The sequence below is a fragment of the Methylophaga pinxianii genome (assembly GCF_020447225.1).
In the GTDB taxonomy this organism is placed as follows: Bacteria; Pseudomonadota; Gammaproteobacteria; order Nitrosococcales; family Methylophagaceae; genus Methylophaga; species Methylophaga pinxianii.
Window position 1 is genome coordinate 1 of record NZ_JAJAEO010000163.1, and the last position, 46,993, is coordinate 46,993.

General features: G+C 44.1%; 48 protein-coding genes. 27 read left to right on the forward strand and 21 right to left on the reverse strand.

The annotated features are described in order from the left end of the window. The 3 genes from amrB to LGT40_RS06305 form a co-directional block, all read right to left on the reverse strand. Positions 1–154, reverse strand: a 154-nt coding sequence (gene amrB, locus LGT40_RS06295) for an AmmeMemoRadiSam system protein B (protein WP_226343177.1), incomplete at its 3' end; no start/stop codon positions are given. 204 nt (positions 155–358) lie between these two features. Continuing rightward, positions 359–1,015, reverse strand: coding sequence for a pyridoxamine 5'-phosphate oxidase family protein (locus tag LGT40_RS06300; RefSeq protein WP_226070538.1), 657 nt, complete (start codon positions 1,013–1,015; stop codon positions 359–361). A gap of 75 nt (positions 1,016–1,090) precedes the next feature. Then, a complete protein-coding gene (locus tag LGT40_RS06305) occupies positions 1,091–1,996 on the reverse strand; it encodes a LysR family transcriptional regulator (RefSeq protein ID WP_226070537.1) in 906 nt (301 codons plus the stop codon). Between the two features lie 113 nt (positions 1,997–2,109). Here LGT40_RS06305 and LGT40_RS06310 point away from each other — a divergent pair, with 113 nt between their 5' ends. The 6 genes from LGT40_RS06310 (at position 2,110) to LGT40_RS06335 (ending at position 6,078) form a co-directional block, all read left to right on the forward strand. Then, a complete protein-coding gene (locus tag LGT40_RS06310; protein WP_226070536.1) occupies positions 2,110–2,499 on the forward strand; it encodes a DoxX family protein in 390 nt (129 codons plus the stop codon). An 11-nt stretch (positions 2,500–2,510) separates the two neighbouring features. Next, entirely contained in the window at positions 2,511–3,092 is a 582-nt protein-coding gene (locus tag LGT40_RS06315; RefSeq protein WP_226070534.1) for an FMN-dependent NADH-azoreductase, read from the forward strand. A 10-nt stretch (positions 3,093–3,102) separates the two neighbouring features. Further along, a complete protein-coding gene (locus tag LGT40_RS06320; RefSeq protein ID WP_226070531.1) occupies positions 3,103–3,945 on the forward strand; it encodes a pirin family protein in 843 nt (280 codons plus the stop codon). Between the two features lie 79 nt (positions 3,946–4,024). Further along, positions 4,025–4,747 carry a polysaccharide deacetylase family protein gene (locus LGT40_RS06325; protein ID WP_226070530.1) on the forward strand — a complete coding sequence of 241 codons (723 nt, stop codon included), beginning with the start codon at positions 4,025–4,027 and terminating at the stop codon, positions 4,745–4,747. 138 nt (positions 4,748–4,885) lie between these two features. Next, positions 4,886–5,338 (forward strand): DUF305 domain-containing protein, encoded by a 453-nt coding sequence (locus LGT40_RS06330; protein WP_226070528.1) that lies wholly within the window; start codon positions 4,886–4,888, stop codon positions 5,336–5,338. A 95-nt stretch (positions 5,339–5,433) separates the two neighbouring features. After that, a complete protein-coding gene (locus LGT40_RS06335) occupies positions 5,434–6,078 on the forward strand; it encodes a MarC family protein (protein ID WP_226070526.1) in 645 nt (214 codons plus the stop codon). A gap of 40 nt (positions 6,079–6,118) precedes the next feature. Here the strand turns inward: LGT40_RS06335 and LGT40_RS06340 are convergent, their stop codons facing one another. The 3 genes from LGT40_RS06340 to LGT40_RS06350 form a co-directional block, all read right to left on the reverse strand. Beyond that, positions 6,119–7,825 carry a potassium/proton antiporter gene (locus LGT40_RS06340; protein WP_226070524.1) on the reverse strand — a complete coding sequence of 569 codons (1,707 nt, stop codon included), beginning with the start codon at positions 7,823–7,825 and terminating at the stop codon, positions 6,119–6,121. 166 nt (positions 7,826–7,991) lie between these two features. Next, positions 7,992–9,083, reverse strand: coding sequence for an alkene reductase (locus LGT40_RS06345; RefSeq protein WP_226070522.1), 1,092 nt, complete (start codon positions 9,081–9,083; stop codon positions 7,992–7,994). A 181-nt stretch (positions 9,084–9,264) separates the two neighbouring features. Beyond that, positions 9,265–9,675 carry a hypothetical protein gene (locus LGT40_RS06350; RefSeq protein WP_226070521.1) on the reverse strand — a complete coding sequence of 137 codons (411 nt, stop codon included), beginning with the start codon at positions 9,673–9,675 and terminating at the stop codon, positions 9,265–9,267. A 142-nt stretch (positions 9,676–9,817) separates the two neighbouring features. Here LGT40_RS06350 and LGT40_RS06355 point away from each other — a divergent pair, with 142 nt between their 5' ends. Beyond that, positions 9,818–10,378: a methylated-DNA--[protein]-cysteine S-methyltransferase gene (locus tag LGT40_RS06355; protein WP_226070519.1), complete on the forward strand. Its 561-nt coding sequence runs from the start codon at positions 9,818–9,820 to the stop codon at positions 10,376–10,378. Continuing rightward, entirely contained in the window at positions 10,378–11,025 is a 648-nt protein-coding gene (alkB, locus tag LGT40_RS06360) for a DNA oxidative demethylase AlkB (RefSeq protein ID WP_226070517.1), read from the forward strand. The genes LGT40_RS06355 and alkB overlap by 1 nt, the downstream gene beginning before the upstream one ends. Before the next feature lies 1 nt (position 11,026). Here alkB and LGT40_RS06365 read toward each other — a convergent pair whose 3' ends face one another. The 5 genes from LGT40_RS06365 to LGT40_RS06385 are packed head-to-tail and all read right to left on the reverse strand — an operon-like array spanning position 11,027 to position 14,181. Next, the gene (locus LGT40_RS06365) at positions 11,027–12,028 is read right to left on the reverse strand and encodes an ArsJ-associated glyceraldehyde-3-phosphate dehydrogenase (RefSeq protein ID WP_226070515.1); all 1,002 of its coding nucleotides are present in this window, start codon (positions 12,026–12,028) and stop codon (positions 11,027–11,029) included. Continuing rightward, positions 12,025–13,053, reverse strand: a complete 1,029-nt coding sequence (gene arsB, locus LGT40_RS06370; protein ID WP_226070513.1) for an ACR3 family arsenite efflux transporter — start codon at positions 13,051–13,053, stop codon at positions 12,025–12,027. Before arsB ends, LGT40_RS06365 begins: the two co-directional genes overlap by 4 nt. Position 13,054: 1 nt before the next feature. Then, positions 13,055–13,540 (reverse strand): arsenate reductase ArsC, encoded by a 486-nt coding sequence (locus LGT40_RS06375; RefSeq protein ID WP_226070511.1) that lies wholly within the window; start codon positions 13,538–13,540, stop codon positions 13,055–13,057. Between the two features lie 36 nt (positions 13,541–13,576). After that, complete coding sequence (locus LGT40_RS06380) at positions 13,577–13,900, reverse strand: metalloregulator ArsR/SmtB family transcription factor (RefSeq protein WP_226070509.1); 324 nt, start codon at positions 13,898–13,900, stop codon at positions 13,577–13,579. A 59-nt stretch (positions 13,901–13,959) separates the two neighbouring features. Then, positions 13,960–14,181, reverse strand: a complete 222-nt coding sequence (locus LGT40_RS06385) for an RNA-binding S4 domain-containing protein (RefSeq protein ID WP_226070507.1) — start codon at positions 14,179–14,181, stop codon at positions 13,960–13,962. Positions 14,182–14,290: 109 nt separating this feature from the next. Between LGT40_RS06385 and LGT40_RS06390 the strand changes: the two genes are divergently transcribed. After that, complete coding sequence (locus LGT40_RS06390; protein WP_226070505.1) at positions 14,291–14,620, forward strand: hypothetical protein; 330 nt, start codon at positions 14,291–14,293, stop codon at positions 14,618–14,620. A 35-nt stretch (positions 14,621–14,655) separates the two neighbouring features. Here LGT40_RS06390 and LGT40_RS06395 read toward each other — a convergent pair whose 3' ends face one another. The 3 genes from LGT40_RS06395 to LGT40_RS06405 are packed head-to-tail and all read right to left on the reverse strand — an operon-like array spanning position 14,656 to position 17,918. Then, the gene (locus LGT40_RS06395; protein WP_226070504.1) at positions 14,656–15,789 is read right to left on the reverse strand and encodes a sodium ion-translocating decarboxylase subunit beta; all 1,134 of its coding nucleotides are present in this window, start codon (positions 15,787–15,789) and stop codon (positions 14,656–14,658) included. A gap of 11 nt (positions 15,790–15,800) precedes the next feature. Continuing rightward, complete coding sequence (oadA, locus tag LGT40_RS06400; RefSeq protein WP_226070502.1) at positions 15,801–17,585, reverse strand: sodium-extruding oxaloacetate decarboxylase subunit alpha; 1,785 nt, start codon at positions 17,583–17,585, stop codon at positions 15,801–15,803. Between the two features lie 42 nt (positions 17,586–17,627). Beyond that, positions 17,628–17,918 carry an OadG family transporter subunit gene (locus LGT40_RS06405; RefSeq protein ID WP_226070500.1) on the reverse strand — a complete coding sequence of 97 codons (291 nt, stop codon included), beginning with the start codon at positions 17,916–17,918 and terminating at the stop codon, positions 17,628–17,630. A gap of 248 nt (positions 17,919–18,166) precedes the next feature. Here LGT40_RS06405 and LGT40_RS06410 point away from each other — a divergent pair, with 248 nt between their 5' ends. Both LGT40_RS06410 and LGT40_RS06415 read left to right on the forward strand, forming a co-directional pair. Beyond that, positions 18,167–19,870, forward strand: a complete 1,704-nt coding sequence (locus tag LGT40_RS06410; protein WP_226070498.1) for a cation:proton antiporter domain-containing protein — start codon at positions 18,167–18,169, stop codon at positions 19,868–19,870. A 33-nt stretch (positions 19,871–19,903) separates the two neighbouring features. After that, complete coding sequence (locus LGT40_RS06415; RefSeq protein WP_226070496.1) at positions 19,904–21,280, forward strand: ribonuclease J; 1,377 nt, start codon at positions 19,904–19,906, stop codon at positions 21,278–21,280. A gap of 98 nt (positions 21,281–21,378) precedes the next feature. Here the strand turns inward: LGT40_RS06415 and LGT40_RS06420 are convergent, their stop codons facing one another. Then, positions 21,379–21,594 (reverse strand): hypothetical protein, encoded by a 216-nt coding sequence (locus tag LGT40_RS06420; RefSeq protein ID WP_226070494.1) that lies wholly within the window; start codon positions 21,592–21,594, stop codon positions 21,379–21,381. 98 nt (positions 21,595–21,692) lie between these two features. On the opposite strand from LGT40_RS06420, the gene LGT40_RS06425 reads away from it, so the two are divergent. The 10 genes from LGT40_RS06425 (at position 21,693) to LGT40_RS06470 (ending at position 33,657) form a co-directional block, all read left to right on the forward strand. Beyond that, positions 21,693–22,619, forward strand: coding sequence for a patatin-like phospholipase family protein (locus LGT40_RS06425; RefSeq protein WP_226070492.1), 927 nt, complete (start codon positions 21,693–21,695; stop codon positions 22,617–22,619). A 167-nt stretch (positions 22,620–22,786) separates the two neighbouring features. Further along, positions 22,787–24,667: a peptide-binding protein gene (locus LGT40_RS06430; protein WP_226070490.1), complete on the forward strand. Its 1,881-nt coding sequence runs from the start codon at positions 22,787–22,789 to the stop codon at positions 24,665–24,667. Positions 24,668–24,678: 11 nt separating this feature from the next. Further along, the gene (locus tag LGT40_RS06435; RefSeq protein ID WP_226070488.1) at positions 24,679–26,061 is read left to right on the forward strand and encodes an ABC transporter permease; all 1,383 of its coding nucleotides are present in this window, start codon (positions 24,679–24,681) and stop codon (positions 26,059–26,061) included. Beyond that, positions 26,054–27,250: an ABC transporter permease gene (locus LGT40_RS06440; protein WP_226070486.1), complete on the forward strand. Its 1,197-nt coding sequence runs from the start codon at positions 26,054–26,056 to the stop codon at positions 27,248–27,250. The genes LGT40_RS06435 and LGT40_RS06440 overlap by 8 nt, the downstream gene beginning before the upstream one ends. After that, the gene (locus tag LGT40_RS06445; protein ID WP_226070484.1) at positions 27,247–28,899 is read left to right on the forward strand and encodes an ABC transporter ATP-binding protein; all 1,653 of its coding nucleotides are present in this window, start codon (positions 27,247–27,249) and stop codon (positions 28,897–28,899) included. Before LGT40_RS06440 ends, LGT40_RS06445 begins: the two co-directional genes overlap by 4 nt. Positions 28,900–29,020: 121 nt before the next feature. Beyond that, positions 29,021–29,560, forward strand: a complete 540-nt coding sequence (locus LGT40_RS06450) for a glutathione peroxidase (RefSeq protein WP_226343175.1) — start codon at positions 29,021–29,023, stop codon at positions 29,558–29,560. A gap of 368 nt (positions 29,561–29,928) precedes the next feature. Next, entirely contained in the window at positions 29,929–31,683 is a 1,755-nt protein-coding gene (locus LGT40_RS06455) for a sensor domain-containing diguanylate cyclase (RefSeq protein ID WP_226343176.1), read from the forward strand. A gap of 264 nt (positions 31,684–31,947) precedes the next feature. After that, the gene (locus tag LGT40_RS06460; protein WP_226070478.1) at positions 31,948–32,382 is read left to right on the forward strand and encodes a CBS domain-containing protein; all 435 of its coding nucleotides are present in this window, start codon (positions 31,948–31,950) and stop codon (positions 32,380–32,382) included. Between the two features lie 37 nt (positions 32,383–32,419). Continuing rightward, a complete protein-coding gene (locus LGT40_RS06465) occupies positions 32,420–32,875 on the forward strand; it encodes a DUF2383 domain-containing protein (RefSeq protein WP_226070475.1) in 456 nt (151 codons plus the stop codon). Positions 32,876–32,985: 110 nt separating this feature from the next. Next, positions 32,986–33,657, forward strand: coding sequence for a flavodoxin family protein (locus tag LGT40_RS06470; protein WP_226070472.1), 672 nt, complete (start codon positions 32,986–32,988; stop codon positions 33,655–33,657). A 16-nt stretch (positions 33,658–33,673) separates the two neighbouring features. On the opposite strand, the gene LGT40_RS06475 is transcribed toward LGT40_RS06470, so the two are convergent. Next, entirely contained in the window at positions 33,674–34,666 is a 993-nt protein-coding gene (locus LGT40_RS06475; RefSeq protein WP_226070470.1) for a potassium channel family protein, read from the reverse strand. Positions 34,667–34,698: 32 nt separating this feature from the next. After that, positions 34,699–34,929, reverse strand: coding sequence for a ChaB family protein (locus tag LGT40_RS06480; protein WP_226070468.1), 231 nt, complete (start codon positions 34,927–34,929; stop codon positions 34,699–34,701). A 290-nt stretch (positions 34,930–35,219) separates the two neighbouring features. On the opposite strand from LGT40_RS06480, the gene LGT40_RS06485 reads away from it, so the two are divergent. Then, positions 35,220–36,410 (forward strand): zinc-dependent alcohol dehydrogenase, encoded by a 1,191-nt coding sequence (locus tag LGT40_RS06485; protein ID WP_226070467.1) that lies wholly within the window; start codon positions 35,220–35,222, stop codon positions 36,408–36,410. Between the two features lie 244 nt (positions 36,411–36,654). Then, the gene (ccoN, locus tag LGT40_RS06490) at positions 36,655–38,085 is read left to right on the forward strand and encodes a cytochrome-c oxidase, cbb3-type subunit I (RefSeq protein ID WP_226070466.1); all 1,431 of its coding nucleotides are present in this window, start codon (positions 36,655–36,657) and stop codon (positions 38,083–38,085) included. Positions 38,086–38,149: 64 nt separating this feature from the next. Here ccoN and LGT40_RS06495 read toward each other — a convergent pair whose 3' ends face one another. Further along, positions 38,150–38,614 (reverse strand): DUF2269 family protein, encoded by a 465-nt coding sequence (locus LGT40_RS06495; RefSeq protein WP_226070465.1) that lies wholly within the window; start codon positions 38,612–38,614, stop codon positions 38,150–38,152. Beyond that, positions 38,595–39,887 carry an SDR family oxidoreductase gene (locus tag LGT40_RS06500; protein WP_226070464.1) on the reverse strand — a complete coding sequence of 431 codons (1,293 nt, stop codon included), beginning with the start codon at positions 39,885–39,887 and terminating at the stop codon, positions 38,595–38,597. Before LGT40_RS06500 ends, LGT40_RS06495 begins: the two co-directional genes overlap by 20 nt. A gap of 698 nt (positions 39,888–40,585) precedes the next feature. Here LGT40_RS06500 and LGT40_RS06505 point away from each other — a divergent pair. Together LGT40_RS06505 and LGT40_RS06510 are read left to right on the forward strand one after the other, a co-directional pair. Continuing rightward, on the forward strand, positions 40,586–41,374 hold the full coding sequence (locus LGT40_RS06505; RefSeq protein WP_226070463.1) for a SprT-like domain-containing protein: 789 nt from the start codon (positions 40,586–40,588) through the stop codon (positions 41,372–41,374). Between the two features lie 637 nt (positions 41,375–42,011). After that, complete coding sequence (locus LGT40_RS06510; RefSeq protein WP_226070462.1) at positions 42,012–43,094, forward strand: sensor domain-containing diguanylate cyclase; 1,083 nt, start codon at positions 42,012–42,014, stop codon at positions 43,092–43,094. A gap of 7 nt (positions 43,095–43,101) precedes the next feature. Here the strand turns inward: LGT40_RS06510 and LGT40_RS06515 are convergent, their stop codons facing one another. Further along, the gene (locus tag LGT40_RS06515) at positions 43,102–43,827 is read right to left on the reverse strand and encodes an SDR family NAD(P)-dependent oxidoreductase (RefSeq protein WP_226070460.1); all 726 of its coding nucleotides are present in this window, start codon (positions 43,825–43,827) and stop codon (positions 43,102–43,104) included. Positions 43,828–44,143: 316 nt separating this feature from the next. Here LGT40_RS06515 and LGT40_RS06520 point away from each other — a divergent pair, with 316 nt between their 5' ends. Then, on the forward strand, positions 44,144–45,319 hold the full coding sequence (locus tag LGT40_RS06520) for a ferritin-like domain-containing protein (protein ID WP_226070458.1): 1,176 nt from the start codon (positions 44,144–44,146) through the stop codon (positions 45,317–45,319). 1 nt (position 45,320) lies between these two features. Then, positions 45,321–46,058 carry a ferritin-like domain-containing protein gene (locus tag LGT40_RS06525; RefSeq protein WP_226070457.1) on the forward strand — a complete coding sequence of 246 codons (738 nt, stop codon included), beginning with the start codon at positions 45,321–45,323 and terminating at the stop codon, positions 46,056–46,058. Positions 46,059–46,208: 150 nt separating this feature from the next. Here LGT40_RS06525 and LGT40_RS06530 read toward each other — a convergent pair whose 3' ends face one another. Beyond that, on the reverse strand, positions 46,209–46,718 hold the full coding sequence (locus LGT40_RS06530) for a hypothetical protein (RefSeq protein ID WP_226070456.1): 510 nt from the start codon (positions 46,716–46,718) through the stop codon (positions 46,209–46,211). Positions 46,719–46,993 lie beyond the last annotated feature (275 nt).

Here is a 46,993-nt window from a genome sequence, read left to right on the forward strand (position 1 = left end):
AAAAAAAACCACCATGCGGCACAATCAATGCCTTTGCATGGTGGTGGATGTGGTCGGAAGGGTTATCAAACTGTTTGGCCAGCAGGTCTTCCAGCTCGGTGGAACGGGCCGGATAATATAAACCTGCAACGGCACTTGGGCGAATCGAAATCATGATATTTATCCTCAACTCTTAGGCCTTGGATGATTGAGTATTCGCCTCGCAATCGGGATTTTCAAGCAAGTATTTTGCCTTAAAAATGATCAACACCCGAACTCCTGATTTTCCGGGCGTTGATCTCTTACAGGAAAAATTCCCTAAATATCAATGTGGTAACGATGAGACAAAGTGGTGCGCAAACCACTGAAATCTAATGAATTATGCTTCACCTTTCAGTAGTAAGGCTTCATATTCTTCCATGGTTATAATGCCGCCTTCCAATGCTACTTTGGCCTTTTCCTCATCGCCAATAACATCTTGAACTGCATCCAACCGCTTCCAGACGGGGAGAGGGGTTTGGCACTCAACTTTAGGGACATATCGTGATTCGCTGATACGTTGATAGCGATGAATATAGCGAGGACAATTCTGGAACATGTCTTCAATGGTCACTTTGACGACCAGCTCAGCTTCATGAAACATTGCCAGATCGGCCGGGTCACGACTGAGTTCAGCAGTGCCATGTACGCGAACCCTATGCGGGGTTTCAAAATCGATAAACAACATACCGATTTTTTTATGTGCATCGATATTGCCCATTGACAGATACATGCCATTGCCATCAAGGCTTGGAAACGCCAGCGTTTTGTCATCAAGTATTTTCACAAAGCCAACCTCTCCACCTTTGTGGGAGCAGGTAGGAAAGCCGCGATGATCAACCGTCGACAGAAAAAAGAAATCTCGGCTGGCGATAAAGTCCCGATGCTGCTCAGTTATGTAATCGGTAATGATCGCTTCACCAACCCGATCCGCCAGTTTTACTTGATTAAATTCTTGCTGCAGTTGACGGTGCTGGGCACCATAGATTTCAGTCATGGGTTTTCTCTCTCAAAGTAATATTGATTTTTATGACCCACAGTTGAGCATTGTCTCTGTGAGCTGTCAAATAGTTCAACAATCCAGCCAGGGCGCATTACGGGCGAAATAATTTTGTAAATAGGTAATCAAAATCTGACTGCGTCTTGGTAGATAACGTGTTTGTGGATAGACGGCGAAAATGCCAAGTTCATTGTCGTGCATATAATCACGCAAAATCACCTGTAATTGACCAGACTGCACGGCTTGATAACAAATGAAGTCGGGAGAGGTGATAATTCCCTGTCCCGCGATAGCTGCATCACAAAGAAAATTGCCATTATTTGCCGAAAGCTTTCCCTGTAAATGTATGCTGATTGGGCTGCCATCCTGCTGAAACTGCCAGCTTTCAGAGCTATTACGATAATGCAAAATGGCATGACCATTCGTCAGATCGGTTGGGATAAGTGGGGTGCCATGAAAAGCCAGATATTGAGGACTGGCGCAGACAACCAGCCGCGTAGAAGACAATTTTTTAGCAATTAGTGTCGAGTCATCCAATCGGGCGATACGAATCGCCAAATCAAACCCGTCAGCAATCAGATCCACCAACCGATCATTAAAATCCACCGACATTTCAATCAATGGGTGTATCAACTGAAATTCCTGCAAGGCCGGACCGAGGTGCATAAGTCCAAATGATACGGGAGCCGAGATGCGTAATTTGCCACTTAGTTCGGCTTCAATATCTGAGATTTGTGCTTCGGCCTCGGCGATATCATCCAGTAACCGTAAACAATGCTGATAGTACCGGTGGCCAGCCTCTGTAAGCGTTTGACGGCGTGTTGTTCGTTGCAGCAGTGTCACATTTAAACGCTTTTCCAGATCTTTCAACCGTCGGCTGACAGCAGATTTCACTGTATCTAACTGATCAGCTGCCAGGCTGATACTGCCAGCTTCGACAATACGTTTAAAGGTTTGCATATCTTCAATTTGATTCACAAGATTCCCTTGAATTGTTCATTTTATATCAACAATAATTTCTTTATAGCATGCTTTAACAAAAATTCAAGAACTATAAAATGGCACCGTACTTCATTAAAAAGGAAATAAAAATGTTTAGTAATTCTGCAGATTTGGCCGGTCGAATTTTACTGTCAGTACTGTTCCTCAGTGGCGGTTTAAGCAAGCTAGGCGCTGGTTATGATGGTACTGCCCAATACATGAGTGCGATGGGGATTGCTCCGGCCTTATTACCATTGGTGATAGCAACTGAAATAGTGGGAGCTATTGCCATCATTGTCGGTTTTAAAACACGTATCGCCGCCTTTTTACTGGCGGGTTTTTCGATTCTATCCGCGGTGTTTTTTCACCTTGATTTTGCCGATCAAATGCAAAGTATTTTGTTTATGAAAAATATCGCGATTGCCGGTGGTTTTTTGATGTTAGTCAGCCATGGTGCAAGACGTTTTTCATTTGATGCAGCACTGGCTGCACGTATATAAGGAAATCGAAGATGCAACAATTAAACGTATTACAAATTAATGCCAGTAGCCGTTATGACGGTTCATTAACAAGGGCTGTTTCTTCTCAGTTAACGGATATCCTTACGGATCAAAATGAAGTGACAGTCCAACAACGCGATGTCGCAACCGGCTTGCCATTTATAAATGAAGAGTGGGTTAATGCGAATTTCACTGACCCGTCAGAACGTAATGAGGTGCAGAAACAAGTTTTAAGCTTGTCTGATCAGTTGATTAATGAACTCAAAGCAGCAGATATCGTGGTGATGGCGGTGCCAATCTATAATTTTGGTATACCTGCAGCACTCAAAGCCTGGATAGATCTGGTTGCCAGAGCGCGTGAAACCTTTCGTTATACTGAAAATGGTCCTGTCGGCCTGCTGGAAAATAAAAAGGTTTATCTGGTGATGGCTTCTGGTGGTGTTCCACTTGAAAGTGAAGTCGATTTTGCCAGTCAGTATTTAAAATTTTTCATGCAGTTTATTGGTATCAGCGATGTCACATTGGTTAATGCCAATCACTATTTTGAACAGCCGGACAGCAGCGAGAAATTGGCTGCATTGATCGCGGCGTAAGGAGGCCATCATGGCACAACAACGTGAAGTAAAAAAATGGATCCGCGGTCAAATGACTTCGGATGGGGCAGGGGTAACATTAAGACGATTGATTGCTTCGCATGAAATCGATATGTTGGATCCGTTTTTACTATTTGATGCGTTTGGCAGCGATAAGCCCGCAGATTACATCGCGGGTTTTCCGCCTCACCCGCATCGCGGTTTTGAGACAGTGACTTATATGCTTGCTGGCAAAATGCGTCATGAGGATAGCGCTGGTAATGCCGGGGTAATTGAAACTGGTGGGGTGCAGTGGATGACAGCCGGAAGGGGCATTATCCACTCAGAGAAACCTGAACAGGAAGCCGGCTTATTGGCAGGGTTTCAGTTATGGGTGAATTTACCCGCCGAGCAGAAAATGATGGCGCCGCGTTATCAGGAAAAAGCCGCTGGTGAGATTGCAATTGAAACGCGTGATGGTGGCTTAACAGTAAAAGTGGTTGCTGGTGAGACTCTTCATGGCACCAAAGGAGTGATTGATAACAGTTTTGTGGAAGCGGTTTATTTCGTGATTGATGCGCCTGCTGGTAGCGTGTTTGAGGATCGCATACCGAGTACGCATAATGCTTTTATCTATGTCGCAACTGGAAGAATCAGTATTGGGGATAAACCTACTTCAATAGGTGCATCGCAACTGGCCGTTTTAAAAGAAGGTGATTTGGTGAAGGCGGTCGCAGAACAGGACAGCACCTTCATTGTGGTCGCAGGCAAACCGCTTAACGAACCGGTTGAACGAGCAGGACCCTTTGTGATGAACACTCGTGCGGAACTGGAACAGGCTTTTGCAGATTATCGCAGTGGCCAGTTTGCCTAAGCTAAGCTAAAGCCCGGAGTTATCCGGGCTTTTTTTTGGGTATTATCTACAAAGCTTCAATTTATATATGGGCGTGACAGTGCAAAGTAAAAAGTTTTTCTTATTGGGCGTTGTGCTTTGCTGTTTGTTTGCAATGGCGTTATATCAATTGGCAAACTCAAGACAATGGCAATTATTTGGCAATATTGTCAGTCAGGTGAAAACAGAAGAGAAAGTTGTTGCATTAACGCTGGATGATGGGCCGTCGATGCGCTACACCGAAGCCATTTTACAACTTTTGGATGTCTACCATGTAAAAGCTACTTTTTTTGTGGTGGGGCAGGACAGTCAGCGTTTTATGCAACAGACCAAAAAAATTGTCCAACAGGGTCATGAACTCGGTAACCATTCTTATACTCACCCATCCATGTTGTTTAAATCACTTTCCACCATCCGTCAGGAAATTGAACAAACCGATAAAGTGATAAGGCAGGCCGGGTATCAGGGCGATATCCATTTTCGAGCACCGTATACTCAAAAACTGCTGGTACTTCCATGGTATCTCAACCAAACCAATCGGCTGAATATTTCCTGGAATTTGGGACCAGATTCTCATAGCACGAGGGCTGTAAAAAAAGAGGCAGAAAGTATAGCGCAGTATGTGCTGGATAACGTTCAGCCTGGTTCCATAATTCTTTTGCATGTGATGTATGAAAATGGTGAAGCTTCCCGTGAGGCATTACCGCTTATTATTCGCGGACTACAACAGCAGGGATATGCTTTTTTAACAATTTCAGAACTCTTAAAAAGGGATCAGCGCTAACGTTGATTTTCAAAAAATACTAGTTGTTTTTACCAAGTGAAAATTTGGGATCATAGGTAAAAGGTGTTAACTTGGATTAGCACACCCCATCAGAACCCTTATTTCCCTTTAATTTACGTTAAATCAGGAGGCCTCTTGATGAAAATGTATGCCAAATTTGCCGCGATGATTTTAACATCCACCCTCATTATGTTCGGGTTGATGTATCTCAATACCTATCAGATTGATCACGTGTTTTTCAGTGAAACCCGTAGCTATATGGCGCTTATTATGGGTGCCACCATGGCCATCGTTATGCTGAGCTTTATGTGGCACATGTATAGCAATGTCATGCTGAATTTTGTGATTTACGTTGTTAGCATTGTTATATTTTGTGTCTCATTATGGTTAGTCAGGAGTCAGACTACCGTGGACGATGTATCGTATATGAAAGCCATGATTCCGCATCACTCCATTGCTATATTAACCAGTGAAAGAGCACAGATTAGTGACCCACGAGTGCGAGAACTGGCCAATGAGATTATTGAGTCACAACGTCAGGAGATCGACGAGATGAAAATGTTGATAAAGGATCTGCAGAGCAAGCAATGAGCAGATCCATATAACTCTGACTGAGTGTAACAGCGCAAGAAAATAAACGACTCACGCTTTTATGCGACTATACGCTTTTAAGGTAGTAGAACATCATGAGTGCAGTGGATTTGTTTGATTATTGGATCATCGCGATCGCCGCGTTATTTGTCATTGTAAATCCACTGACGACGGCATTTATGTTTGTATCGTTATTACCTCGAACCTCTGAGTCGACCCGAAGAGCAGTTGCCAAACGATCCACCTTGATCGCAACCGGTGTGTTTTTTGTATTTGCCTTACTTGGTGGTCTGATTTTCAAGATATTTGGTATTACCATTGAAGCCTTTCGCATTGCCGGAGGACTGATTTTATTCGGTATTGCCATGAGCATGATTCATAAAGGGCTGGATGAAGGTGAAACCAGCAGTGCTTCGGATCCGAACAATGATGGCAAAATTGCCAGAGATATTTCCGTCATCCCGTTAGCGATACCCTTTATGAGTGGGCCGGGGGCCATTGCGACAGTGATGATTTTGACCAGTGAAGCGCCCACAGCCTGGCATTTAATCGTCGTTTTTGCTGCCATATTGCTGACCACGGGATCGTGCTATCTGGCAATGGTGTATTCCCATTTTTTGGTACGGTATCTCGGCGAGACGGGTAAAGAAATTGTGACTCGTATCTTTGGCATTATTCTTTCGGTCATCGCAGTACAATTTGTCATTAACGGCGTGTTAGAGATCTACGCAGGGCTTTAGCCGGTTTCACTTTCGGCGGGACTAACCAAGTGAACCCTCCTCAGTACAACCGCAGCCCGACTTTAATAATCTTATCACCATCGACTTCATTGACTACCCAGTGAATGCCGTGCCAGTCCACATCATCGCCCACCACCGGATGACCCCCGACACGCCGGGAAATAAATTCACTCAGTGTCATGCCATGTTCAGCAGAACTGATAACCAGTCCATAAGCCTTGGCAACATCGGACAACAATGCATCACCTCGTAAAGTAAATGACCCGAAAAAGGCTTCACGATTTTTCAGTTTTGAATGCCCACTAAAAATCTGATTCAGTGCCTCCAGATCCTCATTACGACTTATCACGCAGATGGTGTCATTCAGTTTCAGTTCCGTGCTGCCTTTAGGATGTAACATCACGTGATTTCGGAATAAGGCAGATATCAATGTGCCAGAAGGAAAACGCAGTAATCTAATGGCCTGACCATCCAGTTGTTCATTTTCAATTCGGTAGACGAACATTTCATAATCATTTTCTGGCAGTATTCCCAACGCACCCTGATGATTCGGGCGAATACCTACAGGCACCTCCACCCGCATCCAACGAGCCATTACAGACAACGTGCTGCCTTGAATCAGCAGCGACAGTAAGACAACCGCAAAAGCGACGTTGAAGTACAGAGAGGCATTTTCCACCCCACCTATTACCGGGAAAATAGCTAAAACAATTGGCACCGCGCCACGTAAACCTACCCATGATATGAATCCCAGTTCACGCCAGCGAAAGCGGAAAAAAGGTTTGATGGATAGAAATACAGCCAACGGTCTGGCGATAAAAATCAATGCCAGAGCTATGACTAATGAGGGCAGGGCGTATTGCAGTAGTTCACTCGGATTGACCAGCAAGCCCAATATCAAAAACAGGCCAATCTGGCTTAGCCAGGCCAGCCCGTCATGTACGGGGAGAATAAAGGTCAAATGGCGTCCGGGTTGATTACCGATCATCAAGCCGCATAAATAAATAGCGAGAAAGCCGCTGCCGCCGATCGCGCCAGTTAAACCAAATACACTAAAGCCCAGTGCAAGCGCCAGCATGGCATAGAGACCTGGCGCCAAATCCATCCAGCTGAGCAATCTTGCAATCAACCAGCCTCCACCGAGACCAATAATCAGACCAAAACCAAATTGCTGTAATAAAAACCAAACTGTATCAAGTGGGCCGCCAATTTCGCCGGTCAGCAATTCGACCAGCATAATGGTCAGAAAAATTGCCATCGGATCGTTGGTGCCAGATTCAATTTCGAGTGTGGCTCCGACACGTTCGTTAAGATTAATTCCCCGGCCGCTAAGCATTGAAAATACGGCGGCGGCATCCGTAGAACCGATAATGGCACCAATCAACAATCCTTCAAACAGACTCAGATCAAACACCCACATGGCTAATAAACCGATGCTGCCACTGGTCAATAATACGCCGAGCGTGGCCAGTGAAAGTGCGGGTTTGAACCCAACCCGAAAGGTTTTTAACCGGGTGCGTAATCCGCCATCCAGGAGAATCATTGCCAGCGCCAGATGGCCTATGAGAAACGCCATCGAATAATCGTCAAACTGAATGCCCAGAATACCTTCTTCACCTGCCAACATGCCTAAGGCCAAAAAGATGATGAGTAAGGGAAGGCCAAACCTGGATGAAAGCCTACTGCCGAGAATGCTAAGTGCTATAAGCAGGCCACCTAAAAGAAAAAGTGTGTTGATAAAATCCATGTTAAACCTTGAAAAACGATAAGGGGAATTATTACACACCAGCTACTCATCTTGTCTGCTGATTCCGGTATAAAGTGAGATTTTTTGTATTTCACGGTTTGTAGTGACAGAGATAAAAAAAACCGGCTGAGCCGGTTTTTTTATCTAATAAATCAGAAGTTTATAGCTATTTCATAAACGGATAATCAATATAACCTTTCTCATCTCCACCATAAAAACTTTCCGGATCCGGTTGATTTAACGGTGAATTTGTCGCAAATCGCTCTGGCAGATCCGGGTTAGCAATAAATAACTTTCCAAACGAGATTAAATCGGCTTTATCCTCTTTTAGGGCTTTGTTACCGGAAGCAAAATCATAATTACTGTTTGTCATATAGATTCCATTCCATAATTCTCGTAGTGAGGAGATATCAAAACTCGGCCCGGCGGCTCCCGGATTTTCTGCGCCCATTTCGGTGATATGCAAATAACCCAGATCAAATTTATTCAACGCTTTCACGATATAGCTAAATGTCGCCTTGGGATCAGAGTCATACAAATCATTAAATGGTTGTAAGGGTGAAAGGCGGATACCGACTTTCTTGGAATCCCAAATTTCGCATACCGCAGCTGTCACTTCCATAATGAGGCGGGCACGGTTCTCGATGCTGCCACCATACTGATCATCCCGTTTATTACTGCCATCACGTAAAAACTGATCAAGCAGATAACCATTGGCGGCATGAATTTCAACACCATCAAAACCTGCTTCAACCGCACAACACGCCGCATGACGGTATTGTTCGATAATTTTGGGGATATCGGCTGTTGCTATAGCTTGCGGAGTTTCATAAGGCTTCATACCCTCGTATGTATACACTTCACCTGCCGGTTTAATGGCAGAGGGTGCTAGCGGTTTCATCCCATTAGGTAGCATAGAGCTATGCGATACGCGACCACAATGCCATAACTGGACAAAAATTAAGCCTTCTTCTTTGTGAACGGCATCAGTGACTTTACGCCATGCAACAATCTGATCTTCGGAATGAATGCCGGGTGTTAAAGGATATCCCAATGCATCCTCGGCTATTTGAGTCCCTTCACTGATAATCAGCCCTGCAGAGGCACGCTGTTTATAATAGGTCACATTCATTTCGGTTGGAAGCAGGCCTTCTCCAGCTCTATTGCGGGTTAACGGCGCCATAACCAATCTGTTTTTTAAGGTCTGGTTACCGATTTTAATGGGTGAAAGCAAAGTAATATCCTGCGATTGGCTCATGAAATACCTCAAGCGTGAAAATAAAAAGATGTAGAAACAGTTGATAGGTTCAGAAAACGATTGGCTTACATAAATACAATTATGTTTTCAAGACATGGTGATGGATTCGAACACCCATAAAGGTAGAACATTCGGCTGACTGGATCGGAAAGCTGATAAAACAGGCATTACTGTAGCTGGTTTATTGTTGTTTTGCCTTTGCTTTTTGTTTCGCCTCAAGCTGCGATTTCAGAAATTCCAATTTTTCCGGTACGGCATCGCAACTATCTGCTGCACTGCCGCAACGTGAACAATTCAAGGCAAACCAGGCCGCATCAATGACATCACTGCGAATCTCTTCTTCTACCTGTTTGGCTGTCCCGACCATGGATCGGGCTCGAGTCTGAATATATCCATGCTGATTTTTGCACTGCATCACATCAAGCGGCTGGTTGAAGTCGTATTGTTCATGTAACTGCAAACCGACTTGATATTGGTAGAGCATTTCCTGATAAACCAGTCTTAGTGGGTCACCTGTACCCAGTTGGGAAACAGCACCAGCATTAGCCATCATTGGCGAACAAAGTAAAAGCAGAATAAATGTCAGTTTCATATGATTTTTTCCAGGAAAAATTCCTATATTACTCACAGCTTAATGTAATTTTAAACTATATGCATCGGCAAATTCCTTACTGTTAAACTGGTAAGGAATGGACTATTAAGGTCTAAACTAACAACAGTAAGGTGAACGCAACGTGAATAGAGGACAATCAATGATGGCAAGTGAATTGAGAGTCATTGCGCCGCTTGGTGAGCAAATTCATTTTGCTATTGGTATCAGCCCGGTGGGAAATGTACTTGTTGCTGAATCAGCCAAGGGTATTTGTGCCGTTTATTTGGGCAAATCTGCAAAAGAGCTGATGTTAAGCCTGCAAAAGCAGTTTCCGGCAGCAAAATGTGTAGACGGTGGAAACGGGATAAAAAATACGCTCTCCAGAGTGATTGAGCTTATCCTTAACCCACAAAAAATCAGCGATTTTAAGCTGGATTTACGCGGCACCGATTTTCAACAACAGGTTTGGCAAGCCTTACAGGAAATACCTGTTGGTTCGACGATCAGTTACAGCGATATCGCTGAAAAAATGCATAACCCAGGCGCGGTAAGAGCTATTGCCAGTGCCTGCGGCGCCAACAATATCGCGGTTATCATTCCTTGTCATCGCGTGATTCGCAAAGATGGTTCATTATCAGGCTATCGTTGGGGGGTAGAAAATAAACATGCTTTATTACGTCGAGAAAAGGTGATGTTGACCTAATGACGGCAGATTTATTTGCCAGCGATGAGATGTCACTATCAGAGCAGATTTTGCCGGATGTGTTTTTTTTAAAAGAGTTTGCGCTGGGCCATACAGAACAACTGTTAACGGCTATCAGCTGTATTGAGGCACAATCGGCTTTTCGCAAAATGCAGACACCCGGGGGCTTTTATATGTCTGCTGCGATAACCAATTGTGGTGAAGTAGGCTGGCATAGTGACGGTCATGGTTATCGTTATAGTCAAGTGGATCCTTTGACGCAACAAAAGTGGCCACCCATGCCAGCGTGTTTTCTACAACTGGCTCAAAGTGCAGCTCAACGAGCCGGATTTGAACATTTTCATCCTGATGTCTGTTTGATAAATCGTTATGAAGTCGGTGCCAAAATGGGATTACATCAGGATAAGGACGAAAAAGACTTTTCTCAGCCAATTGTGTCGGTGTCTCTGGGCTTACCCATCATTTTTCAGTTTGGCGGTCCGAAAAGAAATGATCCCAAACAACGCATTCAACTGGAACATGGTGATGTTATTGTCTGGGGTGGATCTGCAAGACGCTTTTATCATGGTGTATTAACGTTAAAGCCCGGCCAACATGATATGACCGGCCCTTATCGCTACAATCTGACGTTTCGACGTGCGGGCTAAGTTAACTTAAGCCCACTTTACGCGCCAATTCCATGGTACGCATGCTGTAACCCCACTCATTGTCGTACCAGGCGTAAATCTTCACTTGCGTTCCGTTGGTGACCATAGTGGATAACGCATCGATAATACTGGAGCGGGGATCACCGCGGAAATCACTAGAAACGAGTGGCCTTGCTTCAAACCCCAAAATACCTTGCAAAGTATTGTCTGCTGCGGATTTTAACAGGTCATTCACTTCTTCAACTGAGGTTGGTCGTTCTACTTCAAACACACAATCCGTTAACGATGCATTGGCCAGCGGTACTCTGACAGCATGTCCGTTAAGACGACCTTTTAATTCAGGAAAAATCTCGGTAATGGCGGTGGCACTGCCGGTGGTTGTGGGAATCAGGTTATTACCTGACATACGTGCCCGGCGAAGATCTTTGTGAGGCGTATCCATAATGGACTGTGTATTGGTCAAGTCATGAATAGTAGTAATCATGCCGTGTTTAATCCCCAGGGATTGATGTATTACTTTAACCACCGGCGCCAGGCAGTTGGTGGTGCAGGAAGCCGCCGTCACAATGTGATGCGTATCGGGATCATAAATATCATCATTAACACCCATCACGATATTTAAAATACCGGGTTGTTTGACTGGTGCCGTGACCACTACACGTTTAACCCCTTGATCCAGATAAGCCTGTAACAAGCTGCTGTCACGCATCTTGCCTGAGGCTTCGATAACCACATCACAACCTGACCAATCCGTGTCTGGAATGGCTTTATTCGCAGTGACTCTTAGGTTGCTTTGACCGACAGAAAGCGTATTTTCATGCGCTTCAGCTTGATGGTTCCAGCGGCCATGGACCGAATCAAAATTCAGTAAATGAGCGTGTGTTACCGCATCACCAGCCGGATCATTGATTTGGACAAATTCAACTTCTGGCCAATCCCATGCCGCACGCAAACATAATCGTCCAATACGGCCGAAACCATTAATACCAACTTTAATTTTCATGATAAATCCTTGTGAAACCAATGCCGTGTTTGATTGGCAAAATAGACTAATGTCAGCATGACTGGCACTTCTACCAAAACACCAACCACGGTTGCCAGAGCTGCACCTGAATTCAATCCAAATAATGAGATAGCAACTGCCACCGCCATTTCAAAAAAATTTGAGGTTCCAATTAAGCAGGCAGGCGCAGCCACATCATGTTGCAACCGCATTTTGAGCGCTGCGAAATAACCCAGAGCAAATATCCCATAGGTCTGGATCAGTAAGGGAATAGCGATAAGTAGGATAATAAAAGGTTGTTGCAGAATGGTTTCGGCCTGAAAACCAAATAACAAAACGACCGTTGCCAACAGTCCCATGATGGACCAGGGTTTGACATGATTTAAAAAACGACTCAGGAACAGTAAGCCGTGGTTTTTCATAATGTGTTGACGGGTAAAAAAGCCCGCTATTAAAGGTAATAACACATACAACACGACAGAAATTAATAAGGTTTCCCATGGCACCGTAAGGTCAGTAATGCCCAGTAAAAAAGCGGCGATTGGGGCAAAGGCAAAAATCATAATGATGTCATTGAGCGACACCTGTACCAGCGTGTAGTTGGCATCCCCCTTAACTAACTGACTCCAGATAAACACCATGGCCGTACAAGGCGCGACACCTAATAAAATCATCCCGGCGATATATTCATCAGCGGATTGTGGATCGACCCAGCCGGCAAAAAAGACTTTGAAAAACAGCCATCCCAACCCTGCCATGGTGAAGGGTTTGACTAACCAGTTGATCACCAGAGTCAGCCAGATACCCTGGGGTCGTTTACCTACATCTTTAATGGCAGTGAAATCTACCTGGACCATCATTGGATAAATCATTAACCAGATAAATATGGCAATCAGCAAGTTCACCTGAGCGTATTCCAAACCGGCTATCAGATTGAAAGTGTCTGGAAACAGGTTGCCTAAATACAGGCCGGCCACAATGCTTAATCCCACCCAAACTGATAAATAACGTTCAAAAATGCCCATATCAGGTCATGGCTCCTATTCGTTTTAATTCTGTACTGATATCTGCTGACGATAATTCAGCCAATGGTAGATGGCATAAGGCTTCAACCCGACTTTCGAGTAATTGTATTAATGCATCAAAACAGTGATTACGTTCAGCTGTATCGGCTATATGAGAGGCATCAGTCAGCCCCCAATGTGCTTTGACTGCCTTACCAAACCAGACTGGACAACTTTCTCCAGCAGCTTGATCACAGACAGTGATGACGATGTCTGGGTGATAATCGCTTAACGCTTCCCATGATTTGCTATGCAAACCTTCAGTGTTGTAGCCGTGTTGAACCAGTTTTTCTAGCGTCTGCGGAAAAACCTTTCCGGCAGGGGAACTGCCAGCACTTGCGGCAATAAATTTATCACCTGCCTGTTGCCGAAATATCGCTTCAGCCAGAATGCTGCGACAGGCATTATGGGTGCACAGAAAAAGCAATTTTACGGGTTTGGTGACCATAATATATGTTTATCCATATATGTTTGATTAAAATTTTTAGCAGCAATTACTCAAGCGTTGTAACTTCGCTAAATCCTCTCTGAAAAATTTCGGCTTACTTTGATACGCTGCGTCAATGGATTGAATAGCCCAAGCGGGGAGAGCAGGGTTCAGGCGGTAATAAACCCATTGACCCTGTCTTCTATCAAGCAACAGACCATTTTGTCTGAGCAGTGCCAGATGGCGTGAGATTTTCGGTTGGCTGATTTGCAGGGCAGATAGCAGTTCACAAACGCACAAGTCATTTTGATCGACAATCAGTAGGACTATACGCAGACGGGTTTCATCAGCCAGGCACTTGTGAAAACTCAATAAATCCATTGCAAGTTACATTTGTTTATTCATATATGTGAAAAATCATATATCAAATATATTTTATGTCAATCCACTAATTGCCAACTTTCTTCACCAATTTGAAAAATATCACCTGCTACCATTTGTCGGCGTTTACGAGTTTCCACTTCACCATTTACTTTAACGTGACCTTCGGCAACGATATTTTTAGCTTCGGCACCGCTGTCAGCAATACCTTCAAACTTCAGAATCTTGAACAGTTCTACCGGACTTTTTGTAATGTGAACCGGGGTAATTTGATTGGCCATATATGGCTCCATTTATTTAGTTGAAAATACTCTTTGGATCACGTTTTGGCGATGACATTCGCTCTACAATCAATACACCCAGAATGGCGCAATGAAAGGAAGCACAGCCATGAAAACGCAACAGGCTTTAGTCAGGTTACTGCAGTATTCGATCATAGTGGTGATGATATACCCGCTTTATTACGTTTGGGAGACTGATAACATCAAATCAGCATGCCAACAAATCAAACCGGGCATGTCCTACAACAATACGATGCTTATATTGGATAGTTATGGTCTGTCGTTCAGTCGTGTTAACGGCGATTACGCACAGGGTGAAAAATGGAAAGGACTGATTGAATCCAAAGCATCTTTTAATGGTTATGCGTGTGAAATTCGTGGTTTTGGCAATCAGATTGCGGGTGTCAGAATGATTAAAGGCGAACAAATCACTCCCTGAAAATGCCTATCTCAGGGAGCGATATTTGTCGTTCGTTAACTTGCTACATAGTTAATCAGGATACCTGCTGCCACAGCAGAACCGATTACACCAGCCACATTTGGTCCCATTGCATGCATTAACAGGAAATTATGCTTATCGGCTTCAAGCCCCAGCTTATTGGAAACCCGCGCTGCCATAGGTACCGCCGACACACCGGCAGAGCCGATTAATGGGTTGATGGGCTCTTTGGTCAGTTTATTCAATATTTTGGCCATAATCACACCGGATGCTGTACCGATAGCAAACGCCAACATACCTAACACCAAAATACCCAGTGTCATTTCATTCAAAAAGCTTTCGGCACTTAATTTTGAACCCACAGCCAAGCCCAGAAAAATGGTGACTGTATTAATCAGTGAGTTCTGTGTAGTGTTGCTAAGACGATCAACCACCGCACATTCTTTCATCAAGTTACCAAAACAGAACATACCCAATAATGGTGCTGCATCAGGCAGGAACAAAGCGACCAGGATCAATAACAGCAATGGAAAAACGATTTTTTCCCGCTGTGATACCGGGCGTTGTTGATGCATACGGATTTTGCGTTCTTTTTCATTGGTCAGTGCACGCATAATCGGTGGTTGTATTAAAGGTACCAGCGCCATGTAGGAGTATGATGCCACTGCAATGGCACCCAGTAAGTCTGGTGCGAGTTTACTCGCCACATATATAGAAGTCGGGCCGTCAGCGCCACCGATGATACCGATGGCAGCAGCATCAGCAAGGCTGAAATCAAAAATGCCGAAATAGGAAAGTACAACAGCGCCCATTAATGTTGCAAAAATACCAAACTGGGCAGCAGCGCCAAGAAACAATGTTTTTGGATTGGCGAGTAAAGGTCCAAAGTCGGTCATGGCCCCAACGCCCATGAAAATGATTAACGGAAACGCACCACTTTCAATTCCGACAACGTAAAACAGATGCAAAATACCACCGGCTTCAGCCAGACCTGCACCGGGAATATTGGCGAGTACGCCACCAAAACCGATAGGAACCAGCAATAAAGGCTCAAAATTCTTTTTGATTGCCAGATATAACAACAACATACCAATCAGGATCATGATGGCCTGACCCAGTTCCATTTGATAGAAGCCCGTGGCTTCCCATAGATGTAATAACTTATCCATTAGTGTAGCCCTTAAGCGATTGAAACAAGTGTGTCACCGACTTTAACGGTGTCACCTGGTTTGACGTTGATTGAAGTCACCGTACCGTCATGTTCGGCCACTATCTGTGTTTCCATTTTCATCGCTTCTAAAATCAGGAGTACTTCACCTTCCTGAACGGCTTGTCCCTGGGAAACCATGATTTTCCATATATTGCCGGACAGTGGTGCTTTAACTGCAACGCCTTCACTTGCTGCTGGCTGGCTGGGTTGCAGCGCTTGTGAGCTATCAATCTGACTGATATCACCACCTTCATTGATTTGAACTACATACTGCTGACCATTGACTGAAATAGTGTAGGTTTCAGGGGCACCAGCCGTTTTGGCCTGGGTGGATGATTCATGACTGGCTTCCGCGGTTGGCAAAGGTTCGAATGCATCCGGGTTGCCACGGTTTTTAAGAAATTTAATCGCGGTTTGATTGAACAGGGCAAATGTTAAAACATCATCAATCTGTCTTTCACCTTGTTCCAGCGTGAAATTTTCTGTTTCTGCCAACGAAATTAACTCGTTGGTCAGTTTATCCATTTCATCTTCCAGCAAGTCGGCAGGGCGACAGCTGATTGCCTCTTCACCGTTGAGTACACGTTTTTGCAATTCAGCATTAAATGGTGCCGGAGCTGAGCCGTATTCTCCGCGTAAAACGCCCTGGGTTTCTTCGGTAATAGATTTATAGCGCTCGCCAGTTAACACATTGATAACCGCTTGTGAGCCGACGATTTGGGAAGTAGGGGTCACCAGAGGGATAAAACCGAGATCTTCACGTACCCGAGGGATTTCGTGTAACACCTCATCCATACGATCCAGTGCATTTTGTTCACGCAACTGGTTTTCCATATTGGTCAACATGCCGCCTGGCACCTGTGCAACCAGAATACGTGAATCTACACCGCGCAAGCTGCCTTCAAATTTGGCATATTTTTTACGAATATCACGGAAATAAGCGGCAATTTCTTCCAGTAACTCAATGTTTAATCCGGTATCGCTGTCGGTGCCTTCAAAAATCGAAACAACCGATTCTGTAGCTGAATGACCATAGGTCATCGACATAGAGGAGATAGCAGTATCGACATTATCAATTCCGGCCTCCACACATTTCATAATGGTGGCAGTGGACAAACCTGTTGTAGCGTGAGATTGCATATGTATCGGGATATCAATGGTTTGCTTAAGACTTTTAACAAGTTCGTAAGCTTTGTAAGGCTTAAGCAAACCAGCCATATCTTTAATGCACAAGGAGTGCGCGCCCATATCTTCAATGCGTTTGGCCATATCCAGCCACATTTGCAGATCATGTACCGGGCTGATGGTATAAGCCATGGTGCCTTGTGCATGCTTTTCATTTTCCAAAACAGCCTTGATAGCGACTTCAAGGTTACGTGGATCATTCATCGCATCGAAAACGCGGAATACGTCTACGCCATTAATACTGGCTCTTTCAACAAATTTACGCACCACATCATCTGCGTAATGGCGATATCCCAATAAGTTTTGTCCACGTAACAACATTTGTTGTGGCGTGTTGGGCATGGCTTGTTTGAGACTACGAATTCTGTGCCAGGGATCTTCACCGAGGTAGCGGATGCAAGCATCAAATGTTGCGCCGCCCCAGGTTTCTACGGACCAATAACCGACTTGATCCAGTTTGTCGGCAATCGGCAACATGTCGTCTAAACGAAGTCGGGTGGCAAATAGGGATTGATGTGCATCACGCAGAACTACATCGGTGATGCCAAGTTTTTTCTTTGCTTCGGTCATAGTATGGCCTTGTGATTTACGAGTTCATGGAGCGACTTGGCGTCACTTGTTTTTACGATATTTGTGTATTGCGCTGGATAAAACCGTGAGTAATGTTGAATCCTGTGGCGATGGTGAGACGTTTTTGTTGGTTGTTGATTGATGCTGGCCTAATACGGCAGTCGGAGCTGGAATACCTTCTGCGGGAAGGGCGCCAACACTTTTTTCGTAGCGGGTTATGACCCACGACATTAAGGTGGTCACCAGCACTAGTACGGTCAAAAACACAAATACAAAACCCATGCCGGTCAGCATGAGGGTTAATCCTTCTGACATAAGGGTGGATTCATCCATCTGTTAGCCTCTGATTTTTTTTGAAATAGTTAACAGCCTGCAGCGTATTCCACTGTAAACAGCCGCAAAGTATAGCATTGTTGATTTAAGTCACATATTTCGTTTATGCAAAACGCGGTCTAACCGCCGTTATATCTGGTCTGAGGTGGTAATAAACAGCGCTTGTGTTTTACTCAATGGGACGGTAAAAAGAAGTCAATACAGATATTTTAAAACAGGCAGGATAACGATTCTGCTGCTGGAGATTTATGGAACATCATGTCCCTCTCATCAGCACCATCGCTGCCGGTTTCGGTCTGGCACTGATATTGGGATTTATCTCGGAAAAAATCAATGTTCCTGCTTTGGTGGGGTATTTGCTCGCAGGCATCCTGATTGGACCGAGTACACCGGGCTTTCATGCCGATGTCGATATTGCGGTTCAACTCTCCGAAATTGGTGTGATGTTGCTGATGTTTGGCGTGGGATTGCACTTTTCTCTTCATGATTTAATTGCCGTAAAACGTATTGCCTTACCCGGTGCGATTGTGCAAATGTCAATTGCAACATTACTCGGCACGATGCTGGCCATGAGTTGGGGGTGGACATTTGGACAGGGACTGGTTTTGGGTTTGTCATTATCCTGTGCTAGTACCGTGGTGTTATTAAAAGGCCTTGAAGCACAAGGTTTACTGGATACGATAAATGGCCGTATTGCGATAGGCTGGCTCGTGGTTGAGGATTTGGCCACCGTACTCATGCTGGTGTTGCTGCCTGCATTGGCAGGAATTCTTGGCGCAAGTGAAGCGTCAATTTCCGAAACACCACTCTGGCAAACCCTCAGTCAGATATTGTTGCAGGTCACGGCATTTGTCGCGCTAATGCTCATTGTGGGGCGTCGATTATTTCCCTGGCTCCTGTGGCAGGTTGCCGGGACCGGTTCACGTGAGTTATTTACGTTAGCAACGATTACAGCCGCTATCAGCATCGCCTATGGCGCAGCATTACTATTCAGTGTGTCGTTTGCTCTGGGCGCATTTTTTGCGGGCATGATGATGCGTGAGTCGGAGTTCAGCCATCGTGCTGCCCAAGAATCACTGCCGTTACGTGATGCCTTTTCGGTATTATTTTTTGTTGCAGTAGGCATGTTGTTCGACCCGGCGATTTTGCTGGAAGAACCGCTACATGTCCTCGCAGTGGTGGGCATAATTATTCTTGGCAAGTCGATGGCGGCAATGGGCTTGACGCTGGCATTTCGATATCCGCTGAATACGGCATTAACGGTTGCCGCCAGTCTGGCACAAATCGGCGAGTTCTCATTTATTCTGGCCGGGTTGGGGCTGACATTGGGTTTGTTACCGGCGGAAGGGATGAATCTGGTATTGGCTGGTGCGATAATCTCCATTGCGCTCAATCCGCTTTTGTTTTCTATCATCAATCCACTGCGTAAGTGGATTTTGATGCGCTCGTTTCTCGCCAGACGACTGGAGAGACGGCAGGATCCTTTTGCCCAATTACCCATGTCGACAGAAAGTAAATTTTTAAAGGGACAGGTGGTGCTGGTAGGCTTTGGTCGAGTTGGCAGTCGAGTGGCGGAAGCGCTTGATGAACGTCATATTCCCTATGTTGTGGCAGAACAAAACCGCGAACAGGTAGAAGCGTTACGCAAACAAGGTATTGCGGCCGTCGCCGGTAATGCTGCAGACCCGGCAGTATTAATACAAGCACACATTGCCAATGCTGCGATGTTGGTGATTGCCACGCCAGATCCAGTTGATATCAGGCAGATGGCAGATACTGCACGTAAATTAAACCCGGGAATAGAGATCGTACTGCGCACATATAACGCCGCAGAAGCCCAATTGCTGAGCAAAGAGGGTATTGGTAAAGTTTTTTTCAGTGAAGATGAACTGGCGAAAAGTATGACCAGTCACATCACTACACGGTTTGCACCGAATAACACTCAACAATGACTTCATAGCCGGAGTCTGAATTAAGAGGTCTGGATGACACCTGGAAAAGATGATTTTTGGTTCCTGCCGCTGGGCGGTTGTGGTGAAATTGGCATGAACCTCAATGCATACGGACATAACGGACGTTGGTTAATTGTGGATTGTGGAGTGACTTTCCAAGCTGAAGTTGACGAATTTGGCGAACCACTTAACAGTCAAAACCCACCGATTCAAATGGCAGATCCACAGTTTCTGATTGACCGTCGGCAGCAGCTGGATGGTCTGATCATTACCCATGCGCATGAGGACCATATTGGTGCCGTGCCCTATCTGTGGGAATATTTTCGTTGCCCCGTCTATACCACGGCATTTACCGCCGAAATGCTGCGACGTAAATTAGTTGAACAGGGCATAGCTGATAAAGTACCGGTGGTTGTGGTTGAAGCCAATGCCAAGCGTCAGATTGGGGTATTCCAGGTAGAGTGGTTAAAGCTCACCCATTCAATCCCGGAACCTTATGCATTACTGATTTCCACAGAAGCCGGAAAAGTCTTTCATACCGCCGATTGGAAACTCGATAAAGCCCCTGTTGTTGGTCAAGCATACGATGCCAGCGCCTTTCAGAAACTGGCTGAGTATCAGGTTGATGCAATGGTTTGTGATTCGACTAATGCCAATGTTCAAGGATGGTCAGAGTCTGAGGCCAACTTATATAAAGGGCTTAAATACCATGTAGAACAGGCCAAGGGCCGGGTGGTTGTGGCATGTTTTGGTAGCAATATTGCGCGATTACATACCTTGGCAAGAATTGCTGAAGAAACCGATCGACATTTAGGCCTGTTAGGGCGATCTCTTATCAACACCGTCTCTGCCGCTAAGAATGTCGGTTTATGGACCAGTGTTAAAACATCAGTCGATTCTGCGCATTTGGGCTATCTGCCTGCACATACGGTTTTATTGGTGGCGACTGGCAGTCAGGGCGAACCCCGAACTGCATTAAACCGATTGAGTCAGAACAGTTTTCGTGATTTGCAATTATCGCCTGGGGATACGGTAATTTTCAGTTCTAAAGTGATTCCTGGCAATGAATTGGCGATCGCCAATTTGATTGAGCGGCTTAAAGCCATGCAGATCGATGTGATTGATATCGATAACAGTGCGTTGCCGATTCATGCGTCAGGTCATCCTGCCAGTGAAGAGCTCAAAACCATGTATCAATGGGTACAACCTCAATGTGCAATTCCAGTTCACGGAGAGTTAATGCACATGAAAGCCAATGCCAAAATTGCCAAGGCCAGTGGGGTCAGACAACAGTTATTGGGACAAAATGGTGATTTGTTCTACATTGCCCCCGTCAACGGTATTCGTCGGGGTGCGGTGAAAACCGGTCGGTGGGGATTATTTGATCGAAAGGTGCTGAAAAAAATCTAGACTTTTCAGGACTTATTCAGAGTAACGCAAAGGCGCTCAGCGTGTCGTGATTGACACTTTTCATTCAAAAATGGAGGCGGAGGAAAGATCAATAAGCACTAGGCTTTTGCATCAAACTCAGGCCCTCGGCGCTCTGATGAAACACGTCTTTCAATTAAGGTTTTCTGTTTGTGTTTGCGTCGTTCACGACGCTGTCTTCGATCTTCCTGAATATTGCGCTGCGTTTTTTCCGCAGATGGTTGTCCAGGGTTAACCGGATGAGTGCTATACGTAATTAAAAAGTTGTTATGATAAATTCGTGATATATCCATCATGTTGACCTAACGTTACACGCGTCACTTAAATATATCGGTTAACTTTTTTATATCTTTAGTTTTTTCATCACGTTAACGTTTATCTTGGTTTTAAAAAAATGAACGATTCGCTGAAAATCGGCTTGGCATTAGGCAGTGGCGCGGCAAGAGGCTGGGCTCATATAGGCGTGATAAATGGCCTTGCAGCCGCCGGAATAAAACCGGATATTGTGGTGGGCACCTCTATCGGTGCTTTGGTGGGAGCGGCTTATCTCAGCGATAAACTATCTGCGCTGGAGAAGCAGCTGTTTGAATTAACCAAGTTGGAGACGGCTCGGTTTTTTAATATTGGTTTTCCTTTTAATGGTGTGGTGAATAAGGATAAATTACACCGGTTTCTCACAAAGTATGTCGCTGACGAATCTGTCACCATCGAGTCACTCCCGGCTCGCTATGCCAGCGTGGCAACTCACCTTCATACGGGCCAGGAAATTTGGAATACTGAGGGAAAATTACTTGAAGCGGTGTGGTCGTCCATTTCATTGCCAGGGTTATTTCCGGCGATTAAGCATCATGGTCGCTGGTTAATTGATGGCGGACTGGTCAACCCTGTTCCTGTTTCGGTATGTCGCGCATTAGGTGCCGATATTGTTATTGCCGTGAATCTCAATGGTGATATTTTAGGCAAACATTTGCATCAGAATCCCCCCGTTACAAAAAATGATCAAAGCGGCAGTCTGCTGGGGCAGCGTTTTGGTGAGTTTATTACCAACTACACTGGCAATCTGTTTGGTGATGATAAAACGCCCAAGGAAGATGTGCCTGATATGTTTGCCGCCATTGCGGCCTCAGTGAATATCACACAGGACAGAATTACCCGGAGCCGTATGGCAGGTGATCCGCCGGATGTCGTGCTGCAACCCCGTTTATCACATATTGGTTTACTGGAATTTTATCGGGCTGCGGAGGCCATAAAAGCCGGGGCCGAGAGTGTTGAAAAAAATCTGCCAGAAATTCAGTACATTCTGGGGAATATGGCGAATTAACCGTTGAAGGACATTTTTCGTCTTGGTGAAGAACCAACTTATATTTGCAACTGTCATGTCGTGAAGCTAAATTTTTAGTAGAAATCTACTGACAGCAACGTGACAAGCTGTCAGGCTGAACAAAATAAATAAAAATAACGTAACTCTACAGAGATATAGGCAAACGCATGAAAAATGGAAACGTGGGTATCAGTAAACTCTGGTTTTGGCTGGCATTAAGTTTTTTTGTGGTGATGTTCCTGTTGTTGATGGTTCAAATCGACAGGCAGTGGACCAAAATGAATGAAATGACCCGCATCATGGAGGAACAGGCTAAAGATATCCGCTCAACCAGGGGATTATTGCGTAACCTGGAACAGACTCTGCGCACCGCTGATTTCAGCAGTAACTCCAAGACCACCGGCACCACCACAACAGGCGTAAAAGAGACCGATGCTTTCGAACGGGCGCGCCGCGCGGTAGAACAAGAGGATTATGCTCAGGGTGATTGGTTGATGATGGCGTTTGGCAGCAATATCCGTACGCTTACCCCGTTAGTTTCGGCCGATGCCTATTCGGCCGAAGTACAACAATACGTACTGGAATCCTTATTAGTCAGAAATCCTGATACGCTGGAATGGAATGGATTACTAGCGGAAGACTGGTCTACCTCATCAGATGGTTTGACCATCACCTTTGCCTTACGCCGTGATATCACCTTCTCTGATGGCGAACCCTTAACCGCCAAAGACGTCGAATTTACCTTTAATTTCATTATGAACGAGGCGATTGCCGCCCCACGCAGTCGTGCCTATCTTTCGCGTATGGAACGAGTGACGGCGTTAGATGATTACCATGTGGAGTTTGTCTTCAAAGAACCTTATTTCAACAGTCTGCAATTGGCTGGCAGCCTGGAAATATTGCCGGAACATTTCTATGGAAAATATTTAGATGATCCACAAACCTTTAACGAAAGCCGTGGCTTGCTACTCGGTTCAGGTCCGTTTCGGTTAAGCAATCCAGAAGGGTGGTCTCCAGATAAAGGTGTGGTTGAACTGGTACGTAACCCACGCTACTGGGGCCCGGTCAGTGCATCGTTTGATCGTATTGTCTGGCGTATTATCGAAAACGACAGTGCTCGATTAACCACATTCCGTAACGGCGACATTGATGTTTACAGTGCGCGGCCACGTGAGTATCAAGATTTACTCGACGATCAAGGGATTGCCGAACGCAGTCAGAATTTTGAATATATGAGCCCAACAGCAGGCTACAGCTTCATTGCCTGGAATCAGGAACGTGGTGGTGAGAAAACTGTTTTTGCCGATAAACGGGTGCGTTTAGCGATGTCCATGCTTACAGATGTGGATCGGGTTTTGGAAGAAATTTTTCTCGGCTATGGTCAACCCGCTGCCAGTCCGTTTATGCCTGGCTCTGCCCAGCATGATAAAGCCAACAAGGCAGTGGGCTACAACATTGAAAAAGCCCGCGAATTATTGCTGGAAGCCGGTTTTCAGGACAGCAATAATGATGGCATTCTGGAAACCCCTGACGGCGAAAATTTTGAGTTTTCGCTGACCTATTTCCAGGACAGTGATGATACCCGCCGCATGGTATTGTTTTTACGCGACTTGTACGCTCGTTCGGGAATTATCATGAAACCAAATCCGACTGAATGGTCGGTAATGGTGGAAAATATTCAACAGAAAAACTTTGATGCCATCACCTTGGCCTGGACCTCAGGTATCGAAATTGATATCTATCAAATGTTCCATTCCAGCCAAACCGTTGAAGGCGGCGATAACTTTATTAATTATCGCAATCCGGAACTGGATGCCATTATTGATGCGGCTCGTGGCGAAGTAAACGAAGAAAAGCGCATGGAATTATGGCATCAGGCAGAAAAAATTCTGGTGGATGAGCAACCTTATACCTTCCTGTTCCGACGGAATACGATGGCCTTTATTGATCGGCGTATTCATAACCTGGAAAAAACCTCGCTGGGTCTGAATCTGATGAGTGTGCCGGTCGAGATATATGTGCCGGCCGAATTGCAGCATAGTCGATAGGCTAAACCGACATGCTGAATTATTTGTTAAGACGCATCTTGTTGATGATTCCGACGCTGCTCGGCATCACCATTGTTGTGTTTGCTGTGATGGCCGCCGCTCCCGGCGGAATCAGTGCGCAATCGCTGGTTGATGGTATGGAACTCGAGCCCCAGAGTCGTCAGGCTTTGGAAGATTATTACAACAAACTATATGGTCTGGATAAGCCCGCACCTGTGCAATACGTCCGTTGGCTGAATAATATTTCGCCAATTGGCTTCGAGCGATTAGCTGACGGTTCATTAGGTGAGTTTTCCTTATGGAAAGGCACCGATCTCGGCACCAGTTTTCGTTATGGCCGGCCAGTCACCGATATGATTGCTGAGCGATTGCCGATCACATTGTTACTGAACCTGATTTCTATTCCGTTAATTTATGCCCTTGCCGTTGGTATTGGTGTGCAGGCTGCCCGGCAAAGAGGAGGGCGTTTTGACGTTACTTCCAATATTTTTCTACTGGGCTTATGGTCGGTACCAAGTATGCTGGCAGGAGTATTGTTTATCGGTTTCTTTGCCTCAGAACAATATTGGCGCTGGTTTCCCACCGCAGGCTTGATGCGCAGGGAAACGGCGGATCAAACTTTCCTGCCATTGTTTAGCAGTTTTGGTGATGTATTTATCAGTGTTATCTGTGTGGCATTGATCACCGTGGCACTTATCAGTGCAGCTGTCAGCTTTTCATTAAAAAAACGTCAGTATGCAGGTTTAGCGGTGGGCGCTCTGCTGGGCTATGCGATGGCGTTTAACCTGCATGGTCAAGCGTTTGGTTTGTTGCATCTCTTACTGATTCCCTCCATGGCTCTATTATTCAGGCTGCTGGCGGGGCTGAATAATATGGCTTTGAGAATCGTGGTAGTTGGCACATTTGCAATAGGCGTCGGCTTGACTTTATCAAGATTATTAGGCGTAGAAATTCTGCAAGGTGGCTATCTGCTGGATCGCTTGTGGCATCTGGTCTTACCGGTGATTGCGCTTTCATATGGTGGTTTGGCCTTTCTTGCCAAGTTGACCCGTTCATCTTTACTGGAAAATCTGGCCGCCGATTATGCCCGCACAGCAAGAGCGAAAGGGGTCGATGAAGAGACCGTGTTATGGCGTCATGTATTTCGCAATTCGCTTTTGCCACTGATTACGGTATCGGCCACTTTATTACCCAGTTTGCTGGCTGGTTCAGTCATTGTGGAAAGTATTTTCAGTATTGACGGGATGGGTAAACTGGCGGTTGAAGCCGTTCAAACACGTGATCGTGAATTAGTGTTATCTATCACATTGATTTCTGGTTTGCTGACATTAGTGGGGTATTTGCTGGCAGATATTGCCTACGCGATTGTTGATCCGAGGGTAAGTTATGACTGAACAAGCTATTGATATTCCAGTCAAACAGCCATCCAAATCCTGGACGCAACAGGTATTCTCTTCATTACTGAAGCGCACCAGTGCCAAGATCGGCCTGGCCTGGATTGGATTGCTGGTGGTAATTGCCACTTTTTCACCATTTCTGGCGAACAGTCATCCGCTTTATATGGTGGTGGATGGACAAGCATCCAGCCCGTTACTGCAACATATGGAGCCACTCGACTGGGTCTGGTTAAGTGGTTTTTTTATTACTTTAGTTATCTCAGCATTATCCATTGTTGCCTGGAAAAAGCTGTTGTTGTGGACAGCCAGTATTGCGGTAGTGTCATTTATTGCCTATTCCACGGTATCGCCTCCGATACTGGTGGTATATGAACATTACCGTGAAATGGAAGCTGCCGGAAAAGTCGACAATATTATTCGTGTCCCGATTCCTTATTCGGCCAAGGATTACCTGCGTGATTACGCTGATACCGGAATTGAATCACCGTTATCGGCCAATGAACGTACTCATTGGATGGGAACCGATGAAAATGGTGCAGATGTCGCTTCCCGAATGATTCATGCCTCACGTATTGCCTTGGGAATTGGTTTCATTGCCACCGGCATTGCCCTGGTGATTGGTACGATTATTGGTGGTTTGATGGGCTATTTCTCCGGCATTGTCGATATTATCGGTATGCGACTGGTGGAAATCTTTGAAGCCATCCCAACCTTATTTCTTTTGTTATCCTTTGTCGCCTTTTTTGGCCGATCCATTTATATGATGATGGTGATTATCGGCATCACCGCCTGGTCGGGTTATGCCCGTTATGTGCGGGCCGAGTTCCTCAAACTGCGGCAGCAGGATTTTGTACAGGCCGCGATTGCCAGTGGCTTGCCGTTACGCTCGATTTTATTCCGTCATATGTTGCCCAATGGTCTGGCACCTTTACTGGTTGCCACCAGTTTTGGTGTGGCTTCAGCAATTCTGGCCGAAGCGACACTGAGCTTTCTGGGACTTGGACTGGTTGATGATCCGTCTTGGGGGCAATTGCTCAATCAAGCGGTGCAATCCTCAACCTTTAACTGGTGGTTAGCGGTGTTTCCGGGCGGTGCGATCTTTATGACCGTATTTGCATATAACCTGTTGGGTGAATCTTTGCGTGATGCGGTTGATCCCCATACCAACCGGGGAATGCAATCATGAAGTTACTGGAAATTGAAAATCTGGTCACCGAGCTCGGTGAGGGCGAAAACTGGCTACGGGCGGTCGATAATATCAGCCTGACAGTGGAAGCAGGACAAACCTATTGTCTGGTCGGTGAATCCGGCAGCGGTAAATCGGTAACCGCTTTATCGATTATGGGCTTGTTACCGCATGGACATTACCGACATCCATCCGGACATATTCAGCTAAGTGATCCACAAGGACAGCTGTCGGATGTGGAATTAATGAATGCTGATGATGATACGCTGCGCTCGGTTCGTGGCAGCCGTATTGCCATGATATTCCAGGAGCCGATGACTTCACTTAATCCGGTGCAGACCATTGGTGAACAACTCGAAGAAGTATTATTGATTCATCGACCCGACCTGGATCAAACAGCACGCCGGCAGCGAATTCTGACAGCGCTGACAGAAGTGCAAATTCCGGATCCTGAAGGGCGTATTCGCGAATATCCTCATCGTTTATCCGGAGGACAACGTCAGCGGGTGATGATTGCAATGGCACTGATTTGTGAACCGGCATTACTGATTGCCGATGAACCGACCACAGCGCTCGATGTCACCGTGCAGGCTGAAATTCTCAAATTGATGCGTGAATTGCAGACTAAATACGGCATGGGCATGTTATTTATCACCCATGATTTCGGGGTGGTGGCACAAATCGCTGATGTGGTTGGCGTGATGCGAAAAGGCAAGCTGGTCGAGGTTGGTAAAACCATTGAAGTATTGCGTAATCCGCAGCATGAATATACACAAACCCTGATTGCCGCGTTACCTGAGCGCCTGACCAGGCCGCTAAGACCGGAGAAAACCGATAAGGTGTTACTGGAAGTGAAAGATGTGTCGGTCTATTTTCCGGTCAGACGAGGTTTGATGCGCCGGGTTGTCGATCATTTTCGTGCTGTTGAAAAAGTGTCTTTGCAAGTCAATGCAGGAGAAGTGGTCGCACTGGTGGGCGAGTCAGGCTGTGGTAAAACAACCTTGGGCCGCGCTTTACTGCGTTTGCAAGAAGTGACCTCTGGCAGCATTTTTCTGGAGGGTCAGGATATTACCCGGTTATCTGCCAAGGCGATGCGGCCACTTAGAAGACGGATGCAGGTGGTGTTCCAGGATCCGGGATCCAGTTTAAATCCACGCCTGCCCATACATACCACCTTAATTGAACCCATGCGGGTACATGGAATCGGTCAGAGTGATGCCGAACGCACCCAAATAGCAGCGCGGTTTCTGGACAGGGTCGAGATGCCTACCGATAGTTTATGGCGTTATCCGCATGAGTTTTCCGGCGGACAACGTCAACGTCTGGCCATCGCTCGTGCATTGGTGTTAGAACCACGGTTTATCTTATGTGATGAAATTACTTCTGCTCTGGATGTGTCAGTGCAGGCCGGGATCCTAAAGCTACTCAGACAGCTGGTGGATGAAGAAGGCATTGGTATGCTGTTTATTACCCACAATATGGGCGTGGTGGATTATCTGGCAGATCGTATGGTGGTGATGCATAAAGCGCAGTTGGTCGAATCCGGCATGACTCAGGAAATCATGAAAGCTCCGCAAAATGCCCATACCCGCAATCTGTTGAATGCGGTGCCGCGTCTTGATGATACTTATCTGGCTTCAGCTACCTGATTGTATATTTCATCTAATTAACTAGGCACCGCAAGCCAACTTTCAGGGTTCAAACTGGTCTGCAATGATAACCAGTGAATTGTCATTGGCATTCAGCTTTATGAATTATTATAAGGATTCCATGATGCGTACTTTCATGCTGTTGTTAACAAGTTTGATGTTGTCTTTTTCCGTAAAGGCAGAAGAAACCTGTCCGGCTTTTCTCGATTATGAGCTTCCCAAGCTACATTCCAATGAAACAGTGAACTTATGTGAAGTGGCCAAAGGCAAACCACTGCTTATTGTCAACACAGCAAGTCATTGCGGTTACACCAAACAGTTTGAAGGACTGGAGTCCTTACATCAGAAATATCAGCAAAGTGGTTTGATGGTAGTGGGGTTTGCCAGTAATGACTTCAATCAGGAAGCCAAGGATGAAGCCGAAGCAGAAAGGGTTTGCCGAGAAAATTTTGGCGTTACCTTTACCATGATTGCACCAAGTTTTGTCACCGGTCAAAAAGCCAATCCGATATTTCAGGAAATCAATCGTCAGAGTGAACAACCCGGCTGGAATTTCAGTAAATATCTGCTGAACAGCGACGGTAAAGTCGTTGCCGCCTTTCCAAGTAAAGTTGAACCCAATGATGAACAGGTCACTGAGGCGATAGAGTCCTTGCTTTAATGGGCATTATGGCTTGGGTGAGTTGTTAAGCAAATCCAAAACTTATCATTTGGTTATCGATTGATTCCTTAACTTAAAAAATAACTCAAATTCAGGTCAGACTGGTTATTTTGGTCTGTTTAATGACGGTTGTTTAAACGTAATAAAACACTTTTTTGCACTGCTATTTTTCGTTTACTGTGATCATGCTCACGTTATTCAAATGATTGTTATAAGATGGTCAGAATGTTTATCGAAAATGTGCGCAACTATCCGAATTTCAAAGCTTTTCAAGTGCTTTTTATTAAGTGAGCCGCTATTCTGAAAGTATGACAAAACCTACTTTCAACCTTCGATCGAATCGCACATTAAGCGTGTTTGTTTTGCTAATGGTGTGGTTGATCGGTGCGTTAAGTTTGCGATTTGTTTATCAACAGCAAATTTCTGAGCATCAAAATACATTAAGTGAGCAAATCAGTCAGCGTGTAGGCATGTTATCCATGTTGCAAGCCGAGCTGATTGACAAAGAATTCTCCTTTGTAGGGGCAAACCTTAAACAACTTGTCGCGATGAGTACTGAAGCCCCTGAGCTGATAGCCTCATATGTGATGACTTTGAAAAAGCTTAATCCCACCATTTGGCAGGTCTACATTGCTGATCGGCAAGGATTCATCACATTCTCCAGTCGGGCTGAGTATCCTGCTTCCATATCGGTGCGGGATTATTTTATAAATCACACTGAAAATGAGCAGGCAAAGTTCTTCATTTCTTCGCCAAGGCAATCCATTATTCAGGAAAGTGCTTTATACATTGCGATGAGCTACCCGATTCTGGATGAAGAAGGGAAATTTAATGGGGTAGCAGTAATCACATTAAAAAGTGATGATTTGACCCGTCAGTTGGGTAATATCACCAAAAACAAAAATATTTCTGCTGTATTGACGGATCAGTCAGGCAAACTGATTTGGTCTTCCAGTTTAAAAGAAGGACTGCAAAAAAAGGAAATTTACAGTCTCTGCATAGATCATCGCTATCGGGCGAGTTCAGAGCTCGGCATTCATCGTGTTCAGCTAGAAAATAATGCGCAGTGTGACTTCCAGTTTCTTGATAAATGGGGCATGTTTTCCATCGTGTCTGAAAACCTCGCCTCAGCTGAACAATCAATAACTGAATATCAGCAACAAATGATGATGAGAAACAGCGTCATCCTGATAGTTTTTACGCTTTTATTGCTGTTTTTAGGTAACCAGATACTCAAACAGATTCAATCCCGACAACTGTTGGCCGTTCTCAACCGTCGAAATAAAGCCATTATTGATGCGATGCCGGATCTACTACTGACAATGCGACAGGATGGCAAAATCATTGATCATGAAGTGGAGGATAGTTTTCCTCTGATCATTGATGCTGATGAACTGAATGGAACCAATATCAGAACGCTATTGGAACCGGAGCTGGTTGAAAAGAAACTTGCGTTAATTGCCAACACGATAAAAACAGGTGAACCGGCCACACTGGAATATCCGTTAACAATTGAGGGCAAGGAATATTACTTTCTTGAGCGACTCACTGCGTTGGATGAGAAACATGTGCTGGCATTTATTATTGATATTACCAGCCGAAGAGAAGCTGAATTAAATCTGGAGTGGCAGGCATTTCATGATGGGCTGACGGGACTGCCCAATCGGTTGATGTTCTTTGAGTTTCTGAACAAATTAGTGCAAGGCTACCGACGCAATAAACGTGAATTTACTATTTTGTTTATTGATTTAAATGGATTCAAGGAAATTAACGATAATTACGGCCACCATGCAGGTGACGAAATTCTCAAACATTGCGCCAACCAGCTGAGCCATATTCTGCGTCAAACGGATACTGTCGCCAGATTGGGCGGAGATGAGTTTGCCGTCTTATTACCGGAGACTTCTCCAGGTCAGGCACAAAGAGTTATAGACTCAATTATTGAAACCATCAAACAACCCCTTATATACAACGGCAAAAGTCTTACCGTTACCGCCAGTATCGGCATGGCAGCTTGTCCCGAGGATGCCACTACAGCAGATGAATTATTGAAGGCTGCTGATAAACGTATGTACGAAGTTAAATCCGCGGCGTATTATCCCCTGACCAGCACTGAACTTTGATTTCTCCCTATAGACCACGATAATTGTGTGCAGATCACATGCTTAGGAAAAGCAGCAGAGCAATAGGTAAAAATTCCGTTCAAAGTGAACTTTTTACAGAGAAACGCTAGTTTATTGTCAGCCGTTTTTTTGCTTTACCCTGCGGATCGTCCCTTATAACGGCCTATATGGCTCAGTAAACCGGATTGGCATATGCATTGCAAAATCCAGTCAGCAAAATCTTTTCAAGTTACCAATCAAACTTCACAACCTGTAAGGAGATGAATGATGATGAATGTAAAAGAAATTATGAATGCGGATGTGAAAACCATTACCCCATCCACATTAGTGAGAGAGGCGGCACAAATCATGCGAGATGAAGACATCGGTTTTATTGTGGTTGCTGATAATGACGCATTAATTGGCACACTCACCGATAGAGATATTGTGACACGTGGGGTTTCGCAGGTGAATGACTTATCGGATATTTCAGTTGATGAAGTGATGACGGTAAAAGTCCTGACTTGTAACGAAAACAATACGATTGATGAAGTCGCTTCATTAATGAACGAACAGCAGGTGCAACGTATGCCCGTATTCAATGATCAAAATAAAATGGTAGGCGTCGTCAGCATCGGCGATATGGCACAACATTTAAATTCTGTTCAGATGGGACAAGCCTTGAAAGGGATCAAGGAAGGCGTCCATACCAGGCATTAATTAATCGGTTTGTTCTCCGGTTATAAAGGAAATTCTTATGAGTGAAATCATGGATAAAACAAACATGATTGCTAAATTAAATGATCTTATTGCCCTGGATTATGATGCCATTTCAGCTTATCAAGCCGCTATTGAGCGGCTTGAAAATCCAGGCTACCGTGATCAGTTAAATGTATTTATGCAGGATCATGAAAATCATATTGCGGCATTAAGCCAGCTTATCTGTCAAGAAGGCGGCGCACCCGTGGAAAAGGGGGATCTGAAAAAAATTCTCACCCAAGGCAGCGTTTATATTGCTGAATTGGCAGGTGATGAAGGCATTCTGAAAGCCATGCAATTAAATGAAGTCATGACCAATAATCGCTATGAAGAAAGTGTTGAAGAGGCTTTTCCTGAGCCTGTTCATGGCATTTTACAAAACGGCTTAGCAGATGAGCGTCGTCACAAGGAATGGCTGGAAGAGACGCTACATCAGTTTCACGAACCTCATTAAACCAATCACGATAAGGTGGGATGCTCTTGCATCTCACCTTTTTTATTTTTTATAACGCGTTAAACCCAATAACTATCAGCGCGTAATGTTTTTATTATCAGGAGCATTCTATGACTGCCACCGATACCACAAATAAGTTATCCGTACTCTTTCTGAATTGCACATTAAAACAATCGCCAGCGACCTCTAACACCGATGCGTTTATTGCAGTTGCCAGCAATATATTCAATAAACTTGATGTTGCAACCGAGACTATAAGGGTCGTGGATCACCATGTCAGTTTTGGCAACACCTCCGATGAAAAGGGCGAGGATGAGTGGCCAAAAATCCTGGAACGCATTTATGCTTGTGACATGCTGATTATCGCGACACCTATCTGGCGTGGTGATAGAAGTTCGGTGGCTAAAATGGTCGTTGAACGTATGGATGGCATTATGAGTGAGGGCAATGACGAAAATGGTCAATATCCTACGTTCAATAAAGTAGCCGGCATAATGGTTGACGGTAATGAAGATGGAGCGAAAAAAGCCTCCGCCAGCATCATGCTGGATTTATCCGAGCAAGGTTTTACCTTGCCAGTTAATGCCTTTACTTACTATGTGGGCAAGGCTGGGCCGGGCCCAAGCTATATTGAAGCCGGTGGCGATAAACATTTTTTTACCAATAATATGACTTTGCTGATGGTGCACAACATGCTGCATCTGGCCAAAAACCTTAAGGTCAATCCTTATCGTACTGATGTCACAGCGCTGAAAAAAGTAGCCAAGCAAATGAGTGAATAGAATCGCTGTATGTAAGCTAAGCATTACTGACATCAGACCACTGCCAACCTTCATGAACCACCAGTTTATGGAGAAGTTTTCGATGCTCATGATATTGCGACATACTGGTCTCAAACGTCACATTATTTAATGACATTTCAGCATTCGCATGGCGTTGCAGCGAGGGTATCGGTGGGACAGTAACGTGTATATGTAACAGTGATTGATGACAGCGAGTCAGATAAAGCTCAATGGTTTTCCGAAAATTAAATAGCACTGATTCAGCGGGCTGAAGCGATTTATTGTGGCTATAAACAAGTCTATTCAATGCTTCATCAACAGCTGCCAGTTGCAGACCCAAAGAAAACCCGCGTTCATGGCTATAGAAATAATCCAGCACAGGATAGGCCAGTCGGTTCTCTGCACAATGAATAATTTCACCAGAGACAGTGAGAATTAAGGATTCTAACGCACGAAAACTGGCCTCGTCCGAGGTCTTTGATGCAAGACGGTTCATGTTTTCAGTTAATAAAAAGAGTTGGAAAGCCAGCTTCCGTCGACTTATTACCCCGTCAATTAATGGAATGGCGTAGGTAATCATCAGCGTTATTAGAATCAAACCATTAAAGGCCGCTACACTGGTTAATAAACGAGCAATTTCACCAGCTGGCCGCAGGTCGCCGATGCCGAGAGTAGATAAAGTAAAACCGACAAAATAAAAATAACCCATCAGGTTTTCTGGTGACATCCCAATGTCATTAACAACACTGTCCGGCAAGCCTATAAAGATCAATGTCCAGCCAAGCCATAATCCGCTTAGCCAAAAAAGCACGAGAACAATAATGGTCAAGGTGCCGGTTTGAACGAGTATATTACGTCGACCAGTCCAGTGAAAAAGCTTTCTTGTAATGCTTCTTAAGCCGGTAATTAGTGGACCTGCCAATAAACCACTACCGCGTGTGGTTAAAGTTGTCCATATCGCATCGACCATAATGAGTAGAACCAGTAACGCACCAATGGCTGTATACATAAAATATCGGATATAAAAATTACTTAACAGTTTTAGGATTTATCTTTAACCCAATTATCCCCTTGTTTGTGATATTCATTTTTTACCGCTGACCATGCCACTTTATGGGCCGTTTCTTCCCGGCTGGCATCTCCCTTACGATCTTCTGGCTGTTGATATTGATCCCACGCGGAATTAAAAGCTTTTCGATATATCTCCTGACCATGTTCAGGCAAGCTTGAACGAACATTATCCGGCAGATCTGAGTTATGTTGATAAGGCATAGAAAATCCTCAACCCAAAGAATGAATGACAAATCAACATGAGCAAAAAACGTTCCGGGTTTTCTTTCTCAGCAATATGCACAAAAGCTGGTCTTCATTTCCATAAAAGGAGATCAGGTAAGTAATTTTTACCTTGCTGCACGAAAATAATTCGTAAACAAAGCTTCATTTTCCTAGCCGGTTTTTATCTCTGCATCTACCTTAAGCGCCTTTGAGGCGAATGAATTCTCTGGCATGTGTATTGCTCACTACCATTAACTGAGTCAGTTGAATCCAATACAGGAGGATTTATGAAAGCAGTCGTATTCCATGCAGTGGGCGATATCCGTTTAGACGATGTACGCGAACCAGAAATTCAGCATGCTACTGACGCCATTGTCAGGATTACCACTAGTGCCATCTGCGGCACCGACCTGCATTTTATTCGCGGCACAATGCCCGGCATGAAACAAGGTACCATTCTCGGACACGAAGGCGTCGGGGTGATTGAGGCATTAGGAGAGGATGTAAGGAATTTTTCTATCGGTGACAGGGTGGTTATTCCATCAACCATTGCCTGTGGACATTGTTCATATTGTCGCGCTGGTTATTATGCGCAATGTGACAATATGAACCCAAACGGGAAACAGGCGGGTACTTCCTTTTATGGTGGTCCAGAATTGACTGGGCCATTTGATGGGCTACAGGCTGAAAAAGCCCGTGTTCCGATGGCGGCAGTGAATTTATTTAAATTACCCGATGAGGTGACGGATGATGATGCCATTATGTTGTCGGATATTTTTCCAACCGGTTATTTTGGGGCGGAATTGGCGGATATCAAACCCGGACACAGTGTCGCGGTGTTTGGTTGTGGTCCAGTCGGACAATTTGCCATAGCCTCAGCAAAACTTATGGATGCAGGCAGGGTGTTTGCCGTTGATAACCTGCCGGATCGACTCGAAATGGCCCGCAAACAAGGTGCAGAAGTGATCGATTTTAATCAGGAAGATCCTGTCGAAACCATTCGCCAACTCACCGGTGGTATAGGTGTTGACTGTGCCATTGATGCGGTTGGTGTCGATGCGGAATGCCCGCATCATGCTCATGAAAACAGTGAAGCCTTTGAGCAAGAGAAGGAAATGGTTGCTCCAGAACAAAATCCAAAAGGAGAGCTATGGCAGCCTGGCAGCGCTCCTTCACAAGCTCAAAGATGGGCCATTGGAGCATTAGCTAAAGCCGGAACACTGGCAATTATTGGCGTTTATCCGCCTAATGATATGAGCTTTCCCATTGGACAGGCGATGAATCGTAATCTGACAATTCGGATGGGTAACTGTAACCATCGAAAATATATTCCCATTCTGACCAAACTGGTTCAGTCCGGTGCGATAGACCCCACCAAAATCATCAGTCAGCATGAACCTATCACAGCCGTGTTAGATGCCTATAAAGCTTTTGATACCCGCCAGCCGGGTTGGATGAAAGTTGCGTTAACGACCTGAACTAATCCATATCCGGCTGATTGATTAGTGAAGATGATGAGGATTATCGAAGTGTTTAAATCAGAGGCTAAAGAGATTAAAGTGATTACTTAATCCGACAGTGTAAATGAAGCTTTAAAGTTAAATTTGAGTTGTTTCAAATACCTCTTTTAGAATTACTTTTACGTATTTCTTTTCTATTAGAGGATCGTAAAGCAGAGCACAGAGCAAGACTTGTTCTAAAGTTTATACGAGGACATTTGCGATGGTTGATTCTTCTAGAGGTTATAACTACGAGATCGTAAAATTTTTTACTGTCATGGCTTGCGTATACCTGGTGATTGGCACAGGTGTCGGGGTATTTATTGCTTCACAGCTGGCATGGCCCAATCTGAATTTTGATATACCTTATATTACTTTCGGCCGACTGCGTTCGGTACATACCAATACCGTGCTCTATGGTTTCGCGGGGACGGTATTGGTGGCTACTGCTTTCTATGTTGTCCAACGAACCTGTAGCGTCAGATTATGGAGTGATAAATTAGCCTGGTACACGTTTTGGGGCTGGAATATCTATATGCTGGGGATATTCATTACCCTGCCTTTAGGCTTAACACAAGGCAAGGAATATCATGAAGCCGAGTGGCCAATGGACATACTGCTGGCCACAGTTTGGTTAGCATTTTTACTGAACTTCACGATGACATTAGCCATCCGAAAAGTGAGCCATATATATGTTGCCAACTGGTTTTATCTGGCTTTACTTATCATGTTCACCTACTTACATGTGGTTAACAGTCTGTCCATACCGGTAGGTCTCTGGAAGTCCTATTCTATTTTTGCCGGCGTTCAGGACGCCATGATCCAATGGTGGTGGGGACATAATGCCGTAGGTTTTTTTCTGACTTCTGGCTTTTTGGGGATTATGTATTATTTTGTCCCTAAACAAGCTAACCGACCTATTTATTCTTATCGATTATCGGTCATTCACTTCTGGGCACTGGTCTTTGGCTATGTCTGGTTAGGTGCGCATCATCTTCAATATACGGCTTTGCCTGACTGGACCGGTTCTCTGGGAGCAGCAATATCACTGGCTATGATTATTCCATCATGGGGTGGGGCTTTAAACGGTATGTTTACCCTGAGCGGTGCCTGGAATAAATTGCGAACAGATTACATTCTACGGTTTCTGATCGTAGCCTTAGCTTTTTATGCCATGTCTACATTTGAAGGACCTGTCATGTCCTCCAAGACAGTAAATGCTTTATCCCATTACACTGATTGGACAATAGGTCATGTGCATTCCGGTGCTTTAGGCTGGGTTGCCATGATCTCAATTGGCGCTATTTATCATATGGTCGAACGCATGTGGAATACAGAGATGTTTTCGATAAAGTTAGTTAATGTGCATTTCTGGGTTGCGACGATTGGTACGGCGATTTATATCACTTCAATGTGGATTGCCGGAATTATGCAAGGGTTAATGTGGCGGGCTTACGATGACTATGGCAATTTGTCTTATACCTTTGTCGAGTCTGTTGCTCAAATGCATCCTTATTATGTAATGCGTGCTGCGGGTGGTTTTATTTTCTTTTGTGGTGCACTCATTATGCTGTTTAATGTGATAAGAACTATCCGTCTGGCAACGGCCGACACCCGGCACGTTTCATCCATCCCCAGTTCTCAGCAGACTTAAGGTGAACAGTCTTTAGCTGACTTAATAAGGACAAGGGATAAAAGGTGAATTTAAGACCCGTAATTCACATGGGTTTTGCCACCATTAAATAAAAAATGATGATTAAGGCTATAAAAGCCGGGATACCGAGAGTGATCCAGATCTTTAAATATCGCCAATACTGAGCGGGTAACGTATGATCTTTTTCAGCAGCATTTTGTGCCAGAGATTTCATTTTTATCTGTAACCAGACGACTGGCAACCAACAGGCTCCAGCGAGAATGTACAAAATATAAGTACAGACCAGCCATAAACTGTCGAGAGGGTAACCAAGAAGATAAACAAGATAAAAACCGGTCAACGGTTGCAAAACAATCGTAGGCGTGGTGAATAGCCAGTCAGCTATGACCACATGCCTGACCACGCTGGCGGTAGCTCTGGCATCACGCGTTAAGCTCGTTACCAACATATAAAAAGCGGATCCTATTCCGGTACCGAACAGAATGGTGGAAGAGAGGATGTGTAACCATTTAACGATGTGATATTCCATTCCTGTCCTCCAACATCAAAATCAGAAAGATTGCGGCCATCATGGGAATGTTCTTGGTCAGTGGTCCATAGGGATGTATCCAGAACTCCGGCATTTTCCAGCTGATGACCAGCGTATAAAAAGCGATCAGGCAGAGTTGTATGACCCAAACCCAGCTTCGCTTCGGCAATAAAAATATAGCTATTCCCAAGGCGATATCCAGCAGTGCTGAGCCATACAAGAAAAGAGGACCTAGTGAAGCTGGAATACCCACACTACTCAGTAATTTATAACTTTCCTCGGTTGGATAAATACCCAGCGAGATAAATCCTGTAAAAATCCATACAAAAGCGATACTGAATTTTACTAAGGGTAATAACCAGTTCAGTATGACAGTGGGCTTCAGGAGTTTGGCTTGTTCGGGACTGATAAAGTCTTCAACCGGTTTTGCATCTGCAGTTAAATAATGATGCATGATGTCATGTTCAGCGGTATTACCACGTTCGAGCATCTGAATACTTTCCTGACTCAGCTGATTATTTGGTAAACGTTCCATAAGACGCACAATGGGCTTGAGCAAGCTGGCCGGGAAAGTAAAAATGCTGATTTTGCCGAGACCTAACTGTTTACGTAACAAACCAAGATATTCTGCCAGTAATAAAGGCGTAGGCCCCACCACTGGGATGGTTGTTAACGGTTGAGACGGGGCAGTAATCAAATCAATGGTCAACCGGGCTAAATCACTTATATGCACGGGTTGAATCGGATATCGTCCGCCATTGGGTAGGCAGAGAACTGGCATACTTGCCAATGTCAGGAACAGTCTGGTACTTGCGCCTTCTAAACCAAAAACCAGTGACGGCTGTATGATAAACGCCTCAATATCTATCGCTCGTAAGTAATCATCAGCGGCTTTTTTGCTACGATGAAAATGACTTTGTGCATGATCATCAGCTCCCAACGCAGAGATTTGTATGACTCTTTGCACATTGGTTTGTCTGCTGGCTTCGAATAAAGCTTGCGGTGAAAGGGTATGAATTGTTTGATAAGACTGTGATCCCCGTTGCTGAAAAATGCCAACTGCATTAATAACCACGTCAATATTATCCAAACGTGCTATCCAGTTTTCAGGCGCTACATCCTCAGTAAAATCCATCAGAATATATTGCACTCTGGCATCAGGTTTTTGGGGTATCACTCGTACACCACAATAAACCTGATATCCGGCTTCCAGTGCTTGTTCGACAATATGTCGACCAATAAAACCATTGGCACCAGTGATTAGTATATTCATAGGTTAATACTTTTTAACTCATCAGCCTGAACAATACATCTAAAGGCAAAGTAATAGGAAAAATAATGAACCTTCATTTCGTTAAAGATGTTTTTGCTATCGGGTAGTTACAATAGTATTACCTCAAGGCTTGCTTTAGCTATTTCAGTAAAAAAGAAACCGGCTTTGCTTTTTCTGCTACAAACTCTATTAGTCATTGGCTTTGGAAAGATAAGGCTTACCTAAAACGCTGGTTCATTGTTAAACATACGGTTCTAGGCTGATTAATACATCATGCATCTTCAACTTTGTGGGCTTTTTTTACGAAAAATGGCGTGCTCGTCATAAACAGACTCAAACAAAAATCCTTCGGAACGCACTTTCTAAAAAATCCATGAGCGGAACCAACAGCGCGCCATATTTAACCTAATGTTTATATGAGTATTGTCTGGATAAAGCAGCGGCGATTAGTATTTTTTACCTATTGACAGAAAGTTTTTCTTGATAGGGACACCGAGTTACACTGAAAGTGTTTGGTTAACGAGCAAGGCCTGTTGTCAGGTCGACAGGGCTATGGGAAAAGCCGGGTTAGAAACGTGATTTAAGTCTCAAATCAACGTTATTACAATTTTTCAGTCATCGTTTTTTTATATAATTCAGCGGTTTGTCAAAAGTCTTGGCCAGGAGTGTGAACGAAAAATGTATCGGACTATTTGCCGTTGAATTCTGTACCCAACCTTCAACAATTGTTCACGGAATATAATCAGACTTATTTCGCAGAACAAATCATACCATCGCTAGATTTTATCCTACGTTTTTCCAATACCGAGAAATTTGCCGGCTGGTTTACTTATTGTCCTGAGACACATGAGGATTGGACCATCACAGTGGCTCGCCGGTTAAAAGATCATCCCAGAGCATTACGCAGCACACTGGTTCATGAAATGATCCATATGCTGGCTCATCAACGGTTTCGCGAAACTGCAGATGAATATTATCTGGATCTCCTTCCACAAGCTGATCAGCCTTTTATCAATAAAGGCCATGGAGCCTTTTTTTTCAGCGAAATGAACCGGCTTAACCGGCTTTTCCCCGAGCTGGGTCTGACCATTATCTCCTGCTTTGGCGATGCACTTTACGAGGTCGAAAAAATACCACCAGCACGTTTATTAGTTGTCTCTATAAACAAAGCTTTAGGCAAAGGCATGATTTATCGACTTCATGAAAATGCACCAATTGATTGGGAGACTCTTCAATCAACTGCTCATTTACTTCATGACAGCCGCGATATCTCTGTTATTCAAGTAGCAGGGCCATTAGCCGAAGGCTTCCCCTATTTACGCAAAGACAATTTGCCTCGGGCTAATATGAAAAGGCTGAGTTTGCGTAATTTTGTTCCGACGTTAAATAAGCTTCGAGCTGATAGCAATACCGTTTATCAATTGAAACCAGCTCAAACCAAACCCTATTATTCTCAAAGTCCGTTTTCTCAGGCGCGGGCCGGTTAGTCCTGAGATTGCGCTAAACGTTATCTTGTGGAATATCAAGACTGCAATTACAGGAGAATATACGTTCCTGCTGCTCATAAGCATCCAGCTGTGCATGAATATGAAACTGATCTCTATCCACTGTTAATGATGTTTCAGTAATGATTTCAATATCCCATTCTCCGCGCTTTAAACAACGCTGGGTATAGGTTTCACCTTGGCGGCAGTTATATCATTTTGTTTAAAGCTATATATCCTTCACGCGTATGCTTCGCAGAGGTTATCCCCCTAACAAACAACCACCCATGACAAAAGTTACATATGACTTTGTGGATAAACAGCGATAACCATTACTAAATTTGCTAATCAAAGAAAGCAGCCGACATCTCTCTGATCCATAGCCCGGTGAGTTAGAGATGTAAGCAAAAGGCTGTACACCGGTTTCGTTCATTCACGTTCAGCATATTTTTCTGTAGAAGAGATTAAGCTGGATAGAAAAAGGCATTCAAATTGCATCATCCCTTCCAATAATCCGAAATAATGAAATTAACATTCATATTGCTGCGTTTGAAGGTGTAACAAATTTGTGAAATGGGGATTGATATATAACTTCCAGCACCTGTTTGGAAAAAACCTACCAAGGCGTTAAGGAGATGTAATGGAAATTCCGTCAAAGCCAGAAAATGAACAGGAAAGGCTTAATGCATTAAGAAACAGTAAGTTATTAGATACCGACAAAGAGGCTGTATTTGATAATTTAACATCTCTGGTTAAGCAAGTATTTGATGTGCCGGTAGCTGCAATATCACTGGTAGATGAAGCGAGGCAGTGGTTTAAATCTATTCAGGGAATAGAGATTCATCAAACCAGCCGAGAAATCTCATTTTGTGCCCATGTAGTCTCTTTGGGCGAACCATTGGTCATTTTAAATGCTCAGCAAGATAAACGTTTTTACGACAATCCTTTGGTTATAAATGATCCCTATATTATGTTCTATGTTGGTGTACCAATACGTTATGCGTATAGAAAAAAAACCTACCATATCGGCACCCTCTGTATCACTGATAAACAGGCCCGAAATTTCTCTGAAGAACAGCTGAAAATGTTAAAGCGATTTGCTTTTCAATTAGAAGCCATCATTGAAATGCGTTTGCCTGCTCAGAAATTTGAACAACTTATTAAACAGATATCCGCGGATACCCTTCAGCTCAAAGACATCGAAAAAAACTTATATTATTTGCAAAACCTTTCCGAAACAGACCTTCTGACAAATCTTCCCAATAGTCGTTATTTGAGCCGGTTAATCAAAGAAACCTGGTACGAGGATCCTCGAAAGAAAAATATCTGCTTTATGATGCTTGAGGTAAATAATTTCCATACCATCAATGAGAAGAAAAAGCGTTATGTTGGAGAGAATGTTTTAAAAAAAGTTGCCAGCGGGTTGCACAGTTTGTTGAGATTAAATGAAGATCACATCTGTAGATTAGGCGGTGATGAATTTGTCTTAGTGACCTATAACCAGAGTATTCCTGAAATAGAAACGATCACCGATAAAATACTGGATTATTTTTTTGAAAAACAAAATGACCCCGTATTCAAAGGAATTAACATTTATATTGGTGCTTATTTAACTGCAGATAAATCAAACAGTTTTGAACGTTTACTTAAAGAAGCTAATGATCAAATTTACAAAGCAAAAGAGTATGGAAAAAACAAATCTATAGGTACCCATGAGGGATAAACCTTAATTAGCTAACCGTTTTATAAGTATTCAGGTAGAGATGATCCTGAGGAGTTACTCCTAAGTTAACGATATTTTCGGCCACTGATTTTGCTATTAAAAATTGTTGAGGTGATATCTCTTGTTGATTCGCGGTAAAAATATTTTTATTGGTGGGGCCTGGAAAAAGTGAGTAAACATCACATATTGATATATTCGGAAAATCCTCTATCTCTTTTCTCAAGGATAAAGAAAATCCTTCTAATGCCGACTTTATACTGTTGTGGATAATCGATTCACTAATTGGTAAGGCAATACTGCCTGAAACATGATTAATAAGAATTCCTTTTTGTTGGCGTTTAAAATATGGCAATACCTGATGAGCAGCATAAATATAAGCGAGAAAATTAGCTCTTATGAATTCGTCATGCACTTCAATTGGCAGCTCTAAAAAATTTCCCGGATCGCCAGCCTCGGCAATGTTTACCCAACAATCTATCCTGCCCTGACCGATCCGGGCTGCTGAAGTAGCTAATATTTTTACAGAGCTGATATCTGTGGCATTCGTCATAATAGCCTCTGCCTGACCACCGAGTTGTTGGCAGTTTTCAACGAGTTCATCAAGCAGTGCTACCTTATAGGAAGCAAGCACTACATGAGCTCCTCGCTGGCTAAATGCCAATGCCGTGGCTTTGCCGAGTCTGCTGCTTGCTCCAGTGATAACCACCAGTTTTTTATCCAAATCTTTTGTCATAGTCTTCTCATAATATGCACGTCAGAATAGCTGCAAGGCAATTTACGTACCTATTATGAAAGTTCACCACGAACGTTAGAGGTCGTGTTTTTATTACTCGTGTTGTTTTTAAAATAAGAGTACCAGTGAACCGCGATACTTTTGCCAAGTAATTATTTCAATGGCTGAGTAATATTTATATTTCGAATATGAAATTTGTTAATGGTTATGAAAGGGTATTAACAGGTTTCCATTGAGCTACCGTCAAGAAAACTGATTTGGCATTACCTTTGCTCCTTCCCTCTGACATTCAGTTCTTTCACCGAAGGAGAAGAAGATGTCAGTAAATTTACTTGATGCTCGTGGAACGCCCGTCGAAAAGCAAAAATTCACTTTGCGTGAATTGGTGCAAAAGCCAATCAGCAAAATGGATGATGACGCTTTCACCCGGGTTCGAATTATTCTCGCCAATGGACTTGAACAGCAGGCCAATCGTTTTCAACACATGTGCAGCCAGATCAATGGTGAATTACGACCCGCTCTCGCTTCAGTGAGAAGGGTAGAACATCATCAACAAACGATGATCAATTGGTTACTTTCGTCAGATCATTCACCAATAGAAACCACTATCGGTTATGAGCAAGTGGCGATAGAAGTCACCGCCGCTATCGCTCAACAAGAGCCGGATCCTTATCTTGCTCAGGTCTACCGATTTGGTTTATTGGAAGACTTTGATCATATGTACCGTTACTCGGCATTACTTGACCGGGTGGAAGGCAAGGATGCGAATAATATTTTGCAATGTTATACGGATATTATTCCCGGCCGGATAACCTTTGATGAACATCGACATCCAACCGATGATCTTCGCGATCATTATGATCGGACAAAAGCCGCTCCGATTAGCAAAATGAATGCATTGACGATTATGTCTGGCGAATATCAGACTCGTGATTATTATATGAATATCGGCCCCATGTTTTCCGATCCGGTCGCCCGGCAGCTGTATGCCGAAATTGCTTCGATTGAAGAGCAACATGTAACGCAATATGGTTCCATTATCGATCCCGATGAAACCTTGCTGGAAAAATGGCTGCTGTATGAAGCAAATGAGGTCTATAACTACTACAGCTTTATGGAAAGTGAAGGTAATCCCCGAATTAAAGCGATTTGGGAACGCTTTATGGATTATGAATTAGGCCATCTGGATCTGGTCAAAAATCTGTTTCAAAAGTATGAGAACCGTGACCCGGCGGAAATTCTGCCCGAAACGCTTCCGGATCCGATCCCGTTCGAAAGCCAGCGGGAATTTGTCCGTCAGACATTAGAGGCAGAAATACATTTGCGTACTAACGGCAGCAAGTTCGTTAATAAACAAGATGAGAGCCGTCAGAGTATTGAATACCGTGACTACATTAATTCAGAAGGCTCGCCTTCCAATGCCGTTGCTGAAGGTTATGTCTGGACACCTGGAACTGAAATTACTCGACTCACAGCTGTAGGAGGTAAATAACATGCCACAGGCAAATAAAATGGGAATGAATAAAACCGGAATGGCCATGTCTCCCATTCAGGGCAAACAGATGATGGAGGGGGCTAAAGAACTGACCCAAGCCGGCCCGATCAGCTTCGCTGCAATGGAAAAGATTCGTAGTGATTATGCATCACCTGATGATTATATTGGAACGGTACCGGTGCCGGATTCTTTTAAAGGAATGTTGAGTGCAGGCAAAGAAAAAATACAGGGGCATAATCCTGAAGTATTGATTAATAAGTTGGGCCAGCGTCTGGCATTTGAAAGAACAGGAGTGCGAATTTATGATGCACTCATTTTTAAGTGTGAAACCATCAATGATCCCATTTCTAAAGAAGTCATTTCAATCGACAGTTTGAAACATTTCCGTGACGAAGAGGCGGAGCATTTCTTTCTGTTAAAAGAAGTTATTGAATCTTTGGGAGCCGATCCAACTGCCATGACACCGGATGCCGATGTGAGTGCGTTAGCCTCGATGGGTATTCCTAAAGTATTGATGGAACCTCGCACCACTGTGCTGCAATGTCTAGAGGCGGTACAAACCACTGAGCTGACGGATAACGCAGCCTGGGAAGTATTAATAAAATTATGTAACAACATGGGCATGTCAGAATTAGCGGATAAATTCAGCAAACCGTTGAAGCAGGAAAAAACGCATGCTGAAACGATAAAAAACTGGATTAATAAATTAGCTTTGATGCAAGCCGGAACAATGTAAAACTTACTGGCATTCAACACTGAAAAGCCGGAGTTTAATCTCCGGCTTTTTTATTGGAACAAGTGAGCAAATTTAATTGATAAAAACTAAACCTAAGCTCTTGTCAGCTTAATGTAAGGGATTGTTTGGTTTTCAGCACGATATTCAGATTTAATCTAAAATCCAGATAATTAGCAAAGCCAAAATCACTAAAAATAACAATGACTTTAATAAGAATTTTTTTCGGTTATATTTCATTTCAGCACGCCAGCCACGCTCAGTGTAAATATTGGGTATATGGCCTGTAAAAATATCGCCAATAAACCCTTCAACTACATTGATTCTATCTGCCAGTAATAATGGCGCCCAGCGAGCCAGAGTGGATTCACTTTTTTTAAATGCTAATCTTCTTATAACGCCACTTAAACCACTGGGTGGTACCGATGTGCCAAACACCGCACTAATATTTGGCCTTTCTACAGATTTGAGCACTTCTACACCTGCACTTATTTGCTGAACAGGCCGTTCCCATGTGTAACCTCTGATTTCTTCATCAGTTCTTATTTTCATGGGGTAGGTGGGATCATTTTTAGGATTAATATCAACGCCCCAACCCGGGATGTCTCGAAAATTCCCACTCGGTTTGTTTTCAAATTCTTGGTCAGTATCATCGGAAATCATATTAAAGTCCTCAAGTTTGAATTAAATTCAACGTGGAGTATCAGACCGGGTTCAGCTTGATACCGAGGGGGGAAGTAAGACCGGTTTGATGCACCCATCAAGCTTGGAAGACATAATACGATAACCATCTGCAATATCTTCCAGAGGGATTTCATGGGTAATAAGTTCAGAAGGTTTTGACCTTTCCCCTGAGTTAGTACCAATCCCTTGATGAGATTTGGTTACTTTATGCGGCCTGTTTTGCATATTCAACTGGCGACATGTAATTCAGTGAG

Bases quoted from the DNA above. Each gene is read 5' to 3' on its own strand.
- LGT40_RS06300 (WP_226070538.1), bottom strand. From the start codon at position 1,015: ATGACTGAAATCTATGGTGCCCAGCACCGTCAACTGCAGCAAGAATTT.
- LGT40_RS06310 (WP_226070536.1), top strand. From the start codon at position 2,110: ATGTTTAGTAATTCTGCAGATTTGGCCGGTCGAATTTTACTGTCAGTA.
- LGT40_RS06315 (WP_226070534.1), top strand. From the start codon at position 2,511: ATGCAACAATTAAACGTATTACAAATTAATGCCAGTAGCCGTTATGAC.
- LGT40_RS06320 (WP_226070531.1), top strand. From the start codon at position 3,103: ATGGCACAACAACGTGAAGTAAAAAAATGGATCCGCGGTCAAATGACT.
- LGT40_RS06330 (WP_226070528.1), top strand. From the start codon at position 4,886: ATGAAAATGTATGCCAAATTTGCCGCGATGATTTTAACATCCACCCTC.
- LGT40_RS06335 (WP_226070526.1), top strand. From the start codon at position 5,434: ATGAGTGCAGTGGATTTGTTTGATTATTGGATCATCGCGATCGCCGCG.
- LGT40_RS06340 (WP_226070524.1), bottom strand. From the start codon at position 7,825: ATGGATTTTATCAACACACTTTTTCTTTTAGGTGGCCTGCTTATAGCA.
- LGT40_RS06345 (WP_226070522.1), bottom strand. From the start codon at position 9,083: ATGAGCCAATCGCAGGATATTACTTTGCTTTCACCCATTAAAATCGGT.
- LGT40_RS06350 (WP_226070521.1), bottom strand. From the start codon at position 9,675: ATGAAACTGACATTTATTCTGCTTTTACTTTGTTCGCCAATGATGGCT.
- alkB (WP_226070517.1), top strand. From the start codon at position 10,378: ATGACGGCAGATTTATTTGCCAGCGATGAGATGTCACTATCAGAGCAG.
- LGT40_RS06365 (WP_226070515.1), bottom strand. From the start codon at position 12,028: ATGAAAATTAAAGTTGGTATTAATGGTTTCGGCCGTATTGGACGATTA.
- arsB (WP_226070513.1), bottom strand. From the start codon at position 13,053: ATGGGCATTTTTGAACGTTATTTATCAGTTTGGGTGGGATTAAGCATT.
- LGT40_RS06375 (WP_226070511.1), bottom strand. From the start codon at position 13,540: ATGGTCACCAAACCCGTAAAATTGCTTTTTCTGTGCACCCATAATGCC.
- LGT40_RS06380 (WP_226070509.1), bottom strand. From the start codon at position 13,900: ATGGATTTATTGAGTTTTCACAAGTGCCTGGCTGATGAAACCCGTCTG.
- LGT40_RS06385 (WP_226070507.1), bottom strand. From the start codon at position 14,181: ATGGCCAATCAAATTACCCCGGTTCACATTACAAAAAGTCCGGTAGAA.
- LGT40_RS06390 (WP_226070505.1), top strand. From the start codon at position 14,291: ATGAAAACGCAACAGGCTTTAGTCAGGTTACTGCAGTATTCGATCATA.
- LGT40_RS06395 (WP_226070504.1), bottom strand. From the start codon at position 15,789: ATGGATAAGTTATTACATCTATGGGAAGCCACGGGCTTCTATCAAATG.
- oadA (WP_226070502.1), bottom strand. From the start codon at position 17,585: ATGACCGAAGCAAAGAAAAAACTTGGCATCACCGATGTAGTTCTGCGT.
- LGT40_RS06405 (WP_226070500.1), bottom strand. From the start codon at position 17,918: ATGGATGAATCCACCCTTATGTCAGAAGGATTAACCCTCATGCTGACC.
- LGT40_RS06410 (WP_226070498.1), top strand. From the start codon at position 18,167: ATGGAACATCATGTCCCTCTCATCAGCACCATCGCTGCCGGTTTCGGT.
- LGT40_RS06415 (WP_226070496.1), top strand. From the start codon at position 19,904: ATGACACCTGGAAAAGATGATTTTTGGTTCCTGCCGCTGGGCGGTTGT.
- LGT40_RS06420 (WP_226070494.1), bottom strand. From the start codon at position 21,594: ATGATGGATATATCACGAATTTATCATAACAACTTTTTAATTACGTAT.
- LGT40_RS06425 (WP_226070492.1), top strand. From the start codon at position 21,693: ATGAACGATTCGCTGAAAATCGGCTTGGCATTAGGCAGTGGCGCGGCA.
- LGT40_RS06430 (WP_226070490.1), top strand. From the start codon at position 22,787: ATGAAAAATGGAAACGTGGGTATCAGTAAACTCTGGTTTTGGCTGGCA.
- LGT40_RS06435 (WP_226070488.1), top strand. From the start codon at position 24,679: ATGCTGAATTATTTGTTAAGACGCATCTTGTTGATGATTCCGACGCTG.
- LGT40_RS06440 (WP_226070486.1), top strand. From the start codon at position 26,054: ATGACTGAACAAGCTATTGATATTCCAGTCAAACAGCCATCCAAATCC.
- LGT40_RS06445 (WP_226070484.1), top strand. From the start codon at position 27,247: ATGAAGTTACTGGAAATTGAAAATCTGGTCACCGAGCTCGGTGAGGGC.
- LGT40_RS06450 (WP_226343175.1), top strand. From the start codon at position 29,021: ATGATGCGTACTTTCATGCTGTTGTTAACAAGTTTGATGTTGTCTTTT.
- LGT40_RS06455 (WP_226343176.1), top strand. From the start codon at position 29,929: ATGGTGTGGTTGATCGGTGCGTTAAGTTTGCGATTTGTTTATCAACAG.
- LGT40_RS06460 (WP_226070478.1), top strand. From the start codon at position 31,948: ATGATGATGAATGTAAAAGAAATTATGAATGCGGATGTGAAAACCATT.
- LGT40_RS06465 (WP_226070475.1), top strand. From the start codon at position 32,420: ATGAGTGAAATCATGGATAAAACAAACATGATTGCTAAATTAAATGAT.
- LGT40_RS06470 (WP_226070472.1), top strand. From the start codon at position 32,986: ATGACTGCCACCGATACCACAAATAAGTTATCCGTACTCTTTCTGAAT.
- LGT40_RS06475 (WP_226070470.1), bottom strand. From the start codon at position 34,666: ATGTATACAGCCATTGGTGCGTTACTGGTTCTACTCATTATGGTCGAT.
- LGT40_RS06480 (WP_226070468.1), bottom strand. From the start codon at position 34,929: ATGCCTTATCAACATAACTCAGATCTGCCGGATAATGTTCGTTCAAGC.
- LGT40_RS06485 (WP_226070467.1), top strand. From the start codon at position 35,220: ATGAAAGCAGTCGTATTCCATGCAGTGGGCGATATCCGTTTAGACGAT.
- ccoN (WP_226070466.1), top strand. From the start codon at position 36,655: ATGGTTGATTCTTCTAGAGGTTATAACTACGAGATCGTAAAATTTTTT.
- LGT40_RS06495 (WP_226070465.1), bottom strand. From the start codon at position 38,614: ATGGAATATCACATCGTTAAATGGTTACACATCCTCTCTTCCACCATT.
- LGT40_RS06500 (WP_226070464.1), bottom strand. From the start codon at position 39,887: ATGAATATACTAATCACTGGTGCCAATGGTTTTATTGGTCGACATATT.
- LGT40_RS06510 (WP_226070462.1), top strand. From the start codon at position 42,012: ATGGAAATTCCGTCAAAGCCAGAAAATGAACAGGAAAGGCTTAATGCA.
- LGT40_RS06515 (WP_226070460.1), bottom strand. From the start codon at position 43,827: ATGACAAAAGATTTGGATAAAAAACTGGTGGTTATCACTGGAGCAAGC.
- LGT40_RS06520 (WP_226070458.1), top strand. From the start codon at position 44,144: ATGTCAGTAAATTTACTTGATGCTCGTGGAACGCCCGTCGAAAAGCAA.
- LGT40_RS06525 (WP_226070457.1), top strand. From the start codon at position 45,321: ATGCCACAGGCAAATAAAATGGGAATGAATAAAACCGGAATGGCCATG.
- LGT40_RS06530 (WP_226070456.1), bottom strand. From the start codon at position 46,718: ATGATTTCCGATGATACTGACCAAGAATTTGAAAACAAACCGAGTGGG.